This is a genomic window from Flavobacterium sp. RSSB_23 (assembly GCF_051547145.1).
In the GTDB taxonomy this organism is placed as follows: domain Bacteria; phylum Bacteroidota; class Bacteroidia; order Flavobacteriales; family Flavobacteriaceae; genus Flavobacterium.
The window spans coordinates 172,294-223,863 of the sequence record NZ_JBPTTO010000005.1 but is presented as its reverse complement, the minus strand read 5'-3'; the positions used below and the strand labels follow the sequence as shown (position 1 = coordinate 223,863).

Annotated in this window: 57 protein-coding genes (1 of these 57 only partly in view); 30 read left to right on the top strand and 27 right to left on the bottom strand. The window is 35.6% G+C overall.

Annotated elements, in window-relative coordinates; translation table 11 throughout:
- The first annotated feature begins 4 nt into the window (after window positions 1-4).
- Complete coding sequence (locus ACSVH9_RS10440) at window positions 5-163, top strand: PIN domain-containing protein (RefSeq protein WP_438063668.1); 159 nt, start codon at window positions 5-7, stop codon at window positions 161-163.
- 12 nt (window positions 164-175) lie between these two features.
- Here the strand turns inward: ACSVH9_RS10440 and ACSVH9_RS10435 are convergent, their stop codons facing one another.
- Both ACSVH9_RS10435 and rnpA read right to left on the bottom strand, forming a co-directional pair.
- Window positions 176-1,813: a S41 family peptidase gene (locus ACSVH9_RS10435; protein ID WP_438063665.1), complete on the bottom strand. Its 1,638-nt coding sequence runs from the start codon at window positions 1,811-1,813 to the stop codon at window positions 176-178.
- A 73-nt stretch (window positions 1,814-1,886) separates the two neighbouring features.
- Window positions 1,887-2,312: a ribonuclease P protein component gene (rnpA, locus tag ACSVH9_RS10430; RefSeq protein WP_438063664.1), complete on the bottom strand. Its 426-nt coding sequence runs from the start codon at window positions 2,310-2,312 to the stop codon at window positions 1,887-1,889.
- Between the two features lie 125 nt (window positions 2,313-2,437).
- On the opposite strand from rnpA, the gene ACSVH9_RS10425 reads away from it, so the two are divergent.
- The 3 genes from ACSVH9_RS10425 to ACSVH9_RS10415 all read left to right on the top strand — a co-directional run bounded on the left by ACSVH9_RS10425 (window position 2,438) and on the right by ACSVH9_RS10415 (window position 4,930).
- Window positions 2,438-3,172 carry a lysophospholipid acyltransferase family protein gene (locus ACSVH9_RS10425; protein ID WP_438063663.1) on the top strand — a complete coding sequence of 245 codons (735 nt, stop codon included), beginning with the start codon at window positions 2,438-2,440 and terminating at the stop codon, window positions 3,170-3,172.
- Window positions 3,173-3,184: 12 nt separating this feature from the next.
- Window positions 3,185-4,171, top strand: a complete 987-nt coding sequence (locus ACSVH9_RS10420) for an acyl-ACP desaturase (protein WP_438063662.1) — start codon at window positions 3,185-3,187, stop codon at window positions 4,169-4,171.
- Window positions 4,172-4,276: 105 nt separating this feature from the next.
- Window positions 4,277-4,930 carry an HD domain-containing protein gene (locus ACSVH9_RS10415; RefSeq protein ID WP_438063661.1) on the top strand — a complete coding sequence of 218 codons (654 nt, stop codon included), beginning with the start codon at window positions 4,277-4,279 and terminating at the stop codon, window positions 4,928-4,930.
- Between the two features lie 72 nt (window positions 4,931-5,002).
- Here ACSVH9_RS10415 and ACSVH9_RS10410 read toward each other — a convergent pair whose 3' ends face one another.
- The 9 genes from ACSVH9_RS10410 to ACSVH9_RS10370 all read right to left on the bottom strand — a co-directional run bounded on the left by ACSVH9_RS10410 (window position 5,003) and on the right by ACSVH9_RS10370 (window position 12,148).
- Window positions 5,003-5,404: a hypothetical protein gene (locus tag ACSVH9_RS10410; RefSeq protein ID WP_438063660.1), complete on the bottom strand. Its 402-nt coding sequence runs from the start codon at window positions 5,402-5,404 to the stop codon at window positions 5,003-5,005.
- A 150-nt stretch (window positions 5,405-5,554) separates the two neighbouring features.
- Window positions 5,555-6,337, bottom strand: coding sequence for an enoyl-CoA hydratase/isomerase family protein (locus ACSVH9_RS10405; RefSeq protein ID WP_438063659.1), 783 nt, complete (start codon window positions 6,335-6,337; stop codon window positions 5,555-5,557).
- Between the two features lie 12 nt (window positions 6,338-6,349).
- Window positions 6,350-7,822, bottom strand: coding sequence for a sensor histidine kinase (locus ACSVH9_RS10400; protein ID WP_438063658.1), 1,473 nt, complete (start codon window positions 7,820-7,822; stop codon window positions 6,350-6,352).
- Between the two features lie 63 nt (window positions 7,823-7,885).
- Window positions 7,886-8,434, bottom strand: coding sequence for a CopD family protein (locus ACSVH9_RS10395; protein ID WP_078210846.1), 549 nt, complete (start codon window positions 8,432-8,434; stop codon window positions 7,886-7,888).
- Window positions 8,435-8,495: 61 nt separating this feature from the next.
- Window positions 8,496-9,512, bottom strand: a complete 1,017-nt coding sequence (gene hemH / locus ACSVH9_RS10390; RefSeq protein ID WP_438063657.1) for a ferrochelatase — start codon at window positions 9,510-9,512, stop codon at window positions 8,496-8,498.
- A 139-nt stretch (window positions 9,513-9,651) separates the two neighbouring features.
- Complete coding sequence (locus tag ACSVH9_RS10385) at window positions 9,652-10,521, bottom strand: AraC family transcriptional regulator (protein ID WP_315141088.1); 870 nt, start codon at window positions 10,519-10,521, stop codon at window positions 9,652-9,654.
- A gap of 136 nt (window positions 10,522-10,657) precedes the next feature.
- A complete protein-coding gene (locus ACSVH9_RS10380) occupies window positions 10,658-11,197 on the bottom strand; it encodes a YceI family protein (RefSeq protein WP_438063656.1) in 540 nt (179 codons plus the stop codon).
- Between the two features lie 16 nt (window positions 11,198-11,213).
- The gene (locus ACSVH9_RS10375; protein WP_438063655.1) at window positions 11,214-11,765 is read right to left on the bottom strand and encodes a YceI family protein; all 552 of its coding nucleotides are present in this window, start codon (window positions 11,763-11,765) and stop codon (window positions 11,214-11,216) included.
- Window positions 11,766-11,779: 14 nt separating this feature from the next.
- Complete coding sequence (locus ACSVH9_RS10370) at window positions 11,780-12,148, bottom strand: hypothetical protein (RefSeq protein ID WP_438063654.1); 369 nt, start codon at window positions 12,146-12,148, stop codon at window positions 11,780-11,782.
- A 156-nt stretch (window positions 12,149-12,304) separates the two neighbouring features.
- On the opposite strand from ACSVH9_RS10370, the gene ACSVH9_RS10365 reads away from it, so the two are divergent.
- From ACSVH9_RS10365 to ACSVH9_RS10310, 12 genes are all read left to right on the top strand, one after another.
- Entirely contained in the window at window positions 12,305-12,694 is a 390-nt protein-coding gene (locus ACSVH9_RS10365) for a hypothetical protein (protein WP_438063653.1), read from the top strand.
- Window positions 12,695-12,720: 26 nt separating this feature from the next.
- Complete coding sequence (locus ACSVH9_RS10360; protein WP_438063652.1) at window positions 12,721-13,560, top strand: DUF5777 family beta-barrel protein; 840 nt, start codon at window positions 12,721-12,723, stop codon at window positions 13,558-13,560.
- Between the two features lie 146 nt (window positions 13,561-13,706).
- Window positions 13,707-14,141 carry a hypothetical protein gene (locus ACSVH9_RS10355; RefSeq protein ID WP_438063651.1) on the top strand — a complete coding sequence of 145 codons (435 nt, stop codon included), beginning with the start codon at window positions 13,707-13,709 and terminating at the stop codon, window positions 14,139-14,141.
- Between the two features lie 17 nt (window positions 14,142-14,158).
- Complete coding sequence (locus ACSVH9_RS10350) at window positions 14,159-14,749, top strand: hypothetical protein (RefSeq protein ID WP_159689213.1); 591 nt, start codon at window positions 14,159-14,161, stop codon at window positions 14,747-14,749.
- A 304-nt stretch (window positions 14,750-15,053) separates the two neighbouring features.
- The gene (gene hemA, locus ACSVH9_RS10345) at window positions 15,054-16,358 is read left to right on the top strand and encodes a glutamyl-tRNA reductase (protein ID WP_438063650.1); all 1,305 of its coding nucleotides are present in this window, start codon (window positions 15,054-15,056) and stop codon (window positions 16,356-16,358) included.
- Between the two features lie 47 nt (window positions 16,359-16,405).
- A complete protein-coding gene (hemC, locus tag ACSVH9_RS10340) occupies window positions 16,406-17,332 on the top strand; it encodes a hydroxymethylbilane synthase (RefSeq protein WP_438063649.1) in 927 nt (308 codons plus the stop codon).
- Window positions 17,333-17,492: 160 nt separating this feature from the next.
- Window positions 17,493-18,164: a uroporphyrinogen-III synthase gene (locus tag ACSVH9_RS10335; protein ID WP_438063648.1), complete on the top strand. Its 672-nt coding sequence runs from the start codon at window positions 17,493-17,495 to the stop codon at window positions 18,162-18,164.
- An 83-nt stretch (window positions 18,165-18,247) separates the two neighbouring features.
- Window positions 18,248-19,276 (top strand): uroporphyrinogen decarboxylase, encoded by a 1,029-nt coding sequence (hemE, locus tag ACSVH9_RS10330; protein ID WP_159689228.1) that lies wholly within the window; start codon window positions 18,248-18,250, stop codon window positions 19,274-19,276.
- Window positions 19,277-19,415: 139 nt separating this feature from the next.
- Window positions 19,416-19,787, top strand: coding sequence for a hypothetical protein (locus ACSVH9_RS10325; protein ID WP_438063647.1), 372 nt, complete (start codon window positions 19,416-19,418; stop codon window positions 19,785-19,787).
- 2 nt (window positions 19,788-19,789) lie between these two features.
- Window positions 19,790-20,257 carry a hypothetical protein gene (locus ACSVH9_RS10320; RefSeq protein ID WP_438063646.1) on the top strand — a complete coding sequence of 156 codons (468 nt, stop codon included), beginning with the start codon at window positions 19,790-19,792 and terminating at the stop codon, window positions 20,255-20,257.
- Window positions 20,254-21,186 (top strand): oxygen-dependent coproporphyrinogen oxidase, encoded by a 933-nt coding sequence (hemF, locus tag ACSVH9_RS10315; RefSeq protein WP_438063645.1) that lies wholly within the window; start codon window positions 20,254-20,256, stop codon window positions 21,184-21,186. Before ACSVH9_RS10320 ends, hemF begins: the two co-directional genes overlap by 4 nt.
- Complete coding sequence (locus ACSVH9_RS10310; protein WP_438063644.1) at window positions 21,177-22,118, top strand: DUF4421 family protein; 942 nt, start codon at window positions 21,177-21,179, stop codon at window positions 22,116-22,118. The genes hemF and ACSVH9_RS10310 overlap by 10 nt, the downstream gene beginning before the upstream one ends.
- A 42-nt stretch (window positions 22,119-22,160) precedes the next feature.
- Here ACSVH9_RS10310 and ACSVH9_RS10305 read toward each other — a convergent pair whose 3' ends face one another.
- Entirely contained in the window at window positions 22,161-24,026 is a 1,866-nt protein-coding gene (locus ACSVH9_RS10305; protein WP_438063643.1) for a hypothetical protein, read from the bottom strand.
- A 15-nt stretch (window positions 24,027-24,041) separates the two neighbouring features.
- Window positions 24,042-24,674 (bottom strand): hypothetical protein, encoded by a 633-nt coding sequence (locus ACSVH9_RS10300; protein ID WP_438063642.1) that lies wholly within the window; start codon window positions 24,672-24,674, stop codon window positions 24,042-24,044.
- Window positions 24,675-24,866: 192 nt separating this feature from the next.
- On the opposite strand from ACSVH9_RS10300, the gene hemB reads away from it, so the two are divergent.
- The 8 genes from hemB to ACSVH9_RS10260 all read left to right on the top strand — a co-directional run bounded on the left by hemB (window position 24,867) and on the right by ACSVH9_RS10260 (window position 32,488).
- Window positions 24,867-25,862, top strand: coding sequence for a porphobilinogen synthase (gene hemB, locus ACSVH9_RS10295; RefSeq protein ID WP_438063641.1), 996 nt, complete (start codon window positions 24,867-24,869; stop codon window positions 25,860-25,862).
- A 3-nt stretch (window positions 25,863-25,865) separates the two neighbouring features.
- Window positions 25,866-26,270 carry a c-type cytochrome gene (locus tag ACSVH9_RS10290; protein ID WP_438063640.1) on the top strand — a complete coding sequence of 135 codons (405 nt, stop codon included), beginning with the start codon at window positions 25,866-25,868 and terminating at the stop codon, window positions 26,268-26,270.
- A gap of 524 nt (window positions 26,271-26,794) precedes the next feature.
- The gene (locus tag ACSVH9_RS10285; RefSeq protein WP_438063639.1) at window positions 26,795-27,265 is read left to right on the top strand and encodes a methylated-DNA--[protein]-cysteine S-methyltransferase; all 471 of its coding nucleotides are present in this window, start codon (window positions 26,795-26,797) and stop codon (window positions 27,263-27,265) included.
- A gap of 113 nt (window positions 27,266-27,378) precedes the next feature.
- Entirely contained in the window at window positions 27,379-28,092 is a 714-nt protein-coding gene (locus ACSVH9_RS10280) for a 3'-5' exonuclease (protein WP_438063638.1), read from the top strand.
- Between the two features lie 11 nt (window positions 28,093-28,103).
- Entirely contained in the window at window positions 28,104-28,538 is a 435-nt protein-coding gene (locus tag ACSVH9_RS10275) for a hypothetical protein (RefSeq protein WP_438063637.1), read from the top strand.
- Window positions 28,539-28,541: 3 nt separating this feature from the next.
- The gene (locus tag ACSVH9_RS10270) at window positions 28,542-29,981 is read left to right on the top strand and encodes a nucleoside recognition domain-containing protein (RefSeq protein WP_064715824.1); all 1,440 of its coding nucleotides are present in this window, start codon (window positions 28,542-28,544) and stop codon (window positions 29,979-29,981) included.
- Window positions 29,982-30,023: 42 nt separating this feature from the next.
- Window positions 30,024-30,764: a hypothetical protein gene (locus tag ACSVH9_RS10265; RefSeq protein ID WP_438063636.1), complete on the top strand. Its 741-nt coding sequence runs from the start codon at window positions 30,024-30,026 to the stop codon at window positions 30,762-30,764.
- A 122-nt stretch (window positions 30,765-30,886) separates the two neighbouring features.
- A complete protein-coding gene (locus tag ACSVH9_RS10260) occupies window positions 30,887-32,488 on the top strand; it encodes a fumarate hydratase (RefSeq protein WP_438063635.1) in 1,602 nt (533 codons plus the stop codon).
- A gap of 216 nt (window positions 32,489-32,704) precedes the next feature.
- Here the strand turns inward: ACSVH9_RS10260 and ACSVH9_RS10255 are convergent, their stop codons facing one another.
- Entirely contained in the window at window positions 32,705-34,246 is a 1,542-nt protein-coding gene (locus ACSVH9_RS10255) for a glycine--tRNA ligase (RefSeq protein WP_159689264.1), read from the bottom strand.
- A 97-nt stretch (window positions 34,247-34,343) separates the two neighbouring features.
- Here ACSVH9_RS10255 and ACSVH9_RS10250 point away from each other — a divergent pair, with 97 nt between their 5' ends.
- On the top strand, window positions 34,344-35,027 hold the full coding sequence (locus ACSVH9_RS10250) for a ComF family protein (RefSeq protein ID WP_438063634.1): 684 nt from the start codon (window positions 34,344-34,346) through the stop codon (window positions 35,025-35,027).
- A 171-nt stretch (window positions 35,028-35,198) separates the two neighbouring features.
- On the top strand, window positions 35,199-35,807 hold the full coding sequence (locus ACSVH9_RS10245; protein WP_438063633.1) for a superoxide dismutase: 609 nt from the start codon (window positions 35,199-35,201) through the stop codon (window positions 35,805-35,807).
- Window positions 35,808-35,874: 67 nt separating this feature from the next.
- On the opposite strand, the gene ACSVH9_RS10240 is transcribed toward ACSVH9_RS10245, so the two are convergent.
- Both ACSVH9_RS10240 and ACSVH9_RS10235 read right to left on the bottom strand, forming a co-directional pair.
- Window positions 35,875-36,150: a TM2 domain-containing protein gene (locus ACSVH9_RS10240; RefSeq protein ID WP_159689278.1), complete on the bottom strand. Its 276-nt coding sequence runs from the start codon at window positions 36,148-36,150 to the stop codon at window positions 35,875-35,877.
- A 79-nt stretch (window positions 36,151-36,229) separates the two neighbouring features.
- Entirely contained in the window at window positions 36,230-37,177 is a 948-nt protein-coding gene (locus ACSVH9_RS10235) for a 2-hydroxyacid dehydrogenase (RefSeq protein ID WP_438063632.1), read from the bottom strand.
- Between the two features lie 115 nt (window positions 37,178-37,292).
- On the opposite strand from ACSVH9_RS10235, the gene nhaA reads away from it, so the two are divergent.
- Window positions 37,293-38,468 carry a Na+/H+ antiporter NhaA gene (nhaA, locus tag ACSVH9_RS10230; protein ID WP_438063631.1) on the top strand — a complete coding sequence of 392 codons (1,176 nt, stop codon included), beginning with the start codon at window positions 37,293-37,295 and terminating at the stop codon, window positions 38,466-38,468.
- 23 nt (window positions 38,469-38,491) lie between these two features.
- Here nhaA and ACSVH9_RS10225 read toward each other — a convergent pair whose 3' ends face one another.
- The 7 genes from ACSVH9_RS10225 to serS form a co-directional block, all read right to left on the bottom strand.
- The gene (locus ACSVH9_RS10225) at window positions 38,492-39,130 is read right to left on the bottom strand and encodes a hypothetical protein (protein ID WP_298299179.1); all 639 of its coding nucleotides are present in this window, start codon (window positions 39,128-39,130) and stop codon (window positions 38,492-38,494) included.
- 205 nt (window positions 39,131-39,335) lie between these two features.
- Complete coding sequence (proC, locus tag ACSVH9_RS10220; protein ID WP_438063630.1) at window positions 39,336-40,112, bottom strand: pyrroline-5-carboxylate reductase; 777 nt, start codon at window positions 40,110-40,112, stop codon at window positions 39,336-39,338.
- Window positions 40,113-40,155: 43 nt separating this feature from the next.
- Window positions 40,156-41,508, bottom strand: a complete 1,353-nt coding sequence (gene mgtE, locus ACSVH9_RS10215) for a magnesium transporter (RefSeq protein ID WP_342691306.1) — start codon at window positions 41,506-41,508, stop codon at window positions 40,156-40,158.
- Window positions 41,498-42,277 carry a 16S rRNA (adenine(1518)-N(6)/adenine(1519)-N(6))-dimethyltransferase RsmA gene (gene rsmA / locus ACSVH9_RS10210; protein WP_159689290.1) on the bottom strand — a complete coding sequence of 260 codons (780 nt, stop codon included), beginning with the start codon at window positions 42,275-42,277 and terminating at the stop codon, window positions 41,498-41,500. Before rsmA ends, mgtE begins: the two co-directional genes overlap by 11 nt.
- A 133-nt stretch (window positions 42,278-42,410) precedes the next feature.
- The gene (locus tag ACSVH9_RS10205) at window positions 42,411-42,722 is read right to left on the bottom strand and encodes a DUF4286 family protein (RefSeq protein ID WP_438063629.1); all 312 of its coding nucleotides are present in this window, start codon (window positions 42,720-42,722) and stop codon (window positions 42,411-42,413) included.
- A 109-nt stretch (window positions 42,723-42,831) separates the two neighbouring features.
- Complete coding sequence (locus tag ACSVH9_RS10200) at window positions 42,832-44,610, bottom strand: tetratricopeptide repeat protein (protein ID WP_438063628.1); 1,779 nt, start codon at window positions 44,608-44,610, stop codon at window positions 42,832-42,834.
- A gap of 124 nt (window positions 44,611-44,734) precedes the next feature.
- Window positions 44,735-46,006 carry a serine--tRNA ligase gene (serS, locus tag ACSVH9_RS10195; RefSeq protein WP_438063627.1) on the bottom strand — a complete coding sequence of 424 codons (1,272 nt, stop codon included), beginning with the start codon at window positions 46,004-46,006 and terminating at the stop codon, window positions 44,735-44,737.
- Between the two features lie 288 nt (window positions 46,007-46,294).
- Between serS and ACSVH9_RS10190 the strand changes: the two genes are divergently transcribed.
- Window positions 46,295-47,839, top strand: coding sequence for a DUF6770 family protein (locus tag ACSVH9_RS10190; protein ID WP_438063626.1), 1,545 nt, complete (start codon window positions 46,295-46,297; stop codon window positions 47,837-47,839).
- Window positions 47,840-47,948: 109 nt separating this feature from the next.
- On the opposite strand, the gene ACSVH9_RS10185 is transcribed toward ACSVH9_RS10190, so the two are convergent.
- Entirely contained in the window at window positions 47,949-49,079 is a 1,131-nt protein-coding gene (locus ACSVH9_RS10185) for a DinB family protein (RefSeq protein WP_438063625.1), read from the bottom strand.
- Window positions 49,080-49,389: 310 nt separating this feature from the next.
- Between ACSVH9_RS10185 and ACSVH9_RS10180 the strand changes: the two genes are divergently transcribed.
- Window positions 49,390-49,893, top strand: coding sequence for an outer membrane beta-barrel protein (locus ACSVH9_RS10180; RefSeq protein ID WP_438063624.1), 504 nt, complete (start codon window positions 49,390-49,392; stop codon window positions 49,891-49,893).
- 54 nt (window positions 49,894-49,947) lie between these two features.
- Here the strand turns inward: ACSVH9_RS10180 and ACSVH9_RS10175 are convergent, their stop codons facing one another.
- The 3 genes from ACSVH9_RS10175 to ACSVH9_RS10165 form a co-directional block, all read right to left on the bottom strand.
- Window positions 49,948-50,487 (bottom strand): DMP19 family protein, encoded by a 540-nt coding sequence (locus ACSVH9_RS10175; protein WP_438063623.1) that lies wholly within the window; start codon window positions 50,485-50,487, stop codon window positions 49,948-49,950.
- A gap of 76 nt (window positions 50,488-50,563) precedes the next feature.
- Window positions 50,564-50,743 (bottom strand): hypothetical protein, encoded by a 180-nt coding sequence (locus tag ACSVH9_RS10170; protein ID WP_438063622.1) that lies wholly within the window; start codon window positions 50,741-50,743, stop codon window positions 50,564-50,566.
- A 12-nt stretch (window positions 50,744-50,755) separates the two neighbouring features.
- Window positions 50,756-50,992: a CDGSH iron-sulfur domain-containing protein gene (locus tag ACSVH9_RS10165; protein ID WP_438063621.1), complete on the bottom strand. Its 237-nt coding sequence runs from the start codon at window positions 50,990-50,992 to the stop codon at window positions 50,756-50,758.
- Between the two features lie 154 nt (window positions 50,993-51,146).
- Between ACSVH9_RS10165 and metG the strand changes: the two genes are divergently transcribed.
- A protein-coding gene (gene metG / locus ACSVH9_RS10160; protein ID WP_438063620.1) for a methionine--tRNA ligase crosses the window boundary here: on the top strand, window positions 51,147-51,570 show its 5' portion. It continues 1,631 nt past the right edge of the window; the window shows 424 of its 2,055 coding nt (coding positions 1-424); the start codon lies at window positions 51,147-51,149; its stop codon lies beyond the right edge, outside the window.

Here is a 51,570-nt window from a genome sequence, read left to right as displayed (position 1 = left end):
TCAAATAAAAAACACTTGTATTTATATTCGTAACAAATATAAAATCAAGATTCCAGATGCTATAATTGCCGCAACTGCTATTGAGTTTAATATTCCGTTGCTAACGTCAGATCAAGGTTTTGAAAAAGTAAAAGAATTAGATTTGATTTACATTCAAAAATAAATTATCCTTTTTTTACAACTTCAAAATGCTGTTGTACTCCGATGAAGTACTTAACACGCTTACTGCTTTTTTGATTTCGGGATTGCTTTTGATGTAGTATTGGTACAATCCTTCTTGGTATTGGTAGCGTTTGATAATTTCGTCTAACAATAAATTTTTAATTTCTTTTTGATTTTTGTCCAAAGCATTCCATTCACTTTTTTGGATAGCATTCAATAATTGTTGGTATTCCGCAGTAATGGTTTCGTCTATTTTTTCTTTTTTGGCAGATGCCAAAGTCTTCTTTAAATTCAACTCAGTTTCGGTATCCAAATTGAATTTTTTGGTTTTCAAAAATTGTTTGAAATCAGTGTAATCCGCATCGGTGATGGTAGGTATAGTGTTGCCTAAATTTGGATTTTTATAATAATAAGTGGTGGCATAATCAAAAATAGCCTCGTTTCTCACGACCGCATTGGCAACGGCGCTTACTTGCGTTTCTGCTAATTCAATATCAGGCTGAATGCCTCCTCCGTCGTATACGGTTCTTCCCTTTCTGGTTTTAAACGCATTATAATTTTTTTCTTCCGTACGAGTAGCTACTCCATTTTTATCTTTTCGGGTATAATCTAAAGCTTGTATACAACGTCCAGAAGGGGTGTAATAACGAGAAATAGTTACTTTTACTTGTGTTCCAAAAGACATATCGATAGGGCGTTGTACCAATCCTTTTCCAAAACTGCGACTGCCTAAAACTACTGCGCGATCCAAATCTTGTAACGCTCCTGCCACAATTTCAGAAGCCGAAGCACTTTTTCCGTTGACAATGATGACCAATGGAATGTTTAAATCTACTGGTTCACGAGTCGTCTTATAGATGTTGTTGTATTTTTCTACTTTCGATTTGGTAGTTACTATGGTTTCGTTTTTTGGCACAAACAAATTGCAAATATTTACCGCTTCATTCAACAGTCCACCAGGATTGTCTCTTAAGTCTAAAACGATGCGTTCGGCACCTTCTTTTTTGAGTTGTTCCAAGGCATCTTTTACTTCTGAGGAGGCTTTTTTGGTGAAATGAGTCAAAACAATGTAACCGGTTTTCGCATCAATTTTCCCGAAAAAAGGAACCGATTTGATTTCCACTTCATCCAAAACCAATTGGGTGCTAAGTGTTTTTCCTTGACGAATATATTTAATGTCAATCTTGGTGTTTTTAGAACCTTTGAGCAATTGTGACGCATCGTCTTTGAAGTCTTTCAGCACGACATCGCCAATTTGAATAATAGCATCGCCAGCTTTGAGGCCCGCTTTGTCCGCAGGGAAATTTTTATAGGGTTCTTTGATAATCAATTGGTCTTCCTTACGACTGATTAATGCACCAATTCCAGTATATTCACCTGTATTGTTGATTTTGAACTTCACCACATCTGCTTCATTAAAGTAGTTGGTGTAGGGGTCCAAACTCGCCAACATTCCTTTAATAGCCTTATCCATCAAATCACCTGGATTAGTCTCATCTACATAATTAGAGTTGACTTCTTTAAAAAGAGTCGTAAATATTTCTATTTGCTTGGCAATTTCAAAGAAATCATTCTTGAAACTTACCCCAACAAACAAAAAGGCAGAAGCCAAAACTGGAATGATGTATTTTTTTTGGAAAAATGCGTTCATAAGTAAAGCGTTGGTTTATAAATAGACCTCTAAATTAGTAATAAAACAGGAATAATTAAGGGAATACGTTTTTTTAGGACAATTCGGTGCTGGACGAATCGGTAGCTTTAGCTTGAGCCGCTTTCTTTTGAGCCAGTTGTGCTACAAATTTTTCAAACAATTGAATCGTTTTAGTATTGATTTCATCGAAAGACAAACGCTCCTTGGTTTGATAAAAAAACATAAAAGCAAAGGGTTCGTCCAAATGTGGAATCAGTAAATGTTTGTTTAATCGATAAGTTTCCCTGAGTACGCGTTTAAAGTAATTGCGATCTACGGCTTTCTTGAAGTATTTTTTAGAAACCGAAACACCCATTTTTATTTGCTGTGTGGTTTCTTTTTTCTCATGGCAATATACCAATCGCAAAGGATATTTAGATACCGATTTACCTTCGGTGAATAATAATCCGATGGTGATTTTGCTTTTTAGCTTTTCTTCTTTTGGGTAACTGAAATCCATTTAATTAAAAAAAAGGAAGGAAATGAGGACGCAAAGGTACAATTAAACCCCAAATGGATTATTGTTTAGGATTTAAATCGCATTAAAAAATTTAATTCGTACTTTTGGCCCTTTATTTCAATAGCATGCAAAAAATAATTTCGTACCCCTTATCCGTAATTTACTATTTGTGTTTTGGGCTTTGTTTGGTAATTTTTCATCCTATTCAATGGATTTGTTTTAATGTATTTGGTTACCAAGCCCACAAAAAAAGTGTCGATTATTTGAACTTCTTTTTGGTAAAATGTACTAATATATTGGGCACTACTTACCGATTTGAGAATTTGAATAGCATACCTAAAAATGTTCCCCTGATTGTTGTAGCCAATCATCAAAGCATGTATGACATTATAGCAATTATTTGGTACATGCGTCGTTATCATTGCAAGTTTGTTAGTAAAAAAGAATTGGGTAGCGGAATTCCAAGTGTGTCTTATAATTTGCGCCACGGAGGCTCTGTATTGATTGATAGAAAGGACCCAAAACAAGCCATTCCAACGATTAAAGGCTTGTCAGAATATATAGAAAAAAACACTCGTTCAGCCGTTATTTTCCCTGAAGGAACCCGAAGTAAAACCGGAAAACCAAAGGAGTTTGCGCAAAGCGGATTAAAAATATTATGCAAATATTCGCCTTCAGCTTATGTGGTACCAATATCCATAAATAATTCGTGGAAGATGGTGCGTTTTGGTGCTTTTCCGATGGGCTTAGGCAATCGTTTAACGTTTACGATTCATGAGCCTATGGCGGTCAGAGACTATGCTTTTGAGGAGTTGATTCAAAAAACAGAAGCCGCAGTAGTAAGTAAAATTCAATTTTAATAAATAAATACCATGTCAATAAAAAACATCCGATTAGAAGTGATGCAGTTTTTAGAAAAAAACGTCGACAGTTTTGTAGATCAATTTCTAATTCCGGTAGAAAAAATATGGCAACCTTCTGATTTTTTGCCTAATTCTGAGAGTGATACTTTCTTAGATGAAGTAAAAGAATTAAGAGAAATTGCTAAAGATTTACCTTATGATTTTTGGGTAGCTCTTGTAGGAGATACCATTACAGAAGAAGCTTTGCCAACTTATGAATCTTGGTTGATGGAAGTTGAAGGAGTAGATAATCAAGAGCGCAATGGTTGGTCCAAATGGATTCGCCAATGGACGGGTGAAGAGAACCGTCATGGAGATTTGTTGAACAAATATTTGTACTTATCAGGGCGTGTAAACATGCGCGAGGTTGAGGTTACAACGCAACATTTGATCAACGATGGTTTTGATATCGGTACGGGTACTGATCCGTATAAGAACTTTGTATATACTAGTTTTCAAGAATTAGCTACTTATGTTTCCCACAATCGTGTGTCGCAATTGGCAAAGGAATATGGTGATAAAAAATTGTCTAAACTTTGTAAAATGATTGCAGGTGACGAAATGCGTCATCATTTGGCTTACAGTGAATTTGTAGATCAAATTTTCAAAGTAGATCCTAGCGAAATGATGTTAGCTTTTCAGTACATGATGAAGCAAAAAATTGTAATGCCTGCTCACTTTTTGAGAGAGTCTGGACAAAAAATAAGTTCTGCTTTCGAGCAATTTTCTGATTCTGCTCAGCGTATAGGTGTCTATACTGCGAATGATTATGTGGATATCATGCAAAAATTAATCGATAAATGGGAAATCGATAAGATTGGTGGATTAACTAGCGAAGCAGAAAAAGCTAGAGATTATTTAATGAAATTGCCATCAAGAATGGCTAAAATTTCTGAACGATTGGTAATTCCAGCAGAGTCTTATATCTTTAAATGGGTAGAACCTGCAAGATTGTAATCCTTAATTTTGAACTATTTTAGATTGAAATAAGATCATAAAGAGAACTGATTTTTGAGGATACAACCTTTAAAAATCAGTTTTTTTATAAAAAAATACCCCCAAATGTATACCGCTAAACTAATTCACGATACGATTCTTTTTGTAAAAAAAACACTTGCCGATGCAGAGGGAGGACACGATTGGTTTCATATAGAAAGGGTGTATAAAAATGCTTTACTCATAGCCAAATCGGAGTCTTGTGATACACTAGTGGTTCAGTTAGGTGCTTTACTGCATGATATTGCCGATAGTAAATTTCATGGAGGCGACGAGACCATAGGTCCAAGAACGGCGAGGAATTTTTTGGAATCGCAACACGTAGCCGAAGAAGTAATTGTGCATGTAGTGCAAATCATTGAAAATATTTCATTTAAAGGCGGCAAAACCAAGCGCAAGTTTTCTTCTATTGAGCTAGATATTGTGCAAGATGCCGACCGTTTGGATGCTATTGGTGCTATTGGAATTGCCAGAGCGTTTAATTACGGAGGGTTCAAAAACAGAGCTTTGTACAATCCTGAGATAGCTCCCAATTTGCATATGACGAAGGAAGAATATAAGTCAAGTCAAGCGCCAACCATCAATCATTTTTACGAAAAGTTATTATTGCTAGCCGATAAAATGAATACCAAAACAGGTGCAGCATTAGCAGCGAAAAGACATAAATATATGGAAAACTTCTTGTCTCAGTTTTATGCCGAGTGGGAAGGAGAAATCTAGTGTTTAGTTGACCGTTATTAGAATTCAGTGGTTATAGTACTGTAATAAGGTAAAACCAAAGAATACCAAAAATTACTTATTTTCGCTGGCTTTTAATTCTAGCATAACATCTGAAGCATTTTTAAAAGTAGGCTCGCTTTTTGTCAAACTTCCTGCTCTTTTTTTATTCAATTTGAATGTCAAATCCATTTCTGAAGTAAAAAGTAAGGCAGTCAAAAAGGGATTATTCATGTACGGACTCAATACTAAAAAGGCTTCCTCTAACGAATGAAAACTTTCTATTTCTTCGGTTTTGTAACGCGCTATTATTGAAAACTCTAAGGTGTTTTGGGCGGTTATAATAGGTCGAGCATAAATGTTTTTTAACTCGGTATCCCCAATGGTTTTGGCCAAAGTCAATTTAGCAAAAGTACGATTTTCGATACTCTCAATTACTTTTTGCCAAAATTCAGCAAATACAGGTTGGAAGGACATGGCAATAGGTTTAGGTTTGTTCTATTTAAATTAAAAAATATAATTATTTGACATTCAAATATCAAAAAAATATAATAATATGATATTTGAATGTCAAAAAAGTCTTGTTTTAGCAAACTGATTACTAAAACCTGACCACTGCTTATTTATTTACTTCCCTGTAAAATTGGCTTTTCTTTTTTCTAGGAAAGCGGTAGTTCCTTCTTTAAAATCCGCTGTTCCGAAGCATTTTCCAAAGTTCTTGATTTCGGTTTCGAAACCATTTTTGCCGTCTTTATAATTGGCGTTGATGGCTTTTATAGCTCGACCAATGGCAAAAGGAGAGTTTTTCATGATTTTCTGAGCAATTCCTTTGGTAAAATCCAACAATTCTGCTTGAGGCACTACATGATTAACTAATCCGTATGATTTAGCTGTTTCGGCGTCAATCATACTGGCGGTCATAATCAGTTCCATAGCGCGACCTTTTCCAATGAGTTGTGGCAAACGTTGTGTTCCTCCATATCCTGGAATTACTCCTAAGGAAACTTCAGGGAGACCCATTTTGGCATTGTCTGAGGCAACTCTGAAATGACAAGACATAGCCAATTCTAATCCACCGCCCAAGGCAAAACCGTTAATAGCAGCGATTACTGGTGTTTTTAAATTTTCGATTAAATCGAATAATTTTTCTTGTCCTTCGCTAGCCAGTTGGGCACCTTCAGCAATGGTAAAATGAGCAAATTCAGAAATATCGGCGCCAGCTACAAAAGCTTTTTCACCACTTCCTGTGATTAAAATCACTTGAATTTCTTTATTTTTTCCTAGTGTTTTAATGGCTTTGTGAAGGTCATTTATGGTGTCAATATTTAATGCATTTAGTTTTGATGGCCTATTGATTGTCAGGATTGCAATATTGTTTTCTAGTTCGATTAAAATATTTTCGTAGTTCATAACGCTATTTTTTTAGAATTGAATAATAGGCAAAGTCACTTTAAAAGTAGTGCCTTTTCCTAATTGTGTATCAAAGGTAATTGTTCCGTTGTAATTTTCTATGATGTTTTTGATAATTCCTAGACCGAGTCCCATACCGCTTGTTTTGGTGGTAAATTTGGGTTCGAAAATTTTGGGCACTGTTTGCTCTGCGATGCCTACTCCGTTGTCTTGAACCAAAATGATGACTTGGTTGTGTTCTCTTTTCACGACTACTTTGATGGCTTTTTCTTCCTGATTTTCTGGAATGGCTTGTATGGCATTTTTGACCAAATTGGTAATCACACGGATGAGTTGTGAGCGGTCCATACTTGAAATAATGGAAGGGTACTGACTCTCAAAAACAATATAATCTTCATTGAAAATATCCAAAGCCAGTTCGACTACTTCCACCACATTTAGTGTTTCGTTTTGTTGGGCTGGCATAGAGGCAAAGTTGGAAAAAGCCGAAGCCACAGCACTCATAATATCAATTTGCTGAATTAAAGTATCGGAATATTCATTGAGTTTTTGTTTGACATCTGGTGTAGTAGGGTCAAATTTTCTTTGGAAACTTTGTACCGTTAATCGCATTGGAGTTAAAGGATTTTTGATTTCATGCGCTACTTGTTTTGCCATTTCGCGCCACGCTTCTTCTCTTTCGCTTTGCGCCAGTTTAAGCGCACTTTTCTCTAATTTATCTACCATTTCGTTGTAAGAACGAATCAACAAATTAATCTCTCGGCTATTGGCGTCCAAAACAATTTTCTCGTTTTTCTGCTCAATATTCGTTTCGCTCATTTTGTCGGCGATGGTTTTTAAGGATTTGGTGATATAAGTGGCCAAGAAATATGCCAAGGCAAAAGCAACAATCAGCATAAAAGAATAGACTTGTCCTAATCTTATCAGGAAGCTATTCAGCTCTTTTTGATAAAAACTATCATCTTCTACGTAAGGTAAATTCAATACACCAAGCGGTTTGAATTTGTCGTCTTTGATTTGGCTGTACGATGAACGATTTTTAACCCCGTCGACTGTTTTGATGTCTACAAAACGTTTGTCAATTGAAGAACGAACCAGTTTCAGTATGTATTTTGGAATTGGCGGAGCCATTTTATCGATAGAAAATGACTCTTTCGATGATTTTAAAAGATGTCCGTCTAGACTGTAAACATTGATTTCGATGTTGTGAATTTGGGATAATTCGTGAATTTTATCTTTAAAAATTAAATCTAAATTCTTAGGTGTCAACGGATATGTGGTAGTTGACAGCACGTAATTAATATGCTCTTTAATTGCAGTCTCTTTTCGCTCTAATCGTTCTTGATGGTAATCTCGAGCTTCACTCTTGAACTGTAAAATAGAAATAGAGGCGAGCAAAACACTTGAAACTACAATAACAACAATCATCGATAGGAAAATCCTAGTACGTAAGGAAAGCATCGATATGTTGAAGTTGTTTAGCATAGTTTAGTCATGAGTGATTAGTAACTAGTGATTAGCGAATTACTAATCACTAAATACTAGTCACTATTTTCTCTCTCTTATTCTCTTGTAAAAACGAAAGCCCAACATGATAATGATTGAAAATAAAAAAATACCAATCACGCCATACACCCAGTTGAAAGCATTTTTTAGCACTACTAAAAACACCACTGCAAACAAAATAAGTGTTGCTCCTTCGTTCCAAATACGCATATAATTGGTGGTGTATTTTACTTCATTGCGCTGTAATTGTTTAAAAATTTGATGGCATCTAAAATGATACAAATACAATAAAAACACAAAACCTAGTTTGACATGCATCCAAGGCATTTGCAACCAACTTTTGCCTAAATCGGTAAAAAGTAACAACCAAAAAGCAACAAAAAACGTAATAATTGCTGATGGCCAAGTGATGATATACCACAAACGATAGGCCATTAGATTGTATTGTTTTTGTAAAATTTCTTTTTCGGGAGAGGGTTTATCGGCGGCTTCAATTTGGTAGACAAACAAGCGAACGATATAAAATAATCCTGCAAACCATGTGACTACAAAAATGATGTGTAAGGATTTGAGGTAGTTGTAGAGTTCCATTTATTTTGATTTCAAGTTTAAGGTTTGAAGTTACTATAGCAACTTCAAACCTTGAACAAATTTAAACTTTCTTGAATTCTTTAATCCAATTGGCTACGACACCACACCATTCATCTTCATCATTCATACAAGGGATAGCCATAAATTCTTCTCCACCATGATGTAGGAACTGTTCATTAGCTTCCATTGCAATTTCTTCTAGCGTTTCTAGACAGTCAGCTACAAATGCTGGCGTTACAACCGCTAGTTTTTTAATTCCTTGTTCTGGCATTTTATTGATTTCTACATCGGTGTAAGGAGTAAGCCATTTGTCTCCTGCCAAACGAGATTGGAAGGTTTGACTGTATTTGCCTTCTGGAATTCCTAATAATTTTACTACTTGCTTGGTCGTTTCATAACATTGATGACGGTAGCAAAATTCGTGAGCAGGCGAAGGGGTGTTACAGCAAGAACCATCAATTTTACAATGAGAATTGGTTACATCGGTTTTGCGAATGTGACGTTTTGGAATTCCGTGATATGAGAATAATAAATGGTCATATTCAAATCCTTCCAAGTGTTTTTTGATGGAATTTGAAAGTGCTTGAATATAATCGGGCTTGTTGTAGAATGCAGGAACATTCGTAAAGGTCATTTCTGGGAAATACTTTTGACGTAATTCTTCAGCCAAAACAACAATAGTAGTTGTTGAAGCCATAGCGTGTTGAGGATACAAAGGCAAAAGCATTACTTCAGTTACACCTTGGTCTTTGAGTTCTTGCAAGCCTTTTTGAATGGTCATCGTGCCATAACGCATCGCTAAAGCAACTGGAATGTCTACAAATTGTTTCACTTTTTGATGCATTTTTTTCGAAATCACAATCAAAGGAGAACCTTCACTAGTCCAAATTCGGCTGTATGCTTCGGCCGATTTTTTTGGTCGGGTTTGTAATATAATACCACGAACCAATAAAGCACGCAATAGATAAGGAACATCTATTACATATTTATCCATTAAAAATTCATCTAAATATGGCTTTACATCTTTTGGAGTGGGACTTTCTGGTGAACCTAAGTTAACTAATAATACGCCTTTCATGCTATTTTTTTTATTGTTTTTGAGTGACAAAGAGGGAAAATTTCATTGAAATTTGAGGTCAAAAGTAAATAAACTCCGTCTTTATCTAGTATCTTATGTATTCTTTTTTTTATTGTTGGGATAGGTAAAACTGATGGTTTTATGACATCGTTGTATTGATAGCCATTAAATATTTTTTAGGTGTTGTTCCAAATTTTTTCTTGAAAGCAGCTATAAAATGACTTCCGGTGCTGTATCCAATTTTGAGCCCCACTTCATTAACATTATAAGAGCCACTATCAAGCAATTGTCGTGCATAATCCATTTTGTAATCAAATAAAAAGCCATAGACGGTGTCGCCATAAATTTGTTTGAAACCCATTTTTAGTTTCTTTAAATTAAGACCAATAGTGTCTGCTAATTCCTGAAGTCCTGGAGGTTCGGCCATATTGGCTATAATTATTTCTTTGGCTTTTTTGATTTTTAAAACATTTTCTTCATCAACTAAAAACGGACATTGCTCCGCATTTGGGTCTTCATTTCTATTAAAAAACAAACTTAATAATTCATACCCTTTGCCTTTGTAGTATAAATTTTTAATAGATGGATTCAAGTTATAATGAAACATTTGGTTCAAAACAATCGCCATTGATGGACTAATATCACTTTCGTTATAGTACTTTTTGTCTTGATTTTCTTTACTTAAAAACGGAATATGTTCCGCATTTGTAGTAAACAATCCGTGAAACTTTTTTATGGAGACAAATATGGATATCAACCAAGATTTTGGTGCTACTTCTACGTGTAAAGGCAATTCTTTTTCGGTATTGTAAAAAAGCAAGGCTTTTTCTTCGTTAAGTTTTAAGCCATAATTTCCTTGATTAAAAATATAGTTAGCGCTTCCTTTTAAACCAAAATGAAATTGAATCAATCCCAATTGTACTGGTCGTTTAAAAGTGGTAATCACATCGGTGTTGTTTTGAAAACGAATTAAAATAAAATCATCGTCAATTTTTATTTCTTCCTCCATTTTGTTGATTTCCTTTAGTGAAGTTATTATTTCCGTTTTTAACCAAACGAATACTTTATCTTTTCAAAATTAAATCTTTTTGATGGTTTATTGTTTACTTGAATGTGATTTTATAAAATCTTTGTGTTTTGGATTTTTATTTCAAAAAAGTTGTGGACTGAATAGTAACTGTATTGGCAACTTTACTCTTGACCAAGCTGGGTATAGCAATATTAAAATCACTCGCATTTACTGAGAAACTTGACACGATTTGAATTCCATTGGGTGTTCTGCGGATTTTTGCAATAAATGCTATGGCATTCGATTTTCCGTGAAGTTCTAAATTCCCTTTTATTGGATAATCTTTAAAGTTTGTTGTCAAACTGTTTGCGTCAAACCCTTCAATTTTTCCTTTAAAAATCGCTTTTGGATAGTCATCGGTTTCCATATAATTTTCATTAAAATGCTCCTCCATTAATGCAATTTTAAACCGAAATCCTTTCATTAGAGCCAAACTGGCAATTTCACCTGTTTTTGTATTTAAAACAAATGTCACACTCTTGTTTACTGCCCTAACTTCTTCAAAAGCAGGAACAGATGCTTCAAAGTGTATTGTCCCAGCTTTGTCAATCATTTTTTGCTGCGAAAACCCCAAATGAATGGCGTTGAGCATAACTAGAAGTATCATTTTTTTCATAGTTCGGTTCTTTTTGTTACTTGTAATCTGTTATTAAAACAGCTGCTAGTTGAATATTCACTTTGCTAGCTAATTTGTATTGAATGAGTGTTGGAATAGGTATGCTAAAATCACTGGTATTTACGGAGAAACTGGTGTTTAATACAACTCTAGGTCCAACTTTACTGATTTTGGCAATAACACTTATATCTTTTGTTTTGCCGTGTATTTCAAGTTTCCCTTTCATTACAAAATCTTTTGGATTTGAGGTTAGGGTTTTGCGATCAAATGCTTCAATTTGACCTCTAAAAATTGCTTTCGGATACTGATCAGTTTCCATATAATTTTCATTGAAATGTTCTTCCATTAACGCAATTTCAAAATGAAAACCCTTCATTAAGGCTAGACTTGCAATTTCTCCTGTTTCAGGATTTAAAACTACTGTCGCTCCAATATTGGTTCCCTTCACTTCATCAAAAGAAGGAAACGATGCGTCAAAGGTTATTATTCCAGATTTGGTTATCATTTTTTCTTGGGCAAAGACCAGTAACGAAGCAAATAGTAATGGTACGAGGATGATTTTTTTCATTATTCTGTTTTGCATCAGTTTTCTATTAAACCTTCTTTTTGCCATTTTAGAATAATGTCAATTGTGGCTTGAGGCATTCTTGGTCCGCCACTTGGCATCAACAATCCATTTCCATTTTGCAATGAAATTCTAGTAGTCAAACCACGATTGAGAACGGCTTCTTTTACTTGGTCATAGGTTACCAAAGGCATTGGTGCTCCATTTTTTGGCACCGCTGCGTGGCAAACCACACAATTGTTGTCAATTATTGATTTTACGTTTTTGCTATAGGTTGTTAATCCTACCATTGCAGAATCGTCCATTAAGGTGTTGGGATTCTCATTGGTACAGCTCACCAAGGTTATGGCAAGAGATAGAGCTGTATACAGTTTTTTTGTGTTCATAAGGATTGGTTTTAAATTAATAAAGATGATTTGAAAAGTCATTTTATAGCATATACGAGAAAATGCAGAGTACAGTTTTTTTTAAGAGCATTTTTATTTTTTTAAAACCAAAGCTTCCTTTTTAACGTAAGTAGAGAAAACAGAATAAAACTACTTATGAAAAAGAAATTACTAATAGGGATGTCGCTTTGTGCTGTAATAGCAAGCCTAACTTACTTCTATGCTTATAAAGGACATCGAGAGATAAGCTCATCCTCTACAGATTATGTGGTGACAATCTCGGGACTTCAGAACGAATTCGCTACTGATAGTCGCTTGGCTACCTTGAAATATCAGAATACAATCGTTGAATTGTCAGATAGAATTACTTCCGTTGATTCCGAAAGTAATGGAGTTGTTTTGGGAGGTAAAGTATTTGCCACCTTCAAAGACAGTGTGTTGAAAAACATTACATCAGGTGAAAAACTAACTATCAAAGGACGCTTTTTAGGGTACGATGAATTATTAGGAGAATTTAAAATAGACCAATGTTCAATTACGAACTAAAACAAAAAAACTTAAAACTATATCTTATGAAAAAGCTTGTACTCTTTTTATTTTTATTTCCATTGCTAACGTATGCACAAAATGACCTACTATCAGGAGTTGATATTCCTGTTGCCAAAGAAAAAGTAACTTCTGCTTTCAAAGCTTTAAAAATCGTAAATCTTGAATCTACCAAAGTAGCTGCAAAAGGCGATTTGTATTTTGTTGTTGCGCATAGATTTGGTTCAATTCAGGATGGATTTGAAGGGTTTTATGGTTTGGATAATGCCAATACACAAATCAAATTCATTTACGGACTGACAAATGGTGTTCACGTAAGTGCCGCTAGAAGTCAGCTAGCCTATGATTTTGCAGTGAAGTATGCTTTGTTTCCGCAAATAAAAGAAGGTTTTCCAGTTACAATAACAGGTTTCAATAGTGTGTCTATAAATAACACTTTAAAAGAAAGTACCTATCCTGAGCTCCAGTTTGATAACAGGCTGACCTATGTAGCGCAACTATTAATTTCAAGAAAATTCTCAGAAAAACTTTCTTTACAACTTGCTCCCACTTTTTTTCACGAAAACTTTGTTGAAAACCCAATGCAAAACAACACACAGTATGCTATGGGAATTGGCGGGCGATATAAATTCTCTAAAAGATGGTCATTAAACATTGACTACGCTGCACATTTAAATCGTGCTTCTAATTCTTTATACAGAAATCCTTTGTCTATAGGTTTTGATTTAGAAACAGGGGGACACGTTTTTCAAATGCATTTTACCAATTCACAAGGAATTGACGAGGCGGGATATCTCGCGAGAACCTCTGGAAATTGGAACAAAGGCGATGTGTTTTTTGGATTTAATCTCGCTAGAGTTTTTTAGAAAGATACAGTATCAATAACGTCCTGAAGCTTATTTTTTTATTTGAAATAATTCTAAATAGAAGTTTTTTCTTTCCATTTAAATCCAAGATGACAACAGGCTCGTATATGATTCTAAAACGCAATTTATTTTAAAAAAGTAGAGCTATGAAAATTAATAAAACACTAAAAAAAGCACTTTTTGCGGTACTAGTCCTTGTTGTAGTATTCTTTGGGATTCTTGTTTTTCATATTGTAACAGCAAAGCCAGCGGTATATGAAAGTCCCAATTTACAAGTGAGTCGAATTGATTTTAAATCGACGATACCCCCCGAACAAGCTCAAAAAATATGCAAAGATTTAAGAGCTATCAAAGGAATAACCTCGGATTCTATTATTGTAAAAAGAAATGTTGTGGTCTATTTCCATAACAACAAGGTCGCTAATTCGAAAAAAATTTATGACGAGTTAATGGCCAAAGGTAAGTATGATGCTCAGCGATACATTTTACCAGTAGGGATGGCAACGAAAGAAGTTTGTCCAGTAGACCAAAACAGTTTTAGCTATAAAATGGCAAAATCATTACATCAAATTTTTAATTAACCTTTAATATTTTTAGTATGAAAAATTTTTCGAAAATCACACTCGGTGTAGTACTGCTAACGGCAGCAACATTTACTTCTTGTAGTAACGATGATGACGCATCATCTCCAGTTGTAAAAGCGTCAATCTATGAACGATTGGGAGGAACCAAAATGGTTGCAGACCCAGATAATTCAGGGCAAATGATTGAGCAAGGTCGTTTGAGTTTCCGTAAAGTGGTAAACTCCACCATTGGATTAATTGTCGCAGATGTTCAATCGAATGCTGCGGGTAATTTACAAGCGCATTTTGCTCCCGTTCTGGCAGAAACAGGAACGACCCAAGCTACTAGTATTGCCAAGTTATCTGATAATTTGACCGATTTTTTCTCCTTCAATACGGGAGGAACCAATGCGGTAAATACTTATTCAGGTTTGAATATGGTCGCTGCTCACGACCCTGCCATAAACAGTCGTATGGGTACAAAATCAAGTTCAGCTGATTACACCAAATTTGTTGGCTATGTTGGCGCAGCAGCAAATGCCAATGGCGTAGCTTCAAATACAGAACTTTACAATGATATCGTTGTAGTTTTGGAGTCATTGAGAGCGCCAATTGTTCAGAAATAGGCAATTGTAGTTGAAAAATAACGCCACTCTAAAGGGGTGGCGTTTTTATAAAAATTAACATATATAAAGAACTCTTAGCGATGTTTTTTAATAAACAAAAGAATGTAGTTGCAAGTGTATTATTTAGAATAAATCTACATAAACTACTTTTCAAGCCCCTATTTTAGTATGAATGGCAATAAATTCTATTTAGAATGACTTATTTTGAGTAATTTAAGCCATAGCGATATAAAAAGAACCTCTAGCGTTGTTTTTATACATTTGTTAGTAATAATTTTGTCAAACTTTTTAAGGAAAGTATAATATGGAAAATTTCAATATGTCCAAAACTACCACTTTTTACGCTTTAGGTTTAAGTTACAAAAAAGCAGATGCAACGATAAGAGGAAAATTTAGTTTAGATACTAATGCACAATCCAATTTATTAGCCCAAGCCAAAGAGGAAGGCATCGAGTCATTGATTGTAACTTCTACTTGTAATAGAACAGAGATTTATGGTTTTGCCAATCATCCATATGAACTAATCAAATTACTTTGTGATAACAGTAATGGTACTGTAGAAGAATTTAGAGAAGTTGCTTTCATCTATAAAAATCAAGAAGCGGTAAATCATATGTTCCGAGTGGGAACAGGTTTAGACAGCCAAATATTAGGTGATTTTGAAATCATAAGCCAAATTAAAAACGCTTTTAATCAAAGCAAAGCTTTAAACTTAGTCAATACTTTCTTGGATAGATTGGTAAACTCCGTGATTCAAGCAAGTAAAAAAATCAAAAATGAAACCGAAATTTCATCTGGTGCGACCTCTGTATCCTTTGCATCAGTACAATATATTATTCGCAATGTCGAAGATATTGGAGATAAAAATATCCTATTGTTTGGAACAGGAAAAATAGGAAGAAATACCTGTGAAAACTTAGTAAAACACTCCAAAAACGGTCATATTACTTTGGTAAACAGAACCAAAAATAAAGCCGAAAAACTAGCAGGAAAACTCAATGTTATTGTAAAGGATTATGCCAATTTACAAGAGGAATTACAACAAACCGATGTATTGGTAGTGGCAACTGGCGCCAAAAATCCAACGATTGACAAAACGCTATTGAATTTAAAAAAACCACTTCTGATTCTGGATTTGTCCATTCCTAGAAATGTAAATCCCGATGTAGAACAAATTGAGGGAGTAACCCTGATTCACTTAGACTATTTGTCACAAATAACAGACGATACTCTAGAACGAAGAAAACAACATATACCAGCCGCCGAAGCTATTATTGAAGATATTAAACTCGAATTTAATACGTGGATGAACGGTCGTAAATACGCGCCAACCATTCACGCACTCAAAGCAAAACTGAATGATATTGTAGCCACCGAATTGGCTTTTCAAAAAAAGAAAACGTCCAATTTCAATGAAGAGCAAGCAGATATCATCAGTACAAGAATTATTCAAAAAATCACCAATCAATTCGCAACTCACCTAAAAGATGAAAATACTTCGTTAGACGAAAGTATCGATTTCATTGAAAAAATATTTCAAATCGGGCAACTTGCACCCAAAAAAACTACTTCAGCAATAGAAGAAAAATACAAAATCAATTTGTCTTAAATAGTTAAAAACTAGAGTTCCTTAACTAGTAAGGACCAAAAAAGAATATGGCTCAAAAAGTTATTAGAATAGGAACCCGCGATAGCGAACTCGCGCTTTGGCAAGCCCACACGGTCGAGAAAAAACTAAACGACTTAGGTTACAAAACAGAGATTATTGCCGTGAAATCAGAAGGCGATATCATTTTGGACAAACCATTATACGAATTAGGAATTACCGGAATTTTCACCAAAACCCTTGATGTAGCTATGATTAGCGGTCAAGTAGATATTGCGGTTCATTCTATGAAAGACGTACCCACCGCCTTGCCACAAGGCATCGTGCAAGCCGCCGTTTTAGAGCGCGCGAACACCCTAGATATTTTGGTACACAAAGGCAATCTAGATTTTCTAGAAGGTAGCGGCACCATCGCCACCGGAAGTTTGCGTCGCCAAGCCCAATGGCTCAACAAATATCCCAATCATAAAGTGGTAGACCTTCGTGGCAATGTCAATACTCGTATGCAAAAATTGCAAGACAATGACTGGAATGGAGCCGTTTTTGCTGCCGCAGGATTAGAACGTATCAATTTAAAACCAACTGATTTTATCAATTTGGATTGGATGATTCCCGCACCAGCACAAGGTGCAATGGTAGTGGTTGCAATGGCCGAGGACGAGTTTTGTCGCGAAGCCGTATCCGAATTGAATGATATCGAAACCGAGGTGTGCACCCACATCGAGCGTCAATTTTTACGCCGTCTCGAAGGAGGTTGTACAGCACCCATCGGGGCTTTGGCAACATATAACGAGGAAGAAGACACCATTCATTTCGAAGGCGTCCTTTTTTCCATCGACGGACAACAAAAAATAGCCATCAACAAAGTCGTACCCATCGAAGAGTGGAAAAACCTAGGCTACCATTCAGCCGAAGAAATCCTCAACAATGGCGGCACCGAGTTGATGAAAACGATAAAAGAAACCTTGAAAAAATAAGAGACTGCTTTAGGAGCGAAACAAAAGGCTTTTTTGCCAGTATGGGTTCCCGCTGTCCTTCCTATCTTTTTTGTCCCGAAAAAAATCGGAACAAAAAAGGATATTCCCTCCCATCGGGGCTAGAGAATAACAATGGGCTTTTTCAGAAAAAAACATAAAAATGAGTCAATCCATCCGCATATTATCTACAAAAACACTTTTGCCTAATCAAAAGCAAGTCTTGCTGGACGCTCATTTTGAAGTAATCGAAACCAATTTTATTCAAACCACCGCCACGGATTTTTCTTTAGATTCGGTAAACGAACATTTGATTTTTACTAGTCAAAATGCCGTGAAAAATTTCTTGAAACATCCCAAAGCAACTGAATTTAAGCATAAAAAAGTCTTTTGCGTCGGATTAAAAACCAAAATAATGCTCACCGAAGCAGGCTATGAAGTAGTTGCTTACACCGGCTATGCCGAAGATTTGGCAGAGATTATTGCGTTAATTTATGGCAAGGCGAGCTACACTTTTTTTAGCGGAAACCTTCGCAGAAACACTTTGCCCGAGGCTTTACAAAGTGCGGGTATTGTTTTCAACGAAATTCAGGTATACACAACTACTTTGTCGCCCCAAACGATTCAAGAAAAAGTGGACGGAATTTTATTCTTCAGTCCATCTGCTGTTACGAGTTATTTGAAAAATAACAAAATAAAAAACGAAATTTGCTTTTGCATAGGCGAAACCACCGCCGAGGCTTTAGAAAAAAATAAAATCAAGAACATCATTGTGGCGCAACACCCTTCTATAGAAGACGTGATAGATGATGTGATTCAGGAATACCATCCTTAAGGAAGTAAACTAAAAAAGAGAACTAAAAAAATAACAATTTAAGGTGTTCAGACTGAACACTAAAATACTGAACACTGATTACTATGTTAAAGAACGACTTATTTTTAAAAGCATTACGAGGAGAAACCGTAGAACGTCCACCAGTTTGGATGATGCGTCAAGCCGGAAGATATTTACCAGAATTTCGTGCATTGCGTGACAAATACGACTTTTTCACACGTTGCGAAACTCCAGAATTAGCTGCTGAAATTACCGTACAACCTATTCGTATCGTAGGACCAGATGCTGCGATTTTGTTTTCGGATATTTTGGTAGTGCCGCGTGCTATGGGAATTCACGTAGAATTGAAAGACAATTTAGGGCCGATTATTCCAAATCCAATTCGTACTATGGAGCAAGTCAATCAAGTGATTGTTCCAAATATCGAAGAAACCTTAGGCTACGTAATGGATGCGGTGAAATTGACCAAAGAAATGTTAAATGATGAGGTGCCTTTGATTGGTTTTGCAGGTTCACCTTGGACAATTTTCTGCTATGCAGTAGAAGGAAAAGGTTCCAAAAGTTTTGATACGGCCAAAGGTTTTTGCTTCTCTAATCCAGTTGCGGCCCATACCTTATTGCAAAAAATCACCGATACCACTATTTTATATTTGAAAGAAAAAGTAAAAGCTGGAGTAAACGCGGTCCAAATTTTTGATTCTTGGGGTGGAATGTTGTCACCAGTAGATTACCAAGAATTCTCTTGGAAATACATCAACCAAATCGTTGAGGCTTTGGCTGAGGTAACACCAGTAATTGTTTTCGGAAAAGGATGCTGGTTTGCTTTGAACGAAATGGGTAAGAGTAAAGCTTCTGCTCTTGGAGTAGATTGGACGTGTACCCCAAGAAATGCCCGTTATTTATCTGGTGGAAACATTACTTTGCAAGGAAATTTCGACCCGTCAAGATTATTGTCACCTATTCCAACCATCAAGAAAATGGTACACGAAATGATTGACGAATTTGGAACCGACAAATACATCGCCAATTTAGGACACGGAATTTTACCAAACATCCCTGTAGACCACGCCAAAGCGTTTGTCGATGCGGTAAAGGAATATAGAAAGAAATAGAAAGTGGTCAGTTGGCAGGATTTAGTGTTCAGCAAAAAAGACAGATAACTTATACTTTTTTCTTTTTGAAAAAGTTCCGTAGGAACGACTAATCTTGTAGCAACGGATTTTAAGCCGTTGTATAAAAAATCAGAAGAAAATGCTAAGCAAAGGATTGCGAGATAAAGAAAGTACCCGAATAGACAATTGTCTAAAGCAGTTGCATTCTCTAGTATTGCCGCCTTTGGATTGGAGTCTAGACCGAAAAGAGGCACTCGAATTGGAGTTGAAAGACTTCGCAATGGATTTGGAAAGTCTGAACGATTTTGCATCGGAGGATTTGATTCTTCATTTGCAACGCCTTCATTTCGATTGGAACCAAATGGAATCCTTTGCCGATTTTTTAATAGCGTTTTCTGCAGCAAGTTCCTTTTCTTTTTCTGAAAAAGCACTTGCTATTTATCGTTTTATTCAAAAAGAAAGTAAAGTGTTTTCGTTTGGGATAGCTAATAAAATAAGTGATTTAGCTTAAGAATGGGAAGTATAAAAAAAGTAATAGAATTTCTAGGATTGTTGCTATTAGGGACCTTTTTTCTGGGAATTTTTTATTTTGAAATAGTTATTGAAAATAGAAAACCAAGCTATTTTGTAACTACTAACACAATAGATTCTGTTTTTATTAGAAAGATACAAGGGGCAAGGTCTAATCTTGATGCATTAGCTATTAAGTTGACAAGAGATAGTTCTAATTTTATTTACTATAAAGCAAATCAGAATTATGTCGATTTGCTTGGAACATTGAAAAAACAAGATACTGTTACGCTTTTTTTTACGGAAGATGATGGAAATAATCGATTTGAAATTATCCAATTAGAAAAAAACAAAGTAGAATTAGTTAGTATAAAGGATGAAGAAAGCAAGCAGAAAAAAATTGGATATTTTTGTCTGTTTGCAAGTATTATGACTTTTATTTATGCTTTGAAGAAAGGATTTAAACAATGAAAAATAAATTTTACACTTACATACAAAACCTTCAAGACCAAATCGTAGCAGGATTAGAAGCCGTTGACGGTCAAGCCAAATTCCGCGAAGACCTTTGGACACGAGTCGCAGACGAACTGGGCGAAGCCAATCGCCCAGAAGGTGGAGGCGGAAGAACACGCGTAATCGAGAACGGTGCTGTTTTCGAAAAAGGCGGCGTCAATATTTCGGCAGTACACGGCAAATTGCCAGATAGTATGCAGCAATTATTCAAAGTTGGTGAAGCCGATTTTTTTGCTTGCGGATTGAGTTTGGTGTTGCATCCCAAAAATCCAATGGTTCCCACAGTACACGCCAATTGGCGTTATTTTGAAATGTATGATGACAACGGAAACGTAATTCAGCAATGGTTTGGAGGAGGACAGGATTTAACGCCTTATTATCTGTTTGAAGAAGATGCTGTTCATTTTCATCAAACTTGTAAAACCGCTTGCGACAAGCACAATCCTGAGTTTTATCCAAAATATAAAAAACAGTGTGACGCCTATTTCTGGAATGCACATCGCAACGAAGCGCGAGGAATTGGAGGTTTATTCTTTGATTATTGCAAAGCTTCTGAAACAATGAGTATGGAAGATTGGTACAATTTCGTTACCGAAGTAGGCGATAGTTTCCTTCAAGCTTACGTTCCCATTGTGGAAAGAAGAAAAAGTTTGTCGTACAATCAAGAACAACGTACTTGGCAGGAAATTCGCCGTGGACGCTATGTTGAATTCAATTTGGTACACGACAAAGGCACTTTGTTTGGTTTAAAAACCAACGGAAGAATTGAGAGTATTTTGATGTCTTTGCCACCTCACGTGCAATGGGTCTATGACCATCATCCAGTTGCGGGTAGCGAAGAAGAAAAATTAATTACCACTTTAATGCAGCCAAAAGAATGGGTTTAAAAAAAATAGTACTTTTTTGGTTTGTTGGACTTTTGTGTTGCAAGGCACAAGAACCATCGGCGCAAAAAGACTATTTTAAATCCTATGACGAAAAAGTTATTGGGAGTATCTATTTTTTCAATACGTCCAATAATTTTCAATTTACTTCTACAGCCAATGGAAAGACTAGCTATTTGGATTTGATTCCTAATAGGAGAGAGCAAATTGGATTTAGTTTGAGTTATAAACTTATTGATATCAGTTACGGTGTTTCTCCACTTTTTTTTGATGTAAATAAAGACAATTCCAATTCTCGTTTGGTCAATTTTGGAACGCGTTTCATCGTCAAACAATGGATGCAGACTTTATTGTATTCCAATCAAAAAGGGTTTTATGCAGTAGATGAAACTTTTAGTGCTTCTTTCCCTAGAATGCGTTCCATCAAGATAGGAGGAACAACATCGTATATTTTTAACCCTAAATTTTCATTCAAAACCATTGCCAATCAAAACCAATGGCAAACCAAAAGTTCGGGTAGTTTTATTCCAACCTTGTCAATTTATAATACCTATCTTAATTTGAATGATGGGAATGAAGCTAATAAAAGTAGGATTTGGCTCTTTACTTTGGCGCCTTCTTATTACTACAATTGGGTTATTAGCAATCATGTATTAGTCTCATCTGGAATTGCAGTGGGAGCTGGTTTCAATGATGTTGATGGCGATTTTTCTGGCGTTATTGAGTCTACTATTAACCTAAAATTAGGCTATAACTCAGATTCCTTTTTTACTTTTGTAAACTTAAATTATTCAAATTTTGTTCAGGACAACAACAATCCTGTTCGATTTAATGAAAACATTGCCACTTTTAGAGTGACCGCTGGCTATCGATTTGACCCACCAAAAAAAGTTAAAGAACTATATGACCAAGGCACTAAGGCGATTGGTTTATAAAAAAGAAGGCGATTTCAAATGTAGAAATCGCCTTCTTTTTTGTTATTTCTGACTGATTTCATCAATCAAGTCTAGTGTTTGGAGCATGATGTTTTTGTCTCCTTTTACCGTATTCAATCGAAGGTCAACTTTTAATTTATTATCCGTTACTTTTTTAGGAGATTCCATGCTAATGGTTTTGAACTTTGAAGCAAAAGCGTTCAAGTACTTTTTATCTTTTGTGTTATTTTTTTCGGTCTTCAAATAAGTGTCTGCCATTTTCTGAATATCAAATGCAGCCGAAATGGTGTTTTGCTTTAAACTTTTTTGAATACCATTTTTAAAATTCCCCTCGTTGGTTTGGGTTTGTTCCAAAAGGTTGGTTACCACAAGCACATCTTGATTTTTTACGATGTAAACGGTACCAAATTCGTTTGTGCCAACTATTTCATAAAAACCGTTTTTAGGCAACAACATTTTTTTGCGAACTCCCAAATCAATCAATTTGTCATAAAATGTAGCATGGGTAGCGGTAAAAATCATTGTAAATTCAGGAATCGTTTTGGTTACCATTTTTTCAACTTCAACGGATTCGTAGTTTTCGTCGTATTCAAAAGTTTTGGTTTTTACTTCCTTCGATTTCACTTCGTGAAGAAATAAACTAATATCACCATCAAATAAGGTGGCGGTTGCTTTTTCATCAACTAAGGTGGTAATCAAATCGGTTACAAAACTAAAATCTTCGTTCATAAAGACAGTGTTCGAAAAAATTTCACCAATCATATGGGGCATATTTTCTAGCAAAGCTTTCGAATTAAAATGATACGAAAAATAGCCTAAAGGTTCTTGTTCAGGGAAGTAAGCAAATATTTTTTTGTTTATTTTTCGGTCGTTTATTTTTCCCATCATATCCGCAATTGACTTTGAGTATTCGATGGTTTCTTCTATACGAGCGTTGTCATTATCAAAATAAAAATCAAAATTCATCCCTTTGATAAACGTGTCAATTCCTTTTTGCAAAGGCAAATATTTACCGTAGGCACCTAACTGAGTTAAAGTAGAAAAGGAAGAACTCAAATTGGTTAGGAATCCGCCATAATTTACCCACGACGAAATATCGGCGGTTGGATTTATTTTGGACGAAGCAGGAGCAACAAAACCTTTCTCGAAAAGTGATTTTGTAAAATTGATTTGTTTTATTTTTTGAATGCTATCAAAAGCAATTCTTTGGGTTTCGTAGGCTGCGTAATAAGCGTCGTTGGAATAGGTGTCTTCTGTTGTAGCATCATTCGTTTCGTATACAACCGGAGCATCAGCAGGAGGTGCAACATCAACCACAACTTCTTCTTGTATTTCTTCTACGGGAGAGGTTTCGGCTGGGTCGCCATAGGTTTCAACTGTTACTGTTGGCGCAGCAACCGAATCTACAACTACGTCACGTTTTGGAGCAATATCACTATATTTTTTTGTCAATTCAAAAAACACCAAGTAGGAATCATTCCAAGCTATGGTAAACTTTTGGTCACTCGAATTTAGCATTGCATAGGTGCCAAAGTCCTGAATTTCGAATTTGGTTTTCGAATCAGAAAGCGCCTTTTTTTCATTTCTTTTGGTTAAAAAAGCTTTTAATTTTTCTTTGTTTCTAATCGGAATTGTGGCTTGATAGTAGGCGATACTGTCTGTAAAATTACCAACAACACTTGCGTTTTTTTCTAAATCAAAAAGAGCGGTAAACTCATTCGTATCAAAGTCAGCATTTTCCTTTTGCAACTTGTTCAATAGCGGATGATTGGTTAGTTGCTCTATTTTGACTTTTTTGGTGAATTGTGCACCGTTGTATTGTACAAAATAGTCATAATTTTTGGAGGGTTGCTGACAAAAGCCAATGCAGCTTATCAATAAAAAGAGGTAGTTCAATAACGATTTCATGGGTGAATTTTAGATTTAGGGATTGAGTTGAATAGTATTGTTCATTAATGAAGATTTCTTGAGTACGTTGTACATGCTTTGTTTCAAGAAAATGGTTTTTTTGTTTTTGGCAATTTTACTATTGCCGTTTGTTGCGCCTGTTATGTCTTTGTCAAAAGTGTAAACGGCGATAATATTGGCTTGTTCTAAGTCGGTCTTCTTTTTGGGGTCTTTTACCAGTTTTTCAGGAACAGGATAAGAAGCTATTCGCTCGAAGGTTTTGCCATTGCTGTTGAAATGTACTTGGTTTTTTTGTTTATTAATCACATTCACCACTGCATTCAAGGCTTTGAGATTTTGGTAAGTGAATTGAATTGTAAAAATATAGTGTTCAAAGTCAGTTTTCGTGCTTAGGTTAGTAATCCCTTCAATTTTTGAAGCCGTTCGTTTAAAGTCGAGTAATTTTTGGGTAATCTCCTCTTCATCTGGAATTTTGACACCATCGACTTCTTCTAACCACATAGCCGATTTGGTTTTGAACCAAGATTTAGAAAAATCTACAATAAGCGTATAGTCACCACTTTGATTGTCGTGGTGTTTTATTTTTTCTGTAATTTCAAAACAACTAGTTAAGAGCCAACAGCAACATAAAACAAGAATTTTCTTCATTTTGCAAATTTAGACGAAATAAATAGAGCTATGGTGTGTTTTATTAAAATAAATTGGACAAATTCACGTCCTGAAAGGTGAAAAAAAGCGCTATTTATAGTGTCTTAGGATTCTTTCTTTTCGCCTATTTTCCTTATTTTTACGGTTCCGATTCATAAGGTTGAATTGGTATCAAATATAAAATACACCTACATGTTTCCACTACACAGAAACCGTCGCTTAAGAGTGAACGAATCCATCCGAAGCTTAGTTAGAGAAACCACTTTAAGTCCTACCGATTTTATGTTTCCTATGTTTATAGCAGAGGGCGAAAATGTAAAAGTCGAAATTCCTTCTATGCCTGGAATCTACCGCCGTTCGATTGATTTAACAGTTACTGAGGTCAAAGAAATTTATGCATTAGGCATTCGTGCGGTCAATATTTATGTAAAAGTTAGCGAAACGCTAAAAGACAATACCGGTAAAGAGGCTTGGAATCCCAACGGATTAATGCAACAAGCCATTCGTGCCATCAAAGCGGCTTGCCCAGAAATGATTGTCATGCCCGATGTGGCTTTAGACCCTTATTCTATTTATGGTCACGATGGAATTATTGCCAATGGCGATGTAGAAAATGACTCGACCAACGACGCTTTGGTAAAAATGGCCGTTTCACACGCGGAGGCAGGAGCCGATTTTGTAGCACCAAGCGATATGATGGATGGACGCGTATTGCGTTTGCGTCAAGGATTGGATGCCGCAGGCTATCATCACGTGGGGATTATGAGTTATTCGGCCAAGTATGCTTCGGCATTTTATGGCCCGTTTCGCGATGCGCTAGACAGTGCCCCAAGAGAAGCCGAAATCGAAGTACCCAAAGACAAAAAAACCTACCAAATGGATTATGCCAATCGCATAGAAGCCATCAAAGAGGCCTTGTCGGATGTGGAAGAAGGCGCCGATATGGTAATGGTAAAACCCGGAATTGCCTATTTGGATATCGTGCGTGAGGTTAAAAATGCCGTGAATGTACCCGTTACAGTTTTCCATGTTTCGGGCGAATATGCTATGATTAAAGCCGCAGCAGAGAGAGGTTGGCTCGATCATGACAAAATTATGATGGAACAATTAATGTGTATCAAGCGAGCTGGAGCGAGTTTAATCTCGACTTATTTTGCCAAAGAAGCTGCGATACTTTTAAATCAATAAAACATGAAAAAATTAGTAATCATTGCAATAGCTTTAGCCCTAAGTTCTTGCAAAAAAGAAAGCGCTGAGCCCTTTGGCACTCCAACAACAACCGATGCAGCAACCGAGGTAAAAACCGAAACAGCCGTAACGCCCGAGGCATTAGGCAAAGAACTTTTTGAAACCAAAGGAGCTTGTATTGCCTGTCATAAAGTAGACACCAAACTTATTGGTCCAAGCTTGCAAGACATTGCCAAAACGTACAAAGAGAAAAACGGAGACCTAGTTGCCTTCCTCAAAGAAGAAGCAAAACCCATCATGGACCCAAGTCAATACGACATTATGAAGGCCAATTTCGCCATCACCAAAACCATGTCCGAAGAAGAATTAAAAGGATTAGAAGCCTATATCTATTCCAATTTGAAATAAGGATAATCCTAGGCTAAGTCGAAGAATTAGGAGCTATTTACTTCGTCAGTTCGCTTCGCTCGAGTCCTGCTCTACACTATATCTTTCCCGCCGAACCCCGGCGGCAAAGGATGCCGTTACGATCAGGGCTACACCACACAAGAACCATTTGTACAAACGAATGGTTCTTTTTTTTTGAATTCAGTTTAGTACTGTAAATTTTAAAACCATTTAAGGCATATAAGGTCATTTAAGTTTTTTAAAATCCGTTTTATCAGTTCAATCAGTGGCTCAATCACTGCAATTTTGACCAAAAACAATTTGCGAAAATTTGCGGTTACTTTTTTCTTAAACCATAAAAGTTCATTTAAGTTATTCTTTGTGCTCCTTGCGTAAATCTTTGCGCCCCTTGCGGTTAACTTTTTCAACCATTTAAGGTCATTTAAGTTATTTTTAAAATCCGTTTCATCTGTTCAATCCGTGGTTCAAGCACCGCCATTCATCCAAAAACTTTTAGTACTTTGCGGTTCAATTCACACCAACTTATGGAAACCGTTGCTATCAATACACCACTAGGAATTGCCCAAATTACAGGCGATGCAAACGGCATTGCTCAAATTTCCGTTATCGATGAGGGAGAGGTTTCTGTTGAAATTCCATCCGTTTTGCAGGAAGCCGTTACCCAACTTAACGACTATTTTCAAGGCAATCGCACCCATTTTGATTTCAAACTTAATCCCAAAGGAACCGAATTTCAACAAAAAGTGTGGCAAGCCCTACTCGAAATTCCGTACGGAAAAACCTGTAGTTATATGGATTTGTCAAAAAAATTGGGCGATGTCAAAGCCATTCGAGCAGTTGCTTCGGCCAACGGAAAAAATCCGTTATGGATCGTAGTGCCCTGCCACAGAGTCATTGGCACTGATGGTTCACTAACTGGCTATGCTGGCGGATTATGGCGCAAAAAGTGGCTGCTCGAACACGAAAATCCAACGGCGCAACAATGTTTGTTTTAAGAAAAGCGTAACTATTTTTTACAAAATTTGACGACTCAGATTACAAAATTACCTAAATTTAGGACTTCAATAGTTAGTGAAAATTCGTGCAATTCGTGTTTAAAATTTAATTCATGATCGAAAAAATAAACCTCAATAACATTCTTTTTCTAGACATAGAAACCGTTCCCGAAGTAGAAAACTTCAATACTTTGGATGATGATCTGAAAGCGCTTTGGGACCAAAAAACACTATACCAACGCAAAGACGATTTTACACCTGAAGAATTTTATGATCGCGCTGGAATTTGGGCCGAGTTTGGAAAAATTGTGTGTATTTCGGTAGGTTATTTTATCATTAAAGGGGACATTCGTAATTTTAGAGTGACCTCTTTTTTTGGAGAAGAAAAACAGTTATTGAAGGATTTCAGTAATCTAATCAACAATCATTTTAATCAGCCGCAGCAGCTGTTATGTGGTCATAATGCCAAAGAATTTGACATTCCGTTTTTAGCCCGCCGAATGATCATCAACCAAATGCCTATTCCTGATAAACTCAATTTATTTGGCAAAAAACCTTGGGAGATTCCACATCTGGACACCTTAGAATTATGGAAATTTGGCGATTATAAGCATTTTACTTCCTTGAAGTTACTTTGTAAAGTACTTGGAATTCCTTCTTCCAAAGGCGATATCGACGGCAGCCAAGTCGGACATGTTTTTTATGTTGAGAAAGACATCGATCGCATCGTGACCTATTGCGAAAAAGATACTATTGCCGTGGCACAGATTTTCCTTCGTCTTCGCAGAGAAGATTTGCTGATTGATGAAGAGATTATTCATGTGTAAATTAACTCTAAATGTATAAAAAAGCTTTTTTTTTAATTTTTAGCCTTGTTGGATTTATTTCATTATTTCTACCTTTTAATAAAGTTATAATCATCGGTTGTGCTTTGGATGGAGGTGGTTTTACGGACTATTATTATGATCCTTTTATTAAGTATTTGGTTGATTTTTTTACTTTCCAATCTATTACTTTTTTAGATGTTTTTGAATTTTTAGCGTTTATTCTAGTAATTTTTTCACTGGTGCTTACGCCTTTATTACTTTTTTATAATAGAAAAAAAATTAGTTTGTTGTTGATTGTTTTAACACTAGGATTGATGATTATTTCTCTTTACAATTCCTATGATAGTTTAGGTTATGGTTATTACATAATTTTTCTTCAACAAAGTGTTCTTTTGGTTCTTACTATTTTATCAAAAAACAAAATATTACATTTACAAAAATTATAAATTATGGTATTGAGTAGATTTTGGTTGGTGATATTTATTTCTTCCATCCTTTTTGTAGTAGTGAGTTTGTTTTCGGGTAATAGTTATACTATAGATCATGTTTTGAATGGCAAAAAAGATGATCCTATTTTACTATCGGAACACTATCTTGAACAAATGCCTGTTTTTATCAAAGACAGTCTTAAAAAGGCACCCGACCAAACTATGGTCATCAACCGAGATACCCTAAACGCCGACACTACTTATGTGTATAAAAACAAAGTGGTAAAAGTATTTAGCGGTGTTCAAAAATCTGATGGGCTTTTGCCAACATGTAAAAGTACGTTGCTCGATTTGATCTTGCCATTGATGGCTTACCTAGCTTTTTTCTGTGGACTGATGGAATTATTAATCATTTCAGGGGCTTCCGAAAAACTAGCGAAAGTATTGAGCCCAGTGTTCGTAAAAGTATTTCCTAGTATTCCTAAAAATCACCCTTCAATTTCCTATATGACCTTGAATTTTGCTGCAAATTTCTTAGGGTTAGATTCGGCAGCTACGCCATTTGGATTAAAAGCTATGGAAAGCTTGCAAACCATCAATCCCGAAAAAGATAAAGCCAGTGATGCGCAGATCATGTTCATGTGTCTGCATGCTTCGGGACTTACTTTGATTGCTACTTCTATCATTGGTTATCGTGCTGCAGCAGGTGCTAGTAATCCAGCCGATGTAATGTTGCCTTGTATTATTACTTCTTTCATCGGAACCATAGCGGCGTTCTTGATTGTGGGGGTAAAACAAAAAATCAATTTTAAAAGCGCTTCATTAGTGCTAGGATTAATGGTTTTAATTGCCGCTATCGTAGGTTTATTGATGTATGTGAATCACTTGGATTTAATAGGTAAAAATTATTTTACTTCTAATCTTTCAGCTTTGATATTAGTGGCCATTATTGCTTTTACGCTGATTCTATCTTTTGTAAAAGAAAAGAAATTTACAGAGGCAGGCACCACAGTTTACGAAGCGTTTGTAACGGGAGCCAATAATGGAGTGAAAACAGGAGTAACGATTTTTCCCTATGTTTTGGGTATGTTGGTCGCTATTTCTTTGTTCCGAAATAGTGGTTTATTCGAAATTGTGAGCAATTGGGTCGCTTTTGCATTTTCTAATATGGGAGTTAACAAACAAATCACCGATGCATTGCCAGTAGCCTTGCTTAGACCGTTTAGCTCGGCAGGATCACGCGGCTTTTTGATTGATTCCATGAATACTTTTGGAGCCGATTCGATGACCGGAAGACTTAGTAGTATTTTTCAATGCAGCGCCGAAAGTACTTTTTATGTGATTGCCGTTTATTTTGGTTCGGTAAATATCAAAAATACTCGTTATGCTTTAGGAACAATGTTGTTGGTAGACGTGATTTGTGTAATTACGGCTATTTTCGTAGCTAGCTGGTTTTTTTAGTATAAAGAATCAATAGCTAATTTCCCCTAAATCTATATTATTATGAGAATTGTACTGTTCATTTTATTTGTTTTTTTTATCAGTTGTCAAAAACAAAAAGGAATAAGTAAACCCGAAACTTCAATTCAAGAAAAACCAAAATTAATTGCTGGAAGAACAACGGATAAGATACTAAAGACGGATACCGTTTTTGTATATGATTCAGGAGAATTAAATCCAATTTTTTTTGTCCTTGCGCATCTATTGGATAAAAAAATGGATAAGGATAGCTTACTTACGATGAGTTATCGTCTTGATTTTTATAAAGATAAAAAACAGATTGCTTCTTCAAAAATCATAATTCCCAACTATACTAATGGTTCTGAATGGAGTGGATCTTTGGGCTTGAGCGATGCAACTAGTAAACAATCTCCCTTTGTCACAATTCGTATTGGATATCCCGCTTGTGGCTATGCTCAGCAAAACTTTTTATTTTTTATAAAAAAACACCAACTACAATTAGTACACCAATGGGAATCTGTTTTTGATAGTGGTTGGGGGAGCTGGGTTGAAATTCATAATCCAGAGAAAACAGCAGAACCCCAATCCTTTTATTGTAAAACTGTATCTTTTGAACCATCTGATGATGCTACAGAAGAAGAGGAAAAAGGCATTTTATCGTATAGTGATTCAACCGTTTTTAGACTAAAAAATAATCAGTGGAGAAAGCAACTGATCACAACTAAGAATTTGCCTTATTTTAAAAAGGAGATGACTTTTAATGAATACCACAAAAACGAATAAGTCTTTCATATTTGTATGTTTTGGGGCTAATTTATACCAATTCTAAAGGATAAGTTATTAGAAATGGATTTTCATTCTTTCAACAATTCTTATCTTTACCTTTCATAAAAAAACAATACAATATGGACTTTATATACCAGGATCCTTATCCTATTTTAAAAGACGAAACCCAATACCGAAAAATTACTTCAGACTTTGTAAAAGTCGAGCAATTAGGCGAACGTGAGATTTTAACCATCGACCCAAAAGGGTTAGAATTATTGGCGCAAGAAGCTATGAGAGACGTTTCTTTTATGCTACGTACTTCGCATTTAGAAAAATTAAGAGCCATTTTGGATGACCCAGAAGCGACCGACAATGATCGTTTTGTAGCGTATAATTTATTGCAAAATGCCGTAGTAGCTATCGATGGAGAATTGCCTTCTTGTCAAGATACGGGAACGGCAATTGTGATGGCCAAAAAAGGAGAAAATGTATACACCGGCGTTGATGATGCAGAGTATTTGTCTAGAGGAATTTTTAATACTTACCAAGAAAAGAACCTCCGTTATTCTCAAATTGTGCCAATTAGCATGTTTGAAGAAAAAAATTCAGGATCTAACCTTCCGGCTCAAATTGATATTTATGCCAAAAAAGGTGCTTCTTATGAATTTTTATTTTTAGCCAAAGGTGGAGGGTCAGCCAATAAAACCTATTTATACCAACAAACGAAGTCATTATTAAATGAAAAATCGTTAGATGCTTTTATTCGTGCTAAGATTATGGATTTAGGTACATCTGCTTGTCCACCATACCACTTGGCTTTGGTGATTGGAGGAACTTCTGCCGAAGCTAATTTAGCCGCTGTAAAAAAAGCTTCCGCAGGTTATTTTGACCATTTGCCTACTTCTGGAAACATGGCAGGACAAGCTTTCCGTGATTTGGAGTGGGAAAAGAGAGTACAAATTATTTGCCAAGAAAGCCAAATTGGAGCGCAATTTGGAGGTAAATATTTCACACACGATGTTCGTGTAATTCGTTTACCACGTCACGCTGCTTCTTGTCCAGTGGGATTAGGAGTTTCTTGTTCTGCGGATAGAAACATCAAAGGAAAAATTACGAAAGACGGTATTTTTGTAGAACAATTGGAAGTAAATCCAAAACGATTGTTGCCAGAAACACCTCCTCATTTGGAAGCGGCTGTCGAGATTGATTTGAACAAGCCTATGCCAGAAATTTTGGCGGAGTTGTCTAAATATCCTATCAAAACACGATTAAAACTAAACGGTACCTTGATTGTAGCTCGCGATATTGCACATGCCAAAATCAAAGAGTTGTTAGATGCAGGAAAACCGATGCCAGAATACTTTAAAAATCACCCTATTTATTATGCTGGACCAGCTAAAACACCAGAAGGAATGCCTTCAGGAAGTTTTGGACCAACAACTGCAGGTCGTATGGACGTGTACGTTGAGGAGTTCCAAAAAAATGGCGGAAGTATGGTGATGTTAGCCAAAGGTAACCGAACCAAAGACGTAATGAACGCTTGTAAAACCTATGGAGGATTCTATTTGGGTTCTATTGGTGGACCAGCAGCTATTTTGGCAAAAGAGAATATTCTTTCTGTTGAGGTAGTGGATTTTGAAGAATTAGGTATGGAAGCCGTTCGTAAAATCACCATCAAAGATTTCCCTGCATTTATTATTACAGATGATAAAGGAAATGATTTTTTTGCCAATCTTTAGTTTTTGATGCGAAGACGTAAAGTCTTGAAGATTGGTAGTAACTAATATTTAACCACCAATTCACAAATGTATTATTTTTGAATAGGTGGTTTTTTTATTGGAGTATTTCAAAAGAGGTATTTATTGGGTAATGTACCAAACAAAAACAGTTGCAAGTATGGACTTGCAACTGTTTGGATATAGATTAAATATTGTCTGTTTATGACAATTAAAGTATTACATTTTCATCAACCAGTTTTTCATCGATACTTCATTTTCGATGATGGCTTTTAAATCGGCAATAGCAACGCGGTCTTGTTTCATCGTGTCTCTATGACGAATGGTTACCGTTTGGTCTTCTGCGGTTTGATGGTCAACAGTGATACAGAAAGGTGTTCCTAAGGCATCTTGTCTTCTATAACGTCTTCCTACTGCATCTTTCTCATCGTAAGACACGTTGAAATCCCAACGCAAATCTTCAATGATTTGCTTAGCAATTTCTGGTAAACCGTCTTTTTTCACTAAAGGTAAAATAGCCGCTTTAGTTGGTGCTAAAACAGCTGGTAACTTTAGTACTGTTCTTGTTGAACCGTCTTCTAGCGTTTCTTCTTTTAAAGAAGTAGCAAAAACCGCCAAGAACATTCTGTCCAAACCAACTGAAGTTTCAACTACGTAAGGAACATAATTTTGATTCAATTCGGCATCAAAATATTGTAGTTTTCTACCTGAATATTCTTCGTGTGCTTTCAAATCGAAATCGGTTCTTGAGTGAATTCCTTCCAATTCTTTGAAACCAAAAGGGAATTCAAACTCGATATCGGCAGCAGCATTGGCATAATGCGCTAATTTTTCGTGGTCATGAAAACGGTATCTTTCTGCTCCTAAACCAAGCGATAAATGCCATTTCAAACGAGTAGCTTTCCAGTGTTCGTACCATTGCATTTCTTCTCCTGGACGTACAAAAAATTGCATTTCCATTTGTTCAAATTCACGCATACGGAAGATGAATTGTCTCGCTACGATTTCGTTTCTGAAGGCTTTTCCAGTTTGAGCAATTCCAAAAGGAACTTTCATTCTACCTGATTTTTGAACATTCAAGAAATTCACAAAAATTCCTTGTGCTGTTTCTGGACGCAAATATAAATCCATTGCTGTATCAGCAGAAGCACCTAATTTGGTACCAAACATCAAGTTGAATTGACGCACTTCAGTCCAATTACGAGAACCTGATTCTGGACACGCAATTTCTAATTCTTCGATTAAAGCTTTTACATCCTCTAAATCACCATTACCCAAAGAACGTCCCATTCTTTCAAGAATTTCTCTTTCTTTGGCTAAATATTCTACTACTCTTGGATTGGTCGTAATAAATTCTTGCTCATTGAAAGCTTCTCCAAAACGAACTTTTGCCTTTTCGATTTCTTTTTTAGCCTTAATATTTAGTTTTTCGGCATAATCTTCAATCAAAACATCGGCACGGTATCTTCTTTTAGAATCTTTGTTGTCAATCAATGGGTCATTAAAAGCATCAACGTGGCCTGAAGCCTTCCAAGTGGTTGGATGCATCAAAATGGCAGCGTCGAGACCTACAATGTTCTCGTTCATTTGTACCATCGATTTCCACCAATATTCGCGTATGTTCTTTTTTAATTCTACACCGTTTTGTGCATAATCATATACTGCACTTAAACCATCGTATATTTCGCTTGACGGAAAAATAAATCCATACTCTTTTGCGTGCGAAACTACATTCTTAAATAAATCTTCTTGTTTTGCCATAGTGATGCAAAAATATAAAAAGTGGATTTAAAAAAAACAAAAAAGCAAAAGTTTGAAGCATTGATTTGCTTATTTTTATCAATAAAATTTGGATTAGATGCTCAAAAACCTTGTGAATTTATTTTTTCCACCTGTTTGTTCTGGATGTCACTCTTTTTTATTGACAAATGAAACAGTAATTTGTACAAAGTGCAGGCACAATTTGCCACAAACAAATCATCATATTCATACAGAGAATGAAGCTTTCAAGAAGTTTTATGGCAGGATTCCTGTAATTCATGCTTCTGCTTTTTTGTATTTTCATAAAAAAGGAATGGTGCAAGAATTAATTCATAATTTAAAATACCGAGGGCATCAAGAAATTGGAACACAACTAGGTCATTGGTATGCTGAAGATTTAAAAAATAATCTGGCTCTAAAAAATGTAGATGCAATCATACCCGTTCCAATTCATAAAAAGAGATGGAGAAAAAGAGGGTACAATCAAGTAGACACTTTTGCAGAAGCTTTATCAAACGAATTGAACATTCCTGTCCAAAAAGAGGTTTTACTTCGGAAAATTGATTCGAAAACCCAATCCAAAAAAAATCTATTGGGAAGAACCGAAGGAATACATAGTGTTTTTGAGGTTCAATTTTCAGAAGAAGAGCATAACAAACATTTTCTATTATTAGATGATGTTTTAACTACTGGCGCCACGCTAGAGGCTTGTTCTAGAGCACTTTTGGAAATTCCAGGAGCCAAAATCAGCATTGTTTGTATGGCTATGGCGCATTCCTAAAATTATATTTTCATCGAAATTGAAATCTAAAAATGAGCATATTACATTTATACCATCAAAAAATAAGGATTTCAAAAACAAAATAGGAATTATAACAAAAATGTTTTTTAAAGTATAAAGTTAATTGTATAAATTTGGATAAATTTTATAAATCAATTAAATTACGATATCATGGCATTTGAATTACCACAATTACCTTATGCATACGATGCATTAGAACCACATATTGATGCTAGAACAATGGAAATTCACCATTCTAAACATCATAATGCCTATACAACTAACCTGAATGCAGCGATTGCAGGAACGGATATGGAAGGCAAAACAATCGAAAACATTTTAATTAATTTAGATAAAACTAATGCTGCTGTTCGTAACAACGGAGGTGGATATTACAACCACAATTTGTTTTGGACTGTAATGTCTCCAAATGGAGGTGGACAACCAACAGGCGAATTGCTTGATGCTATCGAAGCTTCTTTCGGTACATTTGAAGAATTCAAAGCTAAGTTTGCTAAAGCTGGAGCTACACAATTTGGGTCAGGATGGGCTTGGTTGTGCGTTCAAAAAGGTGGTAAATTAGAAGTTTGTGGTACACCAAACCAAGATAATCCATTAATGCCAGGTGTAGGTTGTGGAGGAACTCCAATCTTAGGAATGGACGTTTGGGAACATGCTTACTACTTGCACTACCAAAACAGAAGACCAGATTATATCGAAGCTTTTTTCAATGTAATCAATTGGACTGAAGTAACAAGACGTTACGTTTTAGAAAAATAATATAAGTTACTATAATAAAAAGGCTGTCTAATTCTCTAGACAGCCTTTTTTATTTTGAAACGGTTTTTTAAAACCAACCCTTTTTGCCCACTTGGTACGTTTGATAAAACTCTTCGTCCGATTTGGTCAAATAGATAATTCCTTCAATTATTCCGATTATGTATCCAATTCCACATAATCCAATTAGCAGTTGTATGATTCCTTCTTGAGTGTAACCTAGAATAAATTTATGAATTCCTAATCCCCCAAGAACGATTGCTAAAACTCCAGCAATAATTTTTTTGTTTTCTGGTTGTGCTTTAGGATAAGGGGTATTCCATGCTTCGTGTTTCGTTTCTTCCATGATGGTTAAATTTGGTTATTGATTTAGTTAGTTGTAAATCTATAAAAAAAGTTACATATTTTTTATAACCAATAGATTATCATTTACTATAAAGTGCCTTTATTTTATCCACAATCACTTGAGCCAGTCGTTCATGACTCTCGAAGGTCCAGCCAGCAATGTGTGGCGAAAGCAAAACTTTTGGACTTTTTAGTAAATAATCAAAAGCTTCGGGCGTGTTTTTGTCTTGGAATAAAGTTTCAAAAGACAATTTCTCATACTCCAAAACATCCAATCCTGCACCCAAAATTTTTCCAGATTCTAGCGCTTGAACTAAATCGGCAGTAACTACATTTTTGCCTCTTGAGGTGTTAATTAACCAAAAAGGTTTGGAAAACGATGCTATAAAATCAGCATTCACCATTTTATCCGTTTCAGGTGTCCATGGAATATGCAGACTTAGTACATCGGCTTTTTGTTGTAATTCTTCTAGTGTGACTTGTTTGGCGTTGGCATCACTTACATTGGGTAAAATATCGTGACAAAGCACTTCAGCATCAAACCCTCGCAGTTTTTTGGCAAAAGCTTTTCCCATATTTCCGTAGCCAATAATCCCAACAGTCTTTCCGTCTAATTCATGACCGCGATTACTTTCTCTATTCCATTGCCCTTTTCTAATTTCGTTATCAGCTTGGTTGAGTTTGTTAAAAAGCGACAAAATCATTCCTAAAGAATGCTCTGCCACCGCATTTCGATTGCCTTCTGGAGCGGCTATTAGTGCAATGTTTTTTGCCAATGCATAATCACAATCGATGCTTTCGAGACCAGCACCCACTCGAGCAATAAACTGTAAATTGGTGGCTTTGTCGATGAAATTTTTATCAATTTTGAATCGGCTGCGAATCACGATACCATGATAGTCTTTAATTTTATCTTCAACGGCTTCTTTAGAAGAAGTAAAGTCGGCTTCGTTGTGAAAACCCGCTTCTTGTAATTGTTCCCACAGCAAAGGATTGTTGCTGTCTATATGAAGGATTTTGATGTCCATAACTACTATTTTTTATCCTTCAAATTAACGAAAAAAATACGGTTTTTACTTTCTGGAAAGTAGTTCCTTTAAAAATGCTTAAATTAGCCATAAGTATAAAAACACATTACAAGCAATGAAATTGACGAAAACATTTAAAGCCTTCTTTGAAAGTGAAAAAGCTGGAGGATTATTACTTCTATTTGTAACAGTACTCTCTTTATATCTAGCCAATTCGAGCATACAAACTGACTATATTGCCTTTTGGAAAACTCCATTAGGACACCATACAATCACCGATTGGATTAATGACGGCTTGATGGCCATTTTCTTTTTAATGATTGGATTAGAGTTAGAGCGTGAAATATATGATGGTGAATTGGCCAATATCAAAAATGCGGCTTTACCTATTTTTGGAGCATTGGGCGGAATGATTGTTCCTGCTGGAATTTTTTTAGCGCTAAATTTTGGAACGATAACCCAAAACGGAGCGGGTATTCCTATGGCTACAGATATTGCTTTTGCGATTGGAATTTTGTCTTTGTTGGGGAATCGGGTGCCTGCTTCATTAAAAATATTTTTAACGGCATTAGCGGTTATTGACGATTTGGGAGCCATTATCGTAATCGCTGTGTTTTATACCGATTCTATTGCCTTTCTAAACTTATTTTATGCATTAGCGATTTGGGGTTTCCTATTTATTTTGAACCGACGAAAAGTGCACAACTTGATTCCGTACTTGTTAGGTGGAATAGCAATGTGGTATTTTATGTTGAATTCAGGAATTCATGCTACAATTACAGGCGTTATTTTGGCCTTTGTTATTCCGTTTGGGGATGGTGGACCACAAAGTGCTTCTTACCGTTTGCAACATTTTTTACACAATCCTGTGGCCTTTTTTATTCTGCCTTTATTTGCCATTGCCAATACAGGAATAGCTATCGACAGCAATTGGCATGAAGGATTATTGCATGAAAACACCATTGGGATTATTGCAGGATTGGTTATTGGGAAGCCTTTGGGCATTTGGCTGTTTTCGTTTTTGGCCGTGACTTTTGGCGTTTGTGCTTTGCCGAAAGAGCTGCGTTGGAAAGATATTGTTGGAGCAGGAATGTTGGGAGGAATAGGATTTACGATGTCCATTTTTATCACTTTATTGGCTTTTAAAAATGATGGAGATGGAGAAGAAATCATCAATTATTCTAAAATTGCGATTCTAATTGCTTCATTTTTGGCAGGAACCCTTGGTTTTATTTGGCTCAAAATCAATTTGAAAGAGAAGAAGACTAAAAAGAAAAAAGCGGTGTCATAACCGCTTTTTCTTTTTTATAGTTTTTACAAACTCGCTTTACGCCAGTTAAATAATAATAATCTTCTTCTATCATCAATGTCATTCACACGGACTTCGGTTACATCTTCAACCTTAAAAATTGCATTGCCTAAATCTTCTCCATTTTTACCAACACAATGCAATATAAAATCCTCTTCGGAGAAATCAATTACGAAACCGGTAAAATATTCTGAACCATTTACTTCAAAACTGCTTATTTGATTTTTTACATTGCAGAGTTGTTTTACAGCCTCAAATTGCCAATATCCTGAATGATTTAGTGTGATTTCAAAATCTGAAGGTTGGTCTATTATTGATGAATATTCAATTAAACATTCCATTACTTTGGTATAGTCATCATTGAAATCGATAGTTTTTATATTGGCAACTTTTATAAATACAATTCCATCAGGTTTTCCAAATCGAGTATAGTGCCTAAAACCAATATATTCTTCATTAATTTCTGTAACATAGCCTACAAATGAACTTCTATCTGAATTGTATTGCCATATAGAAATCAATTCACGATTTTCTTGAGATTTGAGAAGAATATTGTTGAGCAGGGAACTATTCATAGTTTTATTTGATTGTAATGAATTATCGTTTTTAGACTGATTAAACCAATTGGAAAAAAAATTAATCATTTTAGGATATTTATGTTATCCAAATATATAGATTTTTCTTTCAAAATAAAATTAAAAATAAGATGACTATTAAGGTGGTTTCCGCGTGAGGGATAGGAGTAATCCGCCATTGCGGAGCGGATAGCCCGACAGCCTAAAGGAAAGGGGCCGACTCACGACTAGCATGAGTTGGCCCCTTTGCTTTAGGGTGGCACGCCCAAATGATTTATCCTTTTATTTGTTTTAAGGACGTTTTGATGCCTCGAATGAGTGAGGAACTGAAACCGTGCATTTCCATTTCGTTGAGTCCTGCGATGGTACAGCCTTGTGGGGTAGTTACGCGGTCGATTAATTGTTCTGGATGGCCTTTTTCTTCTAGGAGCATTTCAGCGGCACCTTTTACGGTTTGTGCTGAAATGGCCAAAGCAGTTTGCCAATCGAATCCAATCTCAATACCCGCTTGCATAGACGCTCGAATGTAACGTAGGGCAAAAGCCGTTCCGCTGGCTGCCAAAACGGTGGCGGCATCCATCAATTTTTCGTCGATAATTGGCGCGGTTCCTAAGTCTTGAAACAATTGCACTACCGGTTGAGCGGCTTCTTTGTTTTTTTCGTTGAAGGCGATACAAGTCGCTGAAGCTCCAAATTGAGCAGCGATGTTGGGCATAATTCGGATAGCGCTGTGTGAAGTGCCTATTTTGTTTTGTAAATTTTCGATAGATAAACCACTAACGGCTGAGGCAATGGTTTTGTTTGTAATTACAGGAAGGATTTCAGTCAATACCGTATCTACTTGATAAGGCTTGATGGTCAAGATAATCAAGTCGGCTTCCTGAATAGCTAGAGTATTGTCTGTAGCAACGGTGATTCCGAGTTCTTGCAAATATAAAATACTAGCCGTGTTGCGTCGTGTTATGGTGATTTGATGTCCTTGTGAAAACTTGGCTAAACCTAAGGCAATAGAAACGCCAAGGTTTCCTCCTCCGATGATGTGTACTTTCATGGTTTGGTTTTTTGGTTGGTTAATTGGGTTGTTGCTGTTTGAATTAGAATCCTAGCACTAATTTGGCAATAGAAAAATAAATCAAAATTCCGCAAATGTCGTTACTAGTGGTAATAAATGGCCCTGTTGCTAATGCCGGGTCAATACCGAATTTGTCCAATAACAACGGGATAAAAGTACCAATTAATGAGGCAATAATTATCACGGAAACCAATGCAATTGTTACAATTACGCCAATAATTACCTCTACATTCAGCAGAAAATGGCTTCCCAAAAACAAGATACTGGCTAAGATTAATCCGTTCAAAAGACTTAGTGAAATTTCTTTGACCAAACGATTAAACAGCGAACCACTTAAGGTATTATTTGCCAAACCTTGAACGATGATTGCTGAGGATTGTACCCCAACATTTCCAGCCATCGCAGCGATTAATGGAGTGAAAAAGAATAATTTTCCGTGTTCGAGCATGGCGCCTTCAAACAAACCAAGCACGCGAACGGTGATAAATCCACCTAATAGCGCCAAAACCAACCAAGGCAAACGCGCTTTGGTCAATTCCATAATGCTATCATCGGCCTCTACGTCTTGAGAGATACCCGCTGCTAACTGGTAATCTTTGTCGGCTTCGTCCTTGATTACGTCTACGATATCATCGATGGTGATTCTACCCACTAAACGTCCTAATTCGTCGACTACAGGAATGGCTTCTAAGTCGTATTTTTGCATGATACGTGCTACCTCAACATCTTCGGTATCTACGTTTACAAAATTCAATTTTCTTATGTACACATCGCTGATTGCGGTTCGTGTAGAAGTGGTTAATAAGTCTTTGAGCGATAAACGTCCTTTGAGTCTTCCGTCATCATCTACTACATAAATGGAGTGTACGCGTGAAATATTTTCGGCTTGAATTCGCATTTCTTTGACACAAGTGAGTACGTTCCAGTTTTCGTTGACTTTCACTAACTCTTTGTGCATGATTCCCCCAGCAGTATCTTCGTCATAGCGCAACAATTCGACAATGTCTTTGGCGTGCTCAACGTCTTGCAATTCTGAGATTACTTCGGCTTTGATGTCTTGCGATAATTCGGCAATAATGTCGGCAGCATCATTGGTTTCTAATTCATCAAGCTCTTCAGCGATTTCTTTTGGGGAAAGACGGCTCAAGATGTTTTCTCTCAAATCGTCTTCTAGTTCTAGAAGGATTTCGGCTGTTTTTTCGCTATCTAAAACTTTAAAAATATAGGTAGCTTCATCAAATTCTAGTTCGTCTAGAATTTCGGCAATATCAGCATGGTGCATGTCATTCAATAACAATTCCAATTTTACATCGTTCTTGCTTTGAATGAGTTGCTCTAACTCTTGAATGAGTTCTTTGCTGATTTTAAACTCCATCGGCTTCTATTTTTTGGGTCAAGGCAATAAATTCTTCAACACTTAATTGCTCTGGACGAATATCAAATACTGGGTCTTCTCTTAGTTTATCGGACAAATTTAAGGTTTTTAAACTGTTGCGCAAGGTTTTTCTACGCTGTTGAAAGGCCGTTTTAACTACGGTAAACAAGAGTTTTTCGCTACAAGGTAAAGTATAATTTTCTTTACGTCGCATACGCATCACACCCGATTTTACTTTTGGCGGCGGATTGAATACGTGTTCGTCAACCGTAAATAAATATTCGGTATCGTAGAATGCTTGTGCCAAAACCGAAAGTATGCCGTAGGTTTTACTTCCTTTTTTCTCGCAAATGCGTTCGGCAACTTCTTTCTGAAACATACCTGAAAACTCAGGAATTTGGTCTCTGAATTCTAAGGTTCTGAATACAATTTGCGTTGAAATATTATAGGGAAAATTGCCAATAATAGCAAATTGTTTCCCTTCGAAAACGGAATTGATATTGTATTTTAAGAAATCTTCAGATATGATTTTATCCTTTAATTTTGGATAATTGGCATCCAAATAAGCCACCGATTCCGTATCGATTTCTATAACATAGGTGTCGATAGGTTTTTCTAATAAATACTTAGTCAATACACCCATTCCTGGTCCAATTTCTAAGACATCGTTGTAGCCTTCTAAACTCAAGGTGTCGGCAATGGCTTTGGCAATGCTTTCGTCTTTTAGAAAGTGTTGTCCGAGATGTTTTTTGGCTTTTACTTTTTCCATAATCATTTTTTTAACCGCAAAGGCAGGAAGGCGTTAGCGTATTTATGCGTTCTAAAATTCTTTTTTCTATAACATTGTTGGCGGATTTTAATCCGTTGTTACAATATTATTGGCACCAATGGAGCTATCGTTTTTAATACTCCGAAATCACTTCTAATTCGGTTCTGAATGCTAGCATTTTATCGCCGAATAATTTAAGTCCTTCTTCACGCAAAGCGGGCGCATCTTCTTGATAGTATTTTTGCAATGTTTCTCTGCTATCTGTGGTGTATTGAACAGAATAAGTAAGTCCTCCCATTTCTTCTTCGACCAAAACGCGAACCATTCTTGCATTTGAAAATTTGCCTGTTGCTAATATTTCTGGAATGTGCTTGTGCTGCATCCAAATCATCCATTTGTCGTGTACACTTTCGTGAATATTGATGGTAACGTTGTATATAATCATTGTTTAAAAAGTATTAAGATTGGAGTATTAAGTAGTTAGACTTTGAAAGAACAAACTATTTATTTTTTAACATCCTCTAGTTTTTATTTTGCTATTGAAATTACCATTTTTAAAGATTCTTATCGCCTCTTAACTGTCTGAATTTTTTCCTTGCCTCAACAAAGTAAATACTGTCTTGATGGTTAAAAATCATTTTTTCATAAAGTGGTTTTGCTTTTTCGGGGTCGTTTAGGTATTTCACATACAGTTCTGCTGCAAAAAACAAGGCTTCATCGATGTATATGCCATCACTATGTTGAGCAATTATCGCCTGATATTGTTGCAATGCCAAAGTATAATTACCAGTCGTCTCATACAATTTACCCAATCGTAAAAGAGTTACCGCTTCAATCTCTTGTCCTTTGAATTGCTGTAGCATCTTTTGGAAATGAGCAATTGCTTCATCATTGCGTTTTTGATACATCAAATAGTCGCCTTTGGCAAATTGCTTTAAAGCCGTTTGGGTCGAATCGGCAACGGTATTGTCATTGATTAATAAAAAATATTCCAAAGCATCATTGGCAATCAATTGCGTATTGGCAGATTTTAATTCTTTAAATTGCTTCAATGCCCAATCAAAATCGGTTTTGAAATAACTCGTTTTTGCTGCTTTTAAACTGGCTTCATGTGCCATTACATCGTTCTTCAAATCCAATTCAATTTGGGAATAGTACAGCAAAGCTTGGTTGTATTTTTCTTCAAATAAAAAAATATCGGCCAACTCCATTTTGGCATCTGCAATTTGGTAATCGTTTAACGGTAGTGCCAATGCTTTAGTAATAATTGCTTTTGCTTCTTCTGGTTTTTTTAAACTAAAAGCCGTAAAGTGTGCTTGAATTAATTGCAATTTCAACGTAAACGGATTGATTTCAAATTGCTGCAATAAGGATTTAAGCTGCGTATCAATGGCAATAAAATCAGCGGGTTTTGCTTTGGCCAATTTCATTTCTATTAAGTACGTATTGGCTTGTATCAATGTTTCTAGATTCTTAGTATTTTCTAGAACATAACCTAGGATTTCGGTTGCAGCTTCGGTTTGGTCTTCCTCAATTGCCATTTGTCCCAAGCTTACGATTTCAGCCAAGGATTCTGGATTGCGTTTGTAAATGGCTTTTTCTTGAATGAATGCTTTTCCAAACTCTTTTTGTTGTACATAAAACCAACTCAAATACTGATTCCAGAAGATATCTTGGTCTTTTTGAGTGCGTAAAATCAAAGCCTTTTTTAAAGAATCAGAAAATGAGGTATCGCTCTCGTCCGACATATAACGAGACAATTGATGCTGAATCAAATTCGAATTTTGCGGATTAATAAAGGCTTCATCCAAAAATGTGGTAATCATCAAATCGGTTTTGCCTAATTGCCCATAAAGCAAGGCCATTTGATAATTAAAATTAAAAGTCGCGTCTAATTCAGCCGCGGTTTGATAGGCTTTTACGGCGTATTCTAAGATTACTTTTTTTTCAAAGGCATTGGCGACACCATACACTTCGTTAGGATTTTTACGAATGCTTTCGAGCGCTTGTTCGTAATAACTTTTGGCTTTGGCTTCGTTTTTTTGCAACTGCCAATTGTAGCCCATTTCGACTAATAAAAAAGCTTGTTTGTATTTAGAATAACGCGTTTGTATGGTTTTTTCGGCCAAATCATATTGTTGCAATTGTTGATAGCAATCAATTGTTCTGAGAAAATATTGAGAGTTTTGCGGGATACTTTTGAGTAATTCTTCGTACCCTAATTTGGCTTTTTCAAAATCTCCTTTTTCATAAAAATATTGAGCCAATTGTTCGTTTTGCGAAAAACAAATCCATGAAAAAAACAGCGCGATATGTAGAAAGAGTTTTTTCATTGTTCGAATTTTTCACTAAACATTATTTTCTCCAAGATAAACCATATAACCACAAATTCGCAAATTATTTTATTGTACAATAAAAATGAAATTTGCGAATCTGAGGTAAAAATAAAGACTATTTCTAGTCAATGATATCAAAACCACAATACGGACGTAATACTTCTGGTATTACGATTCCTTCTGGAGTTTGGTAGTTTTCTAAAATTCCAGCCAAAACTCTAGGCAAAGCCAAAGAACTTCCGTTCAAGGTATGCGCCAATTGATTTTTGCCGTCTTTGTCTTTGAAACGTAATTTCAAACGGTTGGCTTGGAAGGTTTCAAAGTTAGACACTGATGAAATTTCTAACCAACGGTCTTGAGCAGTTGAAAACACTTCAAAATCATACGTCAATGCTGAAGTGAATCCCATATCTCCTCCGCACAAACGCAAAATTCGGTATGGTAATTTTAGCTCCTGCAAAATATTTTTCACATGTTCTACCATACCATCCAAAGCTTCGTATGATTTCTCTGGATGTTCGATACGAACAATTTCTACTTTATCAAATTGATGCAAACGGTTTAATCCACGTACGTGTGCTCCATAAGAACCTGCTTCACGACGGAAACAAGGAGTGTAAGCAGTACATAAAATTGGCAATTCGTTTTCACTTACAATAACATCTCTAAACAAATTGGTTACTGGAACTTCAGCAGTTGGAATCAAATACAAATCATCAACAGTAGCGTGGTACATTTGCCCTTCTTTATCTGGCAATTGACCTGTTCCGTAGCCTGAAGCTTCGTTTACCAAATGTGGTACTTGCATTTCCTTGTAACCTGCAGCTGTATTTTTATCTAAAAAATAATTGATTAAAGCACGTTGTAAGCGAGCTCCTTTTCCTTTGTAAACAGGGAATCCAGCTCCGGTGATTTTTACACCCAATTCAAAATCGATGATATCGTATTTTTTTACCAATTCCCAATGTGGCAAAGCGCCTTCGTGCAACGTAGGAATGTCGCCTTCTTGAAAAACGTTTAGGTTGTCATCTGCCGATTTTCCGTTCGGTACAATATCCGCTGGAAGGTTAGGTAAAGTATATAATTTTTGAGTCAATTCTTCGGCCAAAGCATCTGCTTTTTCTGCCAATTCCTTGCTTTTTTCTTTTAAAGAAACTGTTTTTTCTTTAAGAATAGCAGCTTTTGCTTTCTCGCCACTTTTCATCAAATCACCAATGTCTTTGGACAATTTATTAGATTCAGATAAAGTGTTGTCTAAAGCCACTTGAGTAGCGCGACGTTGTTCGTCTAGTTGTACCACTTCGTTTACAATGCTGTTAGCATCAATGTTTCTTTTGGCTAAAGCGTTGATTACTTTTTCTTGATTCTCTCTAATAAATGCGATTTGTAACATAGTTTTGTTTTTAACTCTTGTATTTATGGCTATTTGCGCCCACAAATTTAAGGAAATGTTTGATAAGTACTAGACAAAGTTTTAGGAAAAGGTTTTTCGATTTGGATTCATAGTTTGAGTACTTTATGTTATTCAAAATCAATGCGTTGAATTTTTCATATTGCGCTTAGTTTTTTTAGGACTTTTTATCTTTCCTAAAAAGCATATACTAATCATTTAGTGTTCTTTACTTATTTTGAAAGATTCAGAAAAAACATATTTTTGTCTAACTAATCAAAAAAAACTGTTATGGCAAAAAAACTCTTTTATCTCATTTTTTTCACAATGTGCTTTGGGATTTCTTTTTCTCAAACCAAAACAATACCTAATGTTAATATTTTAAATCTAAAAAATAGTGGAACCATTGTTAATGAGAATAAAGTATTTCATTATATTTTTTATGTAGTTGATGATAAAAAAGGAGGAGGCGTACTTACTTTTTTAGATGAAAATTTGGCTGAAGTAAAGCAACTTACTTTTGCCCTTGATAAAAACAACGAACTTTTAGAAGTAAAAGATAATGGAAGCGAAGTTATAACTAGTTTTTACAGTAAAGAGAAAACGAGTATTACTTTCAGTATTTATAATGGTGTAGGTGAATTAAAAGAAACCAAAGAGCTTTCCTATCCAAAAACGGTATTTATGCCTTATGTTTATAAAACAGCAGAACAAGTAGGAGAGTGGTTACTTACATATCCTGTTGAAAATAAAGGATTTTTGATTTCTGAAATTATCAAAAAGAAACGTTTTGGTTACGATTTACATTATATGAGTGATGATAAAAGTAAAAATTGGACCTTTCAATCTCCAGCGGACCATAATAATAGAAAATCGGCTTCTCCGTTGTTTGCTAATCAAGAGTTAGTGGTGCTTTTGGAAAAAGAATGGGGCTCTAATTATGACAAACAGCCTACATTTAAAGCCATTATTTTAGATATGAACACAGGGAAAGAATTATTTTCAGTAAGCCATAAATACGAAACAAAATCCAATTTTTACACCAATGCAACGGTGACTAAAAATGGAGAAATTATCCTTTTTGGCGAGAAATATGAATTAGGAAATGCTTATCCTGATAATGATTACAATACTGGATATTTTATGGAAAAATATTCAAAATCTGGGCAATTAATAGCTAGTAGTGAATTGGCTTTTGATAACGAAAAATTCAAAAAGGCTATAGGTTTTAATGACGGTCTTAAACAAAAAGAATTTGGTACAGTTTTTATCAATAAAGTATTCGAGAAGAATGGTAAAGTCTATGCCATAGGAGAATTAGCTAAAAGAGAAAAACAAGGGTTTACAGCAGCAGGGGCAGTAACCGCCTTTGCCTTTGGTTCACTAGGAAGTCAAAAATGGTCTTCGGTTTACAATCTTGAAAATCTTTTCTCAATTGAGTTCGATGAAAATTGCAACTACATAACTACTCAAAAATTAGAAAAAGAAACATCAGTTGGAGGCCTTAATTCGATGGTCGTTAGACCCTATTTCAACTTAAAACATATGGAATACGATGGGACATTGGATTATTTGTTTTCCACAAAAAATGATGCATCAGATTTGCTGTCATTTTTTTATATGAATCAAAAAACAACTGACAAAAAAATAAAATACAGTATAAAAAAAGGTGATTTACACAACGGAATCATTACTACTAATGATTACTCAGATATCACTTTGAATGCGACTGAAAAGTATTTTAAAGTAGTTCCTAGAAATACTGAAAGTGTTTTATTGATTAAATTTGATTATGAAAAAAAATCTCTTGGTTTAGAGGTGTTAAAAAAGAACTAATCTCGACGAAATATTAGGATTCGAACTTTATCTAACCACGATTTCATAAAAAAACCTTCTTTGGATTGTATTCAAAGAAGGTTTTCTTTTTTAAAGAATTGAAAGGAATTTAATTTTTAATTTTCTGTTCTAGAAGGACTTCTTTTTGAGGCGGAATTCGTTTTTTCAGAAACAAAATTTGGCCTAAGTGACTCGATTGATGCTCCATTACGTGAAACCAGCAATAATGGTTGGTCACTTCTTCTTTCATCACTTGTTGGTTGAACCAAGCATCATCTCTTTTCTTTAATTCTTCTATGGTTTTATTTCGTACCTCGTTATAAATGTCTAGATAATATTTAATCTCATGTCCTTTCCATTCGTCTCGACCTCCTTTGTCTAAGTCTAAGGCGGTGCCCCACTTAGCTTTTTCTTCGGGTGTAAAGTCTCTATTCTCAAAAGTAAGCACTTGATAATATTTTTCGGCAGCGGCCAAATGCATAATTAGTGAACCGATTCTATTGGCTTTTTCATCGTGCAAATAATCAATTTCGTATTGATTCATATTTTTTACAGTGCGTTCGACTCTGTCTTTCAAATCCTCAAGCATAGAAATCATAGCACCTATTTGAGGTGAAGCTCCTTCAATATTTCCTATTTTACCAGTTTCTTTAACTACAATTCCAGTACCTTCAAGAAGTAAACTCGTATTCCCAGCAGCGGCGCTTTTATCTAGTTTTGCGCTATATTCTTTCACTTTCCTAACCTTTCCTTTTTCAATTCCAAATTCCCATTTTTGAATTTCTCCATTTTTAAGAGGCATTTCAAAACCAGCATTCATAATAGTATAGGGTTCTAATACCCCTTTTGCATTTTCTATGAAAAGTTCGAATTTGTCAAAATAGAATTTACCGTTATAAGAACACAAGCCTCCAAAATTTAGCGCTTTTGAATTCTCATCAATGGTTCCTTCAATGGTATAAGATTGCCAAGAATTGGATTTGATGGGGCGGTCTCCCATATTGTCAAAGAAACCTGCTTCATCCGTTTTATTATCAACTCTTGACCAAATTCCAGCCCAAGCTTTCGGTTCGTTGCTTTCTACTTTGACCGATGCAACTACTTTGAATTTCTTTTTTGCTTTGGTTTGAATATCAATCGTTTGACGGAATGCCACCCAATCATTAGATATAGCTCCTTGTCCTTTTACTTGTGTGCTAACCACAATACACCAAAAGAGTACGTTTATTAATTTTCTCATTTTGCCATCATTAACATTAAACAACTGAAATACAATATTTTATAATAAATAATTAAATAAGAATGTAAAGATAATACTATTTTTTAAAGTGCCTAATTTATGATTAAATTCATACAGAAGATTTAATATAGTTGGTGTTATTACTATTGTCTTGTAGTTTTTAAACTACAATTAAAACATTAACTTTTTTTAACAAATGCAAGAGTCTCATAATAAATGTATTACAAATTTCAAAAAGTCAAAACATTATAAAAGGCTAAGATAGCAGGTTTAATAGTCTATTTTTGCCGCGAACTTTTAAACCATTACAATGAAAAAAATTCTTTTTTTAGCAGTTTTCTGCTTTTCAGCAATTAATGTTTTTGCACAAGCTCCTTTAGAAAATGGGAGAGTACAATTGAATGCCGGAATAGGAACTTCTGGTTGGGGAACTCCAGTTTATGTAGGTCTTGACTATGGTGTAGGTAGTAACTTTACAGTAGGTGGAGAATTGTCTTACCGCACGCACAATGAGCGTAATGCTGGGACATACTACGACTATTCTGTAACAGGTCTTGGTGCAAATGTTAACTATCACTTCAATAAAGTATTAAATATTCCTAGCCAATGGGATTTTTATGGTGGATTGGGATTGAACTATTATATTTTCAACTACGATGATAGAAATTATAGTGGTACCGAAGATTCAGATATTGGACTTGGTGTACAAATTGGAGGAAGGTATTTCTTCAATAAAAATTTCGGAATTAACATCGAAGGTGGCGGAGGTAACGCTACAAGTGGTGCCAAAATTGGAATCACTTATAAATTCTAATTGCTATTAAACAATTTTATAAAAAGCCATTCATTACGAATGGCTTTTTTGGTATTATGACCTTTTGATTTCGTGACCTACAAATTCTTCTAGAACAGCAAACATTTCATCTACTGTAAGTATTTCGGTGTCAGGATGGTTTTTTAAAAAATGGGCATTTAAGGCTACTAAGTTTTCTTCTATTTCAAAAAAAGTGTCATTGTTGAGTAGGTCTCTAATTGGATTTACGCCTTCTAGTTTGCTTTTGAAGAATTTTTCGCGCTTTACGCTACTCATTAATTGTACTTTTTTGCATTGCTGTTGAAACAGTGCTAAATGATTGTGAGCACCTAATAATTGCAGGCCTTCCTCAATAAGTTCGTTTAATTCTATATTCCATCGCGAATTGTAGACAAATTGAGCAAAATTTCCTTCGGTATATTGTGAAGTATAATAATCTAAATAATAGCTCATTAAGGCGTCTTCGTGAATTAAATCGTCATCGATATTTTCTTCTCTCATTAAATTGATTACCGAAATATTGGAGTTTACAACGTCTTGAGGGTTTTCGCTTGCTGCAGCGGTTTTTGAAATAATGATTTTACCGAATTCCATATGGATTAGTTTTTAAAGCGATTGAAGGTAATTTTCGGGTAAAAAGTTGATTTTGAATGTAATTAAAATTCATCATTTAATTGATGTGATTACTATCCGATTCGTCTGTTCTTTTTTGGGCATTCATTTTGGCCACCAAAGCTTTCAGTCGCAAGGCTTTTTCCCTTTTCTCTTCTTGCAATTTAGCTTTCTTCCGATTGAGTAATTTGGTGTGCAACGCCTTGTTTTTGGTGTTTTTTTCAGGTCCCTTAGCCATAACCTTAGGTGTTTATGAATCTAATTTTTTTTTCATTGGAGGTAAATCAAATGCTTTAGATTCGCCTTCAAAATTATTGCGGTGGGAACCATCACAAAAAGGTTTATTCGAAGACAAGCCACATCGGCATAAACCTAAAGCAGTTCTTCCTTCTAGTCCGTATACATTTCCGTCTTGATCTACTATTTCAAAATCCCCTTCAATTTTTATAGATCCGTTTTTGTTGATTGTTAGTTTCGTCTTGCTCATAATTTGTTTTGTTTTGGCTTCAAAGGTCATAAAATTAAAATTGTTTTTCGGTTTTCAAATCTTCTTTTTTATAGAAGTACGGACAAGTCGTGACTTGTCCCTGTGTCCCTATCATAAAAAATCTTATTTTTGCAGGCAATAAAACAGAATAAAGATGCAGAATCCAAAAAGATATACCATTACAGCAGCATTACCTTATACCAACGGACCCATTCATATTGGGCATTTGGCGGGAGTTTACGTGCCTTCGGACATTTATTCTCGCTATTTGCGTTTGCAAGGAAGGGATGTGGTGTTTGTTTGTGGAAGTGATGAACATGGAGTGGCTATTTCGATGAAAGCCAAAAAAGAAGGCATTACACCTCAAGAAGTAATTGATAAATACGATGGAATCATTAGGAAATCATTTGCTGATTTCGGAATTTCATTTGATAATTATTCTAGAACTTCGGCTGAAATTCATCACAAAACGGCTTCTGAATTCTTCAAAAAATTATACGACAAAGGTGATTTTATCGAAGAAATTACCGAACAATTATACGATGCCAAAGCCAATCAGTTTTTGGCCGATCGTTTTG

Excerpts from the sequence above, each read along its gene's own strand:
- ACSVH9_RS10435 (WP_438063665.1), bottom strand. The coding sequence starts at position 1,813 with ATGAACGCATTTTTCCAAAAAAAATACATCATTCCAGTTTTGGCTTCT.
- rnpA (WP_438063664.1), bottom strand. The coding sequence starts at position 2,312 with ATGGATTTCAGTTACCCAAAAGAAGAAAAGCTAAAAAGCAAAATCACC.
- ACSVH9_RS10425 (WP_438063663.1), top strand. The coding sequence starts at position 2,438 with ATGCAAAAAATAATTTCGTACCCCTTATCCGTAATTTACTATTTGTGT.
- ACSVH9_RS10420 (WP_438063662.1), top strand. The coding sequence starts at position 3,185 with ATGTCAATAAAAAACATCCGATTAGAAGTGATGCAGTTTTTAGAAAAA.
- ACSVH9_RS10415 (WP_438063661.1), top strand. The coding sequence starts at position 4,277 with ATGTATACCGCTAAACTAATTCACGATACGATTCTTTTTGTAAAAAAA.
- ACSVH9_RS10410 (WP_438063660.1), bottom strand. The coding sequence starts at position 5,404 with ATGTCCTTCCAACCTGTATTTGCTGAATTTTGGCAAAAAGTAATTGAG.
- ACSVH9_RS10405 (WP_438063659.1), bottom strand. The coding sequence starts at position 6,337 with ATGAACTACGAAAATATTTTAATCGAACTAGAAAACAATATTGCAATC.
- ACSVH9_RS10400 (WP_438063658.1), bottom strand. The coding sequence starts at position 7,822 with ATGCTAAACAACTTCAACATATCGATGCTTTCCTTACGTACTAGGATT.
- ACSVH9_RS10395 (WP_078210846.1), bottom strand. The coding sequence starts at position 8,434 with ATGGAACTCTACAACTACCTCAAATCCTTACACATCATTTTTGTAGTC.
- hemH (WP_438063657.1), bottom strand. The coding sequence starts at position 9,512 with ATGAAAGGCGTATTATTAGTTAACTTAGGTTCACCAGAAAGTCCCACT.
- ACSVH9_RS10385 (WP_315141088.1), bottom strand. The coding sequence starts at position 10,521 with ATGGAGGAAGAAATAAAAATTGACGATGATTTTATTTTAATTCGTTTT.
- ACSVH9_RS10380 (WP_438063656.1), bottom strand. The coding sequence starts at position 11,197 with ATGAAAAAAATGATACTTCTAGTTATGCTCAACGCCATTCATTTGGGG.
- ACSVH9_RS10375 (WP_438063655.1), bottom strand. The coding sequence starts at position 11,765 with ATGAAAAAAATCATCCTCGTACCATTACTATTTGCTTCGTTACTGGTC.
- ACSVH9_RS10370 (WP_438063654.1), bottom strand. The coding sequence starts at position 12,148 with ATGAACACAAAAAAACTGTATACAGCTCTATCTCTTGCCATAACCTTG.
- ACSVH9_RS10365 (WP_438063653.1), top strand. The coding sequence starts at position 12,305 with ATGAAAAAGAAATTACTAATAGGGATGTCGCTTTGTGCTGTAATAGCA.
- ACSVH9_RS10360 (WP_438063652.1), top strand. The coding sequence starts at position 12,721 with ATGAAAAAGCTTGTACTCTTTTTATTTTTATTTCCATTGCTAACGTAT.
- ACSVH9_RS10355 (WP_438063651.1), top strand. The coding sequence starts at position 13,707 with ATGAAAATTAATAAAACACTAAAAAAAGCACTTTTTGCGGTACTAGTC.
- ACSVH9_RS10350 (WP_159689213.1), top strand. The coding sequence starts at position 14,159 with ATGAAAAATTTTTCGAAAATCACACTCGGTGTAGTACTGCTAACGGCA.
- hemA (WP_438063650.1), top strand. The coding sequence starts at position 15,054 with ATGGAAAATTTCAATATGTCCAAAACTACCACTTTTTACGCTTTAGGT.
- hemC (WP_438063649.1), top strand. The coding sequence starts at position 16,406 with ATGGCTCAAAAAGTTATTAGAATAGGAACCCGCGATAGCGAACTCGCG.
- ACSVH9_RS10335 (WP_438063648.1), top strand. The coding sequence starts at position 17,493 with ATGAGTCAATCCATCCGCATATTATCTACAAAAACACTTTTGCCTAAT.
- hemE (WP_159689228.1), top strand. The coding sequence starts at position 18,248 with ATGTTAAAGAACGACTTATTTTTAAAAGCATTACGAGGAGAAACCGTA.
- ACSVH9_RS10325 (WP_438063647.1), top strand. The coding sequence starts at position 19,416 with ATGCTAAGCAAAGGATTGCGAGATAAAGAAAGTACCCGAATAGACAAT.
- ACSVH9_RS10320 (WP_438063646.1), top strand. The coding sequence starts at position 19,790 with ATGGGAAGTATAAAAAAAGTAATAGAATTTCTAGGATTGTTGCTATTA.
- hemF (WP_438063645.1), top strand. The coding sequence starts at position 20,254 with ATGAAAAATAAATTTTACACTTACATACAAAACCTTCAAGACCAAATC.
- ACSVH9_RS10310 (WP_438063644.1), top strand. The coding sequence starts at position 21,177 with ATGGGTTTAAAAAAAATAGTACTTTTTTGGTTTGTTGGACTTTTGTGT.
- ACSVH9_RS10305 (WP_438063643.1), bottom strand. The coding sequence starts at position 24,026 with ATGAAATCGTTATTGAACTACCTCTTTTTATTGATAAGCTGCATTGGC.
- ACSVH9_RS10300 (WP_438063642.1), bottom strand. The coding sequence starts at position 24,674 with ATGAAGAAAATTCTTGTTTTATGTTGCTGTTGGCTCTTAACTAGTTGT.
- hemB (WP_438063641.1), top strand. The coding sequence starts at position 24,867 with ATGTTTCCACTACACAGAAACCGTCGCTTAAGAGTGAACGAATCCATC.
- ACSVH9_RS10290 (WP_438063640.1), top strand. The coding sequence starts at position 25,866 with ATGAAAAAATTAGTAATCATTGCAATAGCTTTAGCCCTAAGTTCTTGC.
- ACSVH9_RS10285 (WP_438063639.1), top strand. The coding sequence starts at position 26,795 with ATGGAAACCGTTGCTATCAATACACCACTAGGAATTGCCCAAATTACA.
- ACSVH9_RS10280 (WP_438063638.1), top strand. The coding sequence starts at position 27,379 with ATGATCGAAAAAATAAACCTCAATAACATTCTTTTTCTAGACATAGAA.
- ACSVH9_RS10275 (WP_438063637.1), top strand. The coding sequence starts at position 28,104 with ATGTATAAAAAAGCTTTTTTTTTAATTTTTAGCCTTGTTGGATTTATT.
- ACSVH9_RS10270 (WP_064715824.1), top strand. The coding sequence starts at position 28,542 with ATGGTATTGAGTAGATTTTGGTTGGTGATATTTATTTCTTCCATCCTT.
- ACSVH9_RS10265 (WP_438063636.1), top strand. The coding sequence starts at position 30,024 with ATGAGAATTGTACTGTTCATTTTATTTGTTTTTTTTATCAGTTGTCAA.
- ACSVH9_RS10260 (WP_438063635.1), top strand. The coding sequence starts at position 30,887 with ATGGACTTTATATACCAGGATCCTTATCCTATTTTAAAAGACGAAACC.
- ACSVH9_RS10255 (WP_159689264.1), bottom strand. The coding sequence starts at position 34,246 with ATGGCAAAACAAGAAGATTTATTTAAGAATGTAGTTTCGCACGCAAAA.
- ACSVH9_RS10250 (WP_438063634.1), top strand. The coding sequence starts at position 34,344 with ATGCTCAAAAACCTTGTGAATTTATTTTTTCCACCTGTTTGTTCTGGA.
- ACSVH9_RS10245 (WP_438063633.1), top strand. The coding sequence starts at position 35,199 with ATGGCATTTGAATTACCACAATTACCTTATGCATACGATGCATTAGAA.
- ACSVH9_RS10240 (WP_159689278.1), bottom strand. The coding sequence starts at position 36,150 with ATGGAAGAAACGAAACACGAAGCATGGAATACCCCTTATCCTAAAGCA.
- ACSVH9_RS10235 (WP_438063632.1), bottom strand. The coding sequence starts at position 37,177 with ATGGACATCAAAATCCTTCATATAGACAGCAACAATCCTTTGCTGTGG.
- nhaA (WP_438063631.1), top strand. The coding sequence starts at position 37,293 with ATGAAATTGACGAAAACATTTAAAGCCTTCTTTGAAAGTGAAAAAGCT.
- ACSVH9_RS10225 (WP_298299179.1), bottom strand. The coding sequence starts at position 39,130 with ATGATTAATTTTTTTTCCAATTGGTTTAATCAGTCTAAAAACGATAAT.
- proC (WP_438063630.1), bottom strand. The coding sequence starts at position 40,112 with ATGAAAGTACACATCATCGGAGGAGGAAACCTTGGCGTTTCTATTGCC.
- mgtE (WP_342691306.1), bottom strand. The coding sequence starts at position 41,508 with ATGGAGTTTAAAATCAGCAAAGAACTCATTCAAGAGTTAGAGCAACTC.
- rsmA (WP_159689290.1), bottom strand. The coding sequence starts at position 42,277 with ATGGAAAAAGTAAAAGCCAAAAAACATCTCGGACAACACTTTCTAAAA.
- ACSVH9_RS10205 (WP_438063629.1), bottom strand. The coding sequence starts at position 42,722 with ATGATTATATACAACGTTACCATCAATATTCACGAAAGTGTACACGAC.
- ACSVH9_RS10200 (WP_438063628.1), bottom strand. The coding sequence starts at position 44,610 with ATGAAAAAACTCTTTCTACATATCGCGCTGTTTTTTTCATGGATTTGT.
- serS (WP_438063627.1), bottom strand. The coding sequence starts at position 46,006 with ATGTTACAAATCGCATTTATTAGAGAGAATCAAGAAAAAGTAATCAAC.
- ACSVH9_RS10190 (WP_438063626.1), top strand. The coding sequence starts at position 46,295 with ATGGCAAAAAAACTCTTTTATCTCATTTTTTTCACAATGTGCTTTGGG.
- ACSVH9_RS10185 (WP_438063625.1), bottom strand. The coding sequence starts at position 49,079 with ATGAGAAAATTAATAAACGTACTCTTTTGGTGTATTGTGGTTAGCACA.
- ACSVH9_RS10180 (WP_438063624.1), top strand. The coding sequence starts at position 49,390 with ATGAAAAAAATTCTTTTTTTAGCAGTTTTCTGCTTTTCAGCAATTAAT.
- ACSVH9_RS10175 (WP_438063623.1), bottom strand. The coding sequence starts at position 50,487 with ATGGAATTCGGTAAAATCATTATTTCAAAAACCGCTGCAGCAAGCGAA.
- ACSVH9_RS10170 (WP_438063622.1), bottom strand. The coding sequence starts at position 50,743 with ATGGCTAAGGGACCTGAAAAAAACACCAAAAACAAGGCGTTGCACACC.
- ACSVH9_RS10165 (WP_438063621.1), bottom strand. The coding sequence starts at position 50,992 with ATGAGCAAGACGAAACTAACAATCAACAAAAACGGATCTATAAAAATT.